Source organism: Synechococcus sp. CBW1108, from assembly GCF_015840335.1.
In the GTDB taxonomy this organism is placed as follows: Bacteria; Cyanobacteriota; Cyanobacteriia; order PCC-6307; family Cyanobiaceae; genus Cyanobium_A.
In genome coordinates this window covers 1,309,188-1,365,136 of sequence record NZ_CP060395.1, presented here as the reverse complement: position 1 = coordinate 1,365,136, position 55,949 = coordinate 1,309,188, and the positions used below count along the sequence as shown (strand labels likewise).

Sequence of the window (55,949 nt, the reverse complement as noted above, 5' to 3'; positions counted from 1 at the left end):
CATCACATCTCCCATCACCAGGGCCCAGCGGGCCTGCTCACGGCGCTGGCCCTGCAACTGGGGGCAGGTGGGGATGAAGTCGTAGTAGTCACCACCCACCTGGAAGGCGGGCCGGCAGCGGGCTGCCAGCTCGACCCCGTCGATCACTGGACAGTGATCGGGCAGCAACTGGGCCTGGATCTCCGCGCCCGTACTGAGCTGGCGATCGAGGCGCTCATGGCGCCGCATGGTCTGCTGCAGGGCATCATTTTCCAGGGCCACGGCGCTGAGATCGGCCACCAGCTGCAGGTGGCGTCGATGCACCTCACTCCAGGCAAAGCCCTGGCGCCCACTGAAGACATAAAGCCGCCCCCGCTGCACGCTGCGGGCCATCACCGAGGTGGCAAACACCTGGCTACCTCCCAGCAAGCGGCCTACCCGCTGGTCGAGCAGGTTCAGCTCCCCATCCCCGAGGGCAGCCAGTTGACGCACCAGCTCGGCACAGCGATCCCCAGGCGAAGCCTGGAGTTGCTCGCGCCAGATGCGGCCATCTTCGTGAAACACCACCAGCACGGCCCCCTCTGCCTCCACCAGCCGGGATGCCACCAGGGGCACCAGCTCCAGAAAGCGGCCCAGGTTGGTGAAGCTGCGCAGGGTGAAGGCCAGGGAGACGAGCAGCTCCTGGTTACGGCGCTGCTCCCGGCTGAGGCTGTCGAGTAACTGCCGCAGAGAAGCAGCCGCCGAGAGGACCGGGCTGGCCTGCTGCGGGGGGCGCGGTGGCGGCTTGTTGCTCACCGAGCCAGGAGGGCCTCGACGAATTCAAAGCTGTTGAAGGGGCGCAGATCGCGAATACCCTCGCCGGCGCCGATAAAACGGATCGGCAGCCCCGCCTCCGATGCCACCGCCAGGGCGACGCCGCCGCGGCCACTGCCATCGAGCTTGGTGAGCACCACGCCGGTAAGGCCAGCCGCCTTGGCAAAGGCCATCGCCTGACGCAGCCCGTTCTGACCCTGGCTGGCATCGAGAACCAACAATGACTCCACAACCGCCTCGGGAGCCAGCTTGTCAATGATGCGGCGCACCTTGGCCAGCTCCTCCATCAGGTTGTGCTTGGTCTGCAGCCGGCCGGCCGTATCGACCAACACCAGCTCCGTGCCCTTGGCCTGGGCCGCACCGATGGCGTCGTAGACCACCGCCGCCGGATCGGCATTGGCGCTGGGGTTAGCCACCACCGGCACGTTGCTGCGCTCGCCCCACACCTGCACCTGCTGCACCGCAGCGGCCCGGAAGGTGTCAGCGGCCGCAATCAGGCAGCTGTAGCCACTGCGCACGGCCAGATTGGCCAGCTTGCCCAGGGTGGTGGTCTTGCCGACGCCATTGACACCCACCAGCAGCCACACATTGAGCTGCTGCCGCTGGGGAGCCAGCAAGGATGCCGGGCTGGCCTTGATCGGTTTGTCGAGAATGGCGCGCAGCTGCTCCTTGAGAAAGCGCAGCCCCTCGCTGGGATCGACCACCTCCAGGTTTAGGCGCTGGCGCAGGGCATCGAGCACCTGGTCGGTGGCCTTCACGCCCACATCAGCCCGCAGCAGGGTGGTTTCCAGATCGTCCAGCACCTCCGGGGTGAGGGGGTCATCGCCAAGCTTGTCGAGCAGCTGGGTGACAAAGCCCTGGCGGGTTTTCTCCAGGCCACCGCGCAGGCGGCCGAGCCAGTCGATCTCCTCAAGTGACACCTGATCGGCGCGCTTGCCCTGGGCCGCCAACACCTCGGCAGACCAGGTGAAGACTGTGTCGAAGTCACCCAGGCTGGGCTCGGCGGTATCTGTCTCTGTGTCTGCGGGCTGAGTGTCTGCGGGCGGACTGGCGGTGATCGCCTGCTGGCGTTCAGCCCGCTGGGCCGCAGCCCGCTCCAACAGGGAAGGAGCCGCTGCAGCCGGCTCGGGAGCGGGGGCCAAGGCAGCGGAGGACGGGGCACTGTCCCCTGCAGAATTCCGTACAGATTGTACAAAATTCTGCGGGGGGGTGGGAGGGGACCCGATCTGGGACCCTGTCGAAAACGCGGGCTCTGCCTGGAGAAGCGGCGCGAGTCCTTGCTCCGCCACCTGCTCGGCCACCTGCTGGGCTTCCTGCTGGGCCTTGAGCCGGGCATAGGCCTGACGGGCCCACTCAAGCGCCTCTGCATTGGGATCTGGCGCGTCAGCGGCTAGATCCGGTGGGGCCCCAGCTTCACTTTCGCCAGGGCCGGTGCGATTGAACCAGTCGTATGCCATGGCGCCCTCAGGCTCCCGCCACCGCTCGGGCGGCGGTGAAACGGCGCAGCACCCCATTGATCATGCGGCGCCCCTGTTCGTCGCTGTAGCGATTCGCCAGCTCCACGGCCTCGTTGCAGGCCACCGCCGGGGGGGTCTGGAAGCTGTCGAGATCCACGGCTGCCAGACGCAGGATGTCGCGGTCGATGCGGGGCAGGCGGGTAAGGCGCCAACCCTCCATCACCCCATCGAGCCGGCCATCGATCAGTTCGCGATCGCGCAGTACGGCCTCAACCCGGGCGAGGGCTCCACGGCGCACCTGATCCTGATCGGCCAGCAGCAGCAGCCGCGGCAACTCCAGGCTGGCGGAGAGGCGATTGATGGCCTGCTCGGCCGCCGCCAGACCCGCATTTAGGTGCTGACGCACCCGTGGCAGCTGCTGCTCACCCTGCTCCTGCAACTCGCTGTCCAGTAACTGCTGCTGGGCTATCTGCAGATCCTCTGCGGATCGGTCAAGGGCGTCGCGCACGTGCTGACTCAAGGTGGCGAGCACCTGCTGCAGCAGGCAATCCATGGCGGTGGGCAGCACCGGCTTTGGGCCACCGCGGTCGCTGATCTGACCCAGCATCAGCAGGGCCAGTTCGCGGGAGAGGGTGCGGCTCTGCATCAGGAGAGTTGGGGGGTGCGCAGCTGGGCCAGCAGGCTGGAAAAACTGCGATTGGGGGTGGACCGCTCGTCAGGGTTGACGATGCCGGCGGAAATGATGGTGCGGAAGGCATCCTCCACCGAGATCTCAAGGTCCTTGACGGAGCGTTCCGGCACCAGGGTGTACCAGCCAGTGGTGGGATTGGGGGCCGTGGGAATGAACACGCTGAGCATGGGCTCGGGCAGGCCGGCCTGGAGGGCACTGCCAATCACGCCGGTCACAAACCCCAGGGCAAACAGCCCCTCCCTGGGATATTCGACCAGCACCACGCGGCGAAATTTAGTTGAGTTGCCCTGCAGGAAAGTTTCCAGCAACTGCTTGAGGGTCTTGTAGACCGAGCCCGCCAAGGGAATGCGCAGCAGGGTGCCCTCGCCGAATTCCAACAGCCAGCGGCCGACGATGTTGCGGGCCATCAGGCCGATCAGCAGGATGCCGAGCAGGGGCACCAGCAGCCCAACCCCCAGGTTGATCAGCTCCTGCAGCAGGGGGCTGAGGGTATTGAAAGGGTTGAACTGCTTGGGGATAGATGTGAGAAAAGCCAGCACAAAACGACTCACCGTGGTGGCCAGCCAGATCGTGGTAGCCAGGGGAATCACCACCAGCAAACCGGCGATCAGGTCGTTCTTGAGGTCAGCCTGAAGCCGGTCCCCCAGGGGCTGATCTGTCTTGGGATTGGCTTGAACCAAGTGACAATCCGGAAATCCGGCCTGCAGCTACCACTCTGCAACTTAGCCAGCCAGGCGCACCTTTCGCCTGATCAGAGCAGGGCCACCAGAGCCACCAGCACGAAGCCGATCGCCAGCACCACTGCGGCACCAGTGCCGGCATAGCGGCGCTGCTGAACGGCCACATCACGGCCCAGGCTGGCCTGGGCGAGTTGCTGCTCCGCCCGCTCGAGCTGGGGCTTGAGCTGGGTCTCGATGAACTCCTGGGCTTTTTGTTTCTTGAGTTCCGAACTGGCGCCTTCGGGTATCTGGCCGTTTTGCTCCGCCTGGGCGATCAACTGATCCACAAAGGCAGGGTCCTGCAGCTGCTGCTTCTGCCTCTCCAGCTGGGCAGACTGCTGGGCGATGGCCCCATCGGCCTGGCTGGCCTGCTCCTCAAGAGCCTGGCTGGCGCCGATCGAAAGGGGCACCCCCACCACCATCGCCACGGCCAGCAGGATGGCCAGAACGGCCACGAGCAAGCGCAGGGGGGTGCGGCCGGCGGCGGGATGGTCGAGACGGCTGCCGAGCAGCATCAACAGCAAACCCACCAGTGCCAGGGGCGCCTCGTTGACCAACCTTTCGGCGAGCAGGGAGCGGAAGGGTTCAAGCGACCAGTTCCAACTGGCCACCAGGGCCAGCAGATGCAGCCCGAACAACACGACCAGGGTGAGGCCAAGCCAACGCAGCAGATGGCCCAGGCGGCCGAAGGAGGCAGTGCTCACAGGCGGATGCTCGCGGCAGATTGGGATAACGGCGCAAGTGTACGGGCGATGGCGCACAACGCCCACGGGGAGCTGGCACTCCAGCTGAAACAGCAGGCACTCCAGCTGGGGTTTGACCCGGTGGGCCTCGCCGCCGTGCCCGCCGGGGAGCGCCTGGGCCTGCGAACGGCGGCCCTGGAGCGCTGGCTGGCGGCGGGATATCAGGCCGACATGGCCTGGATGGCCGACCCGCGCCGGCGCGCGGTGGAGCAGCTGTTGCCGGGGGTGCGCAGCCTGCTGGCGGTGGGGCTCAATTACTACGTGGCGGCCGAGCGGGCCCCCGGCTCCCTGAAGGTGGCCCGCTACGGCTGGGGCCGCGATTACCACCGGCTGATCGATGGCCGCCTGCGGCGGCTGGGCCGCTGGCTGGAACAGCAGGTGCCCGGCGTGCGCTGGCGGGCCTGCGTCGACAGCGCCCCGCTGCTGGACAAGGCCTGGGCCGAAGAGGCGGGCCTGGGCTGGATCGGCAAGCACGGCAACCTGATCCACCGGAAACGGGGCTCCTGGCTGCTGCTAGGCCACCTGCTCACCAGCCTGGAGCTGCCCGCCGACGCCCCCGCCCAGCCCCTCTGCGGCAGCTGCAGCCGCTGCCTGCCGGCCTGCCCCACCGGCGCCATCAGCGAACCATTCGTGGTGGACAGCCGCCGCTGCATCGCCTTCCACACAATCGAAAACCGCGATGGCGAGCTGCCCGCCGCCATCGCCACGGCAATGGAGGGCTGGGTGGCCGGCTGCGATATCTGCCAGGAGGTGTGTCCCTGGAACCAGCAGCCCCTGGCGAGCAGCGACGACCCGGATCTGCAGCCGCGGCCCTGGCTGCTGGATCTGCGGGCCGAATCAGCCCTGCAGTGGGGTGACGGTGAGTGGGATGAAAAACTGCGGGCATCGGCCCTGCGACGGATCAAACCCTGGATGTGGCGTCGCAACCTCAGGGCCAATGAGGGCAGCCATGTCTAGGGTGGCCAAACCTGTACCCAAGCGATGGCACGGCGCCGGATGCGCACTTGTTGGTCTCTGGTTGGTGCCATCGGACTGCTGCTCACCACGGGCTTACCCGCCAAGGCCCTGGTGCCCTACGTCTATGTACCCCAACGCCAGGAGCTCGAAGGCGCCGGAATGGGAATTGCCCAGGCGGCCGCCCGCTTGCTGCGCCTAGGCCAGGCCGGGGATGCGGCGCGCCTTGCGGCCCTGACGGTGCAGCTGCTGCCTGAAGACCCCCGCGGCTGGGTGCTGCTGGCCGAGGCCCAGCTGCGCAGCAACCAGTTGGAGCAGGCCGGCATCTCCCTGGCGAAGGCCAAACAACTCGATCCCCGCAACCCGGGCATCTGGTTTGCCGAGGGCTCCCTGGCCCTACGGGCCAGCAAGCCAAGTGAGGCCATCAACCTGCTGGAGCAGGGCCTGAAGCTCGACAGGAGCAATGCGGGGGCCTACTTCGACCTCGGCAACGCCCGCATCCTTCTCGGCCAGAGCGGCGAGGCCCTGGCGGCCTTTGAGCGGGCCTCCTCCCTGCGCAAAGACTTCTGGGAAGCCCTCAACAACCAGGGGCTGGTGCTGTTCGAGCAGGGCCAGAACAAGGCCGCCATCCAGCGCTGGCGCCAGGTGTTGGGCATCAAACCAGACGCTGCCGAACCGACCCTGGCCCTGGCCGCTGGCCTGTTTGCCAGTGGCGCCGAAGGGCGCAGCGAAGCCCTGGAACTGGCCAGCAAAGCCCTAGACAACGACCCCAACTACGTGCTGGAGAGCTATCAAAAAGAACAGCTCTGGGGTCCGAAACTGCGCAGCACCACCCAGCAACTGCTGCTGCTGGGCGAGCTCAAACCAGTGGTGGATCGGGCCCTCGCCAATGCCAGCCCTGAGGGGGAAAGCAGCGAAGAGGAGTGAGGCCAAGCTTGAACTGAACCCCCCAGATGGGCTGGGGATCCCTGGACAGCATCTGTAGGCTGAGCCCCACTTTCCCTCCCTAGACCACAGCAACGGATGGCCGAGGAGCATTCAGGGGAATCCAGCGGACCGGGTGACTATCCGGGTAGGGATCCGGGCAACGATCCGCGCATCCAGCCGATCGCCCTGCATCAGGAGATGCAGCGCTCCTACCTCGAGTACGCGATGAGCGTGATCGTGGGAAGGGCCCTGCCGGATGTGCGGGACGGGCTCAAGCCAGTGCAGCGGCGGATTCTCTTCGCGATGCATGAGCTGGGCCTCACCCCCGATCGCCCCTACCGCAAGTGCGCCCGGGTGGTCGGTGACGTGCTGGGCAAATACCACCCCCACGGCGACCAGGCCGTCTACGACGCCTTGGTGCGCCAGGTGCAGACCTTCGCCAGCCGCCATCCATTGCTGGATGGACATGGCAACTTCGGCTCCGTCGACGACGATCCGGCGGCGGCAATGCGCTACACGGAAACCCGCCTGGCCCCGATCGCCAATGAGGGCCTCCTCGATGAAATAGGCAGCGAAACCGTTGATTTTGCCCCCAACTTCGACGGCTCCCAACAGGAACCAACGGTTCTGCCCGCCCAGCTGCCCTTCCTGCTCCTCAATGGCTGCACCGGCATCGCCGTGGGCATGGCCACCAACATCCCGCCCCACAACTTGGGCGAGGTGGTGGATGCCCTGATCGCCCTGGTGGGCAACCCGGATCTCAGCGACGAAAAGCTGCTGGAGCTGGTACCGGGCCCGGATTTCCCCACCGGCGGCGAGGTGTTGGTGGGCCAGGGGCTGCGCGACACCTACCTGCTGGGCCGGGGCAGCATCCCGATGCGGGGGGTGGCCCACATCGAGGAAGTGCAACCCGGCAAGGGCCGACACCGACGCGGCGCCGTGGTGATCACCGAGCTGCCCTACCAGCTGAGCAAAGCGGGCTGGATCGAGAAACTGGCAGAGCAGGTGAACGAAGGCAAGATCGGCGGTATTGCCGACATCCGCGACGAGAGCGACCGGGAAGGCATGCGGGTGGTGGTGGAGCTGCGGCGGGACGCCAATGCCGAAACCGTGCTGGCCGACCTCCAGCGCCGCACCGCCCTGCAGAGCAATTTTGGGGCAATTCTGCTGGCCCTCGTCAATGGCCAGCCGGTACAGCTGAGCCTGCGGCGCCTGCTGCAGGAATTCCTCGAATACCGCGAACTCACCCTGATCAGGCGCACCCGCTACGCCCTCAAGCGCTGTGAGGATCGACTCGAAGTTGTCGAGGGCCTGATCAAAGCCCTCAACTCCCTGCAAAGGGTGATAGCCCTGATTACCGCTGCCAGCGATGCCGCCAGTGCCCGGGCGGGACTGCAGGTGCAATTCGATCTGAGCGAGCGCCAGGCCGATGCGGTGCTGGCCATGCCCCTGCGGCGCCTAACCGGACTGGAGCAGGCAAGCCTGCGCAAGGAAGCGGACAACCTGGCCGCGGAGCAGGGCCAGCTGCGCCAGCTGCTCGACAACCGGACACTGCTGCTCAACACCCTGGTGGCCGAGCTGAAGTCGTTGCGCAAGCGCTTTGCGACACCCCGGCGCACCCGCCTGGTGGAGGGGGGTGACGCCCTGGTGGCCCAGCGGGCCGCGGCGGTTCGCCCCAACGCCGAGCTCCAGAGGCAACAGGCCTTTGCAGCTCTCAACCCGGATAGTCGCCTGCTGATCCAGGCGGATGGGGCTGTCAAGATCATCAGCCCCCAGGTGCTGGGTCGCCTCCACCTCGAGGAGCCCGCAAAGCTGGCCGAGCAACCAGCTCCCGCCAGGTTGATCCTGCCCATCGCCGCCCAGCCGCTGTTGCTTGCCTTCACGGTGAGTGGTCGGGTGGCCCTGCTGCGCTGGGAATTTGCTGCCCAACAGCCCGGCAATCTGGAGCGCTTCCTGCCCGAAAGCCTCGAAGGGGAGCAGGTGGTTCAGGTGCTGCCGCTGCCGAAACAGGGAAGCCTGGGGCTGCTGAGCAGCGACGGACGCTTCAAGCGCCTGCCCGTAGGGGAATTCCAGGAGTTATCTGGGAGGGCCACCACGGTGCTCAAACTCAAGGAAGGGGTGAGCCTGCGCCGGGTGGTGAGCGGCCAGGAAGGGGACCTCCTTGTGGTGGCGAGCAGCACCGGGCGGATGCTTCGCCTCCTAATGAACGAAGCCAACCTGCCGCTGATGGGCCGTGCAGCCCAGGGCCCGATGCTGATGCGGCTGCTGCCAGGCGAGGTGGTGGTGGGGGCAGCCTGCGCCCCTGACGAATCGGCCAGCCTGCTGCTGGCCAGCGGAGCCGGGCAGCTGAAGCTGCTGCGAATCTCAAGCCTGCGCCCGTGCCAGCGCGGTGACATGGGCCAGATCGGCCTGCGGATCCAACAGCGGGGCGATGCCCTGATCGACCTGAGCGGAGCCGACAGGCCCCTGGTGGGATTGCTGAGCGACAGGGGCTGGAGCGGCCGCCTCGAGCTCAGCCAGCTGACCCCGGAAGACTGCGGCGGTGCTGGCATCTGCCTCGATCTGCCGGCGGGCCAGCAACTTCGGGAACTGGTGCCGTTGATCAACACCCCCTAGTGCCGGGCCACTACCGGTGCAGCTGGTAGTGCAACTACCGGTGCAGCAGCACGCTGGCAGCGATTCCGGAGGGCTCCAGCATCAACTTGCTGGAACGCACCTGCTCGTCCATCTCGATTGGGTAGCTTCCGTCGAAGCAGGCCGTGCAGAAATGGCTGGAATTTGCCTGGGCCGCCTCCACCATGCCCTGCTGACTCAGGTAGGCGAGCGAATCGACGCCCAGGTGGGAGGAGATCTCAGCGAGGCTGAGCCGGGCAGCGATCAGCTGGTCCTGGGTGTCGGTGTCGATGCCATAAAAACAGGGGTGGGTGACCGGCGGCGAACTGATCCGCATGTGCACTTCGAGGGCCCCGGCATCGCGCAGGGCCTGCACCAACTTGCGACTGGTGGTGCCGCGCACGATCGAATCATCAATCACCACCACCCGCTTGCCCGCCAGCACATCGGGCAGGGGGTTGAGTTTGACCCGGATTCCCGCCTCGCGCATCGCCTGGGTGGGCTGGATGAAGGTGCGACCCACGTAGCGGTTCTTGATCAGGCCATCGCCGAAGGGGATGCCACTCGCCTGGGAGTAACCGATGGCAGCCGGAATGCCGGAATCGGGCACACCGATAACAATGTCTGCCGCCACAGGCGTTTCCCGGGCCAGGGCCTCGCCGATCCGCACCCGGTAGCTGTAGAGGGATTCGCCGAAGAAGCGGCTGTCGGGTCGGGCGAAATAGATCATCTCGAAGATGCAGAGCTTGGCCTCCTCCACGCACCAGCTGCTGCGCTCCGGCAGGGGATCACCCGCTCTGAAATGGATGATCTCGCCTGGTTCCACGTCTCCGTCAAAAACAGCGCCGATGATGTCGAGACCACAGGACTCACTGCTGACAACCCACTGGGCATCCACCAGATCGCCGATGTGACCAAACACCAGGGGGCGGATGCCGTGACCATCACGCAGGGCGAATAAGCCCTGGGGGGTGCCGATTACCAGGCTGAAGGCGCCGCGGCAGCGGCTGGCGGCATGGCGGATTGCCCCATCCCAGTCGCGGCCGCCATTCACCGCTTGCTGGATCGCAAAGGCAATCAACTCGGAATCGGTGGTGGAGGTGAGCTCGCTGGCGATATCTGCCAGCTCCAGGCGCAGCTCGGCCGCATTCACCAGGTTGCCGTTGTGGGCCAGGGCGCACGGGCCTAGCCGGGTCATCAGCACCACCGGCTGGGCATTGCAGACCTTGCTGCTACCGGTGGTGGAGTAACGGTTGTGGCCTACGGCCAGGTCGCCGACCAGGCGTTCCAACACGTCCTGGTCGAACACCTGGCTGACCAGGCCCATGTCTTTATGCAGCCGCACCTTGTGGCCGGCATCGAAGACGGCGATACCTGCCGACTCCTGGCCGCGATGCTGGAGGGAATAGAGGCCAAAGTAGGTGAGGTTTGCCACCGGCTCCCCAGGCGCCAGTACGGCGTAGATGCCGCAGGCCTCCTCTGGTTTGTCAGGCCGCTGATCGGTGGGGTCCGAATGCATCACCAGCACGGACCCACGTAAGGATCAGAAGGAGCTGGCATTCTGCACCAGATCCCCACCCATGCGCCGGGGGATGGCCTGCTCATAGCAGGTCTGCAGCTCCCCAATTCCCTGATCCACCAGCAAGCTGCCGGCCTGGCTGATCCTCAGGGAGGCCAGGGCCGTGACTGTCCCAATCGGCTGGGCCGGAACGGCAGCAGCGGCGAGCGCCGCCTGCCACCTCTGGGCCGCCGCAGGCGCCACGCTGACCAGGATGCGGGCACCGCCCTCGGCAAACAGCAGGCGATCCAGGCGATCGCCACTGGGGGGCAGTTGGAGCTGGGCGCCAAGGCCACTGGCAATGCAGCACTCCGCTGCAGCCACCGCCAGGCCGCCATCGCTGAGGTCGTGGGCGGAATTGACCAGGTTGGCGCCAATGGCCTGGCGCAGGAACGCCTGCACCTGCCGTTCCAATGCCAGGTCGATCAGCGGCGGGCGACCAGTCACCAAACCATGGATGCGCTCCAGGTAGCTGCTGCCAGAGAGGCTCACCCTTTCCTCAATGGCGGCGCCAGCCTGGCTTGCCAGGGGCACCCCGAGCAGCCAGATGGCATCACCGGCTTCGCGCCAGGCCAGGCCCCGCAGCTGGGCCAGATCGTGCACCAGGCCCACCATGCCCACCACCGGCGTGGGCTGGATGGGCTGCATGGAGCCATCGGGCAGGCGAGTTTCGTTGTAGAGAGAGACGTTGCCGCCGGTGACTGGCGTGTCGAGCGCCGTGCAGGCGGCCGAAAGGCCGCGGCAGGCCATCGCCAGCTGCCAGTAACCGGTGGATGTTTCCGGCGAGGGGAAGTTGAGATTGTCGGTAATCGCCAGGGGCTCAGCGCCGACGCAGCTGAGGTTGCGGGCAGCTTCAGCCACCGCCGCCATGGCCCCCCGCTCGGGGTCGAGGGCCACCCAGCGGTTGGGGCAATCCACCACGGCTGCCACGCCACGGCTCGATGCCGCCATGGCGCCCTCCCCCTGCTGGGGACGCAGCCGCACCACGGCCGCATCGGCACCGCCAGGGGGCACCACGGTGTTGACCTGCACCTGGTGGTCATATTGGCGATACACCCATCGCTTCGAAGCGATGGTGGGGTCGTCTAGCAGCTCCAGCAGGGCACCGTTCCAGCTGATCGGCAGCTCAGCTGGCAACTGGTCTTCGCGCCAGCGCCAGTGGGCCTGGATCTCGGCCGGAGGCTCACTGAGCAATTCGTGGTGGTTGATCGGGGTGTCGTCGGCCAGGGCGCTGGCGGGCACCTCGGCCGCCACCTCCCCGTTCTGGAGCACCCGCACCACATTTTCCTGCAGCACCCTGCCCACCACGGCCGCCTGCAGGCCCCAGCGGGTGAAACGCTCCATCAGCACCTCCTCCGTGCCGGGCTTCACCACAAACAACATCCGCTCCTGGGATTCGCTGAGCAGAAACTCATAGGCCGTCATGCCGGTCTCGCGGGCGGGCACGCGATCGAGGTCCAGCTCGATGCCCAGCCCCCCCTTGGCGGCCATCTCCGAGCAGCTGCAGGTGAGGCCGGCGGCGCCCATGTCCTGGGCGGCCACCACATCGCCGCTCGCGAAGGCCTCCAGGCAGGCCTCAATTAACCCTTTCTCGAGAAACGGATCACCCACCTGCACGGCGGGCCGATCATCCAAGGAGGCCTCGGTGAGCTCGGCGGACGCAAAGCTGGCGCCGCCCATGCCGTCGCGGCCGGTGGTGCTGCCCACGTACACCACCGGGTAGCCCACGCCCTCGGCGCCGGAGCAGACGATCTGCTCGGTTTCCATCAGCCCCAGGGCCATGGCGTTCACCAGAGGGTTGCCGGAGTAGCTGGGATCGAAGGCCACCTCACCGCCCACGGTGGGCACGCCCACGCAGTTGCCGTAGTGGGCGATGCCGGCCACCACGCCCTCCATCAGGCCCACGTTGCGCCCGTCCTCCAAGGGCCCAAAACGCAGGGCATTGAGCAGGGCGATCGGCCGGGCTCCCATGGTGAAGATGTCGCGCAGGATGCCGCCCACACCCGTGGCCGCCCCCTGGAACGGCTCCACCGCCGAGGGGTGGTTGTGGCTCTCGATCTTGAAGGCCAGGCGCTGGCCCTCGCCCAGATCCACCACGCCGGCGTTCTCGCCAGGGCCCACCAGGATGCGGGGGCCGGTGGTGGGGAAGCCCGCAAGCAGGGGCCGCGAGTTGCGGTAGCAGCAGTGCTCCGACCACATCACCCCAAACATGCCCAGTTCGGCCCGGTTGGGGGCCCGGCCCAGGCGGCGGCAGATCTCGTCGTAATCGGCCTGGCTGAGGTTCTCCTTTTTCAGTGCCTCGGGAACGGAATAGGCGGGAGCGGCGACCACAGACACCTGAGGCAGATCTTTCCAGTTTCCACGAGGGTGGCTGGACCGGTCGCCCTGGGTTGGTCAGATCCAGGGATCGTCATCTCGGGAACGGCTGGGCTGGGCTTCCTGCTGGGCTGGCTCAGGGGGGCTACCCGGCTCCTGCCAAGGGGTTTCCTCCAACCATCCTTCGAGTTTCTCCTCAAAACGACCACTCACCTGCTGCATCTGCTCTCGCCAGCGCCGGGAGCGCCGCAAAACGTCCTGCCGCACACTCGCCCTGGCCAGGGGCAGGTCGTCGAGACCCTCGACATTGGTCCATACCCGGCCTGGCTGCTGATCGACCAGGCGATCCAAGCTGAGCCGCCAGCGGCTGCTGCCGGGCAGGCGGGGATCGCTGCGGCTCAAGAGGTAATGGCGAATACGGCCGGTGGCCAACTCGATGGCGGCATCCGCCAGGGTGCCCATCGGTTGCTGCCGCCGGTCGAGCACCTCGGCCTCGATCAGGCAGGGCAACCTCTCGACCACCCCCTGTTCCGTTTCGGCCGGCTCCCCCTGCACCAACACTTCCAGGTCGATCAAGCCGCGCAGCTGGTTGAGCTTCCAAACCAGCCGGCGGGAACCAAACGCTGAAGGCCTCGAGATCCAGCCCAGCACCCGATGAACAGGGGGATGCATCCACACCTGGAGGCCGGCCCCGTGGTCCAACCCCTGGTGGCAGCGCACCCGTCTGCGCAGCAGCTCACTCAACAGCAACTGCTCCGGAAGCTTGCCCACCTTCAGCTGCGGATCTGGATGGGCATCACCAGGTAGGTGAACTGGGCACCGTCGCCAGGCGTAAGGATCGCCGGTGTGGTGGGGGCGTTGCACTGCAGCAACACCTTGTCGGCAGCCATCGTCTTGAGACCATCGAGCAGGTAGCGCACGTTGAAGGCGATCTGGACCCCTTCCCCTGTGATCTCGGCCGCTACGGCCTCAGAGCCACTTCCCACATCCTGGGCATCGGCCTGGATCAGCAGCTGGCCGGTGGCCGGATCCGCGCTGAATTTCACCACGTTGTTGTGCTGATCTGCGAGTACGGCCACTCTCTCCAGGGCAGACACAAGGGCGCGGCGATCAAGGCTGATGGTGCGGCTAAACCCATCGGGGATCAGTTGCCGGTAGTTGGGATAGGTGCCATCCAGGCTGCGACTGGTGAGCACCTGATCAGCCCAGAGAAACACCACCTGGCCCCGGTCATAAAACAAGCTCAGGGGCTCGTCCGACTGGCGGCCGGAGAGCAGGCGCTCCAGTTCGCGCAGGGAGCGAGCCGGCACGGTGACCGCGAATGGTTCACCTGGTTCACCGTCTTCGGCCTGAGCGGGGGCACCGGCGTGGGCCAGGCAGAGAACGGCGAGGCGATGGCCGTCGGTGGCGGCACACTCGAGCCCCTGGTGATCCAGCCGCAGGTGCACACCGGTGAGAATCTGCTTGGACTCATCACTGCTGCTGGCAAACAGGGTGGCCCGCAGGCCCTTCACCAGCGCCTCAGCCTCCAGTCGGATTGGGGTGCCGCTCTGCACCAGGGGAAGGTCAGGGAAATCCTCCGCCGGCATGCCTCGCATCTGGTAGCTGCCGGAAACACTGGTGAGCTCAACCTGCTCAGTCCCCTCCTCACAGTGGAGGGTGATCGGATTGTCACTGGCGAGCCTCGAGACAATTTCCCCAAACAACTTGGACGGCAGGGTGATGGCGCCGCTGGTTTCCACGCTGGCGGAGAAGCTGGTCTGAATGCCGAGGCTGAGGTCAAAACCAGTGAGGCTCAGGCGTCCAGTGCCCGCATCGGCAGTGAGCAGCACGTTGGCAAGCACCGGGTGGGTCGGGCGACTCGCCACCGCCCGGCTCACCAGCTGGAGACTGGAGCTCAGTTCGGATTGGGAACAGACCAGCTTCATGGCGTATGGACTGGGTTGCCTGGAGGCCAGCGTTGGTTAGGACCCACGCTTCCACAGCCTGGCTGATTCCGCAACGCCGGTGAACCGTATCCAACCGCCCTTCTGATTAAGGGATTAAAGGATTTTTAGAAGAAATAAAAACATCCGTAGTAGGGGCTGGGGGAACGGTGGAAAACCCACCAGACCCCAGTTCCTAGAAGCCATTGCCGGCCCATTTGGCTGGGGCATTTTGAATCGGTGCTGGGGATGGCCAAGTCTTTTGCCCAGTTTCCCGCCATTGGGGAAAAATGCTTTACCAGGAGGTTGGCGAAATCGGATCACCATCCCCGCCTTTTCCATGCCTTTCCCCCAGGTATGAATTAGCCACTTTGATAATTGGTTGGGGCCAAGGGAGCGTTTTTAAAAGCCCATCACCTCTGCAACTTTGGCCGTATCCGCCGCCAGACCGGTGTGAAAGCGGGCATCGTTGTGTTCGATGGCAGTGGTTGGGTCCTTGAGGCCGTTACCGGTCAGCACGCACACCACCGTTGCGCCCGGGGGCACTTCCTCTCGACGCTTCAACAACCCAGCTACCGAGGCGGCACTGGCGGGTTCACAGAACACCCCTTCACCAGAGCCGAGCAGCTTGTAGGCGTCAATGATTTCGGCATCAGTTACGGCCATGAAATCCCCCCCACTTTCGTCTTTTACCTTGAGAGCCTTGTCCCTGTTTACTGGGTTGCCAATCCGGATCGCTGTGGCGATCGTGTCTGGTTGGTCCACCGAATGGCCCAGCACCAGGGGGGCAGAGCCGGCGGCCTGAAATCCCATCATCCGCGGCAATTTCCTGCTGCGGCCAGCTGCCTTGTATTCGTTGAATCCCATCCAGTAGGCACTGATGTTGCCAGCATTGCCAACGGGGATGCAGAGCCAATCTGGCGCTTCCCCAAGGGCTTCTATAACTTCAAAGGCTGCTGTCTTTTGGCCCTGGAGGCGGTATGGATTGACCGAATTCACCAGGGTGATTGGATACTTACTGGCCATGTCCTGCACAATTGCAAGCGCCCGATCAAAGTTGCCCTGGATGGCGATTACCTCGGCGCCATAGAGCAGAGCTTGGGCCAGTTTTCCCTGGGCAACGTAGCCATCTGGGATCAGCACAAAGGCCCGCATGCCGCCGCGGCGGGCATAGGCGGCGGCAGCGGCCGAGGTGTTGCCGGTGCTGGCGCAGATCACCGCTTCTGAGCCCTCCTCCTTGGCCTTGGAGATCGCCATCGTCATGCCCCGGTCCTTGAAGGAGCCGGTGGGATTGAGACCGTCGTATTTCAGGAATACCTTCACCTTTCTGCCGATGCGCTCTGCGATCAAGGGAGCGGGGATCAGGGGAGTGGCTCCCTCGCGCAGGGTGATCACCGGCGTCTTGTCGCTGACCGGCAACCAACGGCGATAGGCCTCAATCAGGCCCGGCCAGTCCTGCATCGTGGGACAGCCAGCATATTGCCCCTGGCTCAGACGTTTCAGGGAACGGAGCAGGGACACGGTTTAAGGCAGTTGCTAGGCCGAATCTACGGTGTGCCTTTAGGGGTCTCGCCGCGCAGGCCATCGAGGGGGGATTCGGAGAAGAAGCGCACCAGGTCGGTGATTGAGCTGGCCTTGCGGATCAGGTTCATCAGGGCAGGGATGCTCACCTCCATTTCCCGAACCGGGTAGGCCCGGAAAAAGGAAATGGCTGAGATCGAACCATTGCCCTCCACCACACCCATGACCAGGCCGGAGCGAAGGGCAACGACACCAGCTTGAGATGCGTTGAGGGGAAAAACAATCTGGGCCAGTCGCTCGAGGATGGCCTCACCGATGCGGGTGTTCAGCAGCCTGCTGACCAGTGTGACCGGCAGCTTCACCGACTGGTTGAGCAGCTGGCCAACGGTCTTGGGATTTTGGTTGCTGAATCTCAGCACATCGGCAAGCAGGCCCTGGGCCTGGCCGGTGGCGGCCAGTTTCTCCAGATCGGCCACGGGGATCGAGCGCCGAAATGCCCCGCTGACGAAGACGAGATTCTCAGCGGCACCGGCGGTGGGTGGCGACCAGATCCCCAGGCCCCCCAGCAGGCTCATGCCCATCACGGCGGCTGCCGCCGTACGGCCCAGCACCCGAGTCCTATGCATGTGCAACCTTTTAGATGGATCTAGTTGGGTCAAACCTAGATCGGCCGTTTGAGGATTCAGGCGGAGACGAACACATCGCGCACCAGGCGCACCACACTGCGTTCAGCCAGGCCACGGGCAAGTTGAATGCCCATCTGGCGCAATTGGGGTTCGCCCAGAAGCCTGGGCAGGCGCCGCATCAGCATCTGGGGCTCAAAACCCGGCAGGGCCTGGAGAATTCCCGTTAATTGCCGCACCGGTTCAAGGTCCAGCAGCGGCTCGTTGGCGTCGCTCAGCCGGTGCTTGCGCAGGCCAGGGGGCTGGAGCCTCTCCGGTAACCGTTTGCCGATCCGCAAGGTGGTGTGCCAGGCCATGGCGTCCATGCGGAAAACCACCGCTTCCACCAGTTGCTGGCGCAGCAGCCCCCCATTGGCTGAAAACAGGAAGGTCAGCACCTGATCCAGTAGCCCCTCAAGATCCAGCTGGCTGCCCTGGGAGGCGCTGGCAATCAGGTTGTCGAGCCGCTGCCAGCGGAAGATGTCGCCGTCGAAGAGCATTTCCTTGAGGCTTTGACGCAGGCTGGGATCGGGATCCTCCATCAGTCGCCGGGCGAAATAGGGATAGGCGGCGCCAAGAATCTTGAATTCAGAATCCACGCTCAGGGCGATCCCCTCCAGGGTCACCAGGGAGCGGATGATCAGGGCGTAATAGGGCGGCACCCGGAAGGGGAAGCGATACATCACCCCGGAGAGGTCGTCGGTAACGGCTTTGAAATCCATGCGGCTGACGCCCTGCTCGATCGCCTGGCCGAAGACCTTCTCGAAGGCCGGCACGATCGGCTCGAGATTGACGTCTTCGGCAAGAAAGCCCAGGCTGACGAAATCCTTACTGAGCTTGCCGAAGTTGCGATTGACCAGGTGCACCACCGCCTGGATCAGGCCCGTGCGCGATTCGCGACTCACTTCGCTCATCATGCCGAAGTCGAGGTAGGCCAGGCGGCCGTCAGAGAGGGCCAGCAGGTTGCCCGGGTGGGGGTCGGCGTGAAAAAAGCCGTGCTCCAGCAATTGCTGCAAGCTGCAATTAACACCGATATTCACCATTTCGTCGGGGTCAACGCCGATGCCACGCACGGCCTCGAGGTTGGTGAGTTTCACCCCCTCGATCCACTCCATGGTGAGCACCCGGCGGCTGGTGGCCTGGTGATAGATGCGGGGGACGGCGATGCGGGTGTTGTGGGCGTGCAGGGCTGCGAAACGTTCGGCGTTGGCCGCCTCATTGCAGTAGTCCATCTCCTCGAACACCCGCTTGCCCAGCTCATCGATCAGGGCCACCAGGTCGCTGCGGATCAGGCCCACGTTCTGGTTCAGCCAGGCGGCGATGTTGCGCACGATGTAGAGATCGAGCGTGATCTGTTCGCGCAGCCCCGGTCGTTGCACTTTGACCGCAACCTCCTGACCGCCCTTGAGCACCCCTTTGTGCACCTGGCCGAGGGAGGCGGCGGAGATCGGTTCTGCATCTAGCTGTTCATAGATCTCCAGCACCGGGGCACCGAGGTCATCCTCGATGCAGGCCATGGCCAGGGCTGAATCGAAGCCTGGAAGTTGGTCCTGAAGTTGGGCCAGCTCCTCCAGCAACAGCGGCGGCACGATGTCTGGCCGGGTGGAGAGGGCCTGCCCGGCCTTGATGAAGGCGGGGCCCAGGGAGGCGATCAGATCTGCTGCTTCCCGGGCCCGGGCCCGGGCCCGATCGGGGCCCTTCAGCAGGCCGGTGAACCAGTCAAACCAGACCCCCAGCAGGTAGAGGCCAATCGGCACCAGGGTCTGCCAGAGGCGCCGGATCAGCCTCTGGGGGTGGCCGGCGTAGATCCGGGTGATGGCGGCCGGGTCGTAGCTGAGTAGGCCTGCCGCTTCGATGAAGTCGCTGAGCTCGGTTTTGTCGCTTCGAGCGGGAGACTCTTTGTCGCCTTGAGCTGGGGCCTCAGGCGTGATTTCCGGAGCTGGCTCAGGAGGGGCGCTCACCATGCCACGGGGCCGTTTAAGAATTTCCCCCCCTTCTAAACGAAAGACCCAGCCGCTACGGTCAGGGCGATCACCTTCCGCTTGTCGGACGGACCTGTGCTGACTGGACTGCGTCTCGAGAACATCGCCCTGATCGAGGGGCTCGAGCTCAGTTTCTCCGCGGGTTTCACGGTGCTCACCGGCGAAACCGGGGCGGGCAAGTCGATCCTGCTCGATGCCCTCGATGCCCTGTTGGGCGGTGCCCAGGGCAGTGCGGGGGCCCGCTTGCTGCGCCAGGGTGCCGAGCGCGGCGTGATTGAGGCCAGCTTCAGCCTCACCCCTCCAGTTCTGAACTGGTTAGGGCAGCAGCAACTGGAGCCGGAAGATGAATTGCTGCTGACGCGGGAGTGGCGGCTCACGGAGGAGCGACTGACCAGCCGCCATCGTCTCAACGGTGTGGCGGTGAGTCGGGCCCAGATTCAGGAGCTGAGGCCCCTGCTGCTGGATCTCACCGTGCAGGGCCAAACCCAGCAACTGGGCCGACCTGGCCAGCAGCGGCGCTGGTTGGACCGTTTCGCTGGGGATCCCGTCCAGGCCCTGTTGGAGCCGGTGGCCACCGCCTGGAGCCAGTGGAAACGGGCAGCGGCGGAACTGGATCAGGCGCGCGCTGACTTTGACCAGATTGAGCAGAAGCGTGCCCTGCAGGAACAGGTACTGGCAGACCTGGAGGCCGCCCAGCTCGAGGATCCCCAGGAGCGCCAGCAGTTGCTGGCGGAGGAAAATCGCCTCGCCCACGGCGTGCGGCTGCAGGAAGGGGTGATGGCCCTGCTGGGTCGCCTGGTGGAGGGGGCGGAGCAGGCGCCCTCCGTGCTCGACCATCTTGCAGTCTGCGAGCAGGAGCTGCTCCTGATGGAGGGGCTCGACGGCGGGGTCGCCCCCTTGCGCAACCTCTGCAGTGATTCCCTTTCAGGCCTCCAGGAGCTGGCTCGCAACCTGGATGGCTATGGCGCTGCCCTCGACAGCGATCCCGAAAGCCTCGGGGCCCTACAGGAGCGGATGGCCCAGCTCAAGGCCCTCGAGCGCCGCCATGGCGAGGGGCTGGAGGCCCTGATCGCCCTGCGGGATCGCCTGCGGGAGCAGCTGGCTCCGGGGGGCGGTGCGGCATCCCTGGCGGCCCTGGAGTTGGCCGAGCATGGGGCCCGCCAGCAAAGGGATCGGGCCAATGCTGAGCTCAGTGCGGCCCGCCTTCAGGCCGCCAGTGAGCTCGAGCGGCAGCTGATGGAGGCCCTGCGGCCGATGGGCTTGGCCAATGTGCGCTTTGCGGTGGCTATCAATCCGGCGCCGGCGGCTGAGGAGGGGGCCGATGGGGTGCAGTTTCAGTTTTCCGCTAACCCGGGAGTGCCCCTGGCTCCCTTGGCAGAGGTGGCTTCTGGCGGCGAGATGTCCCGATTTCTGCTGGCGCTGAAAACCTGTCTGGCCGCAGCTGATCAGCACGTCACCCTGCTGTTTGACGAGATCGATACGGGAGTGAGTGGCAGGGTGAGTGGGGCCATGGCCACTTTGTTGGCCCGTCTGGCCCAGCGTCGCCAGGTGTTCTGCGTCACCCACCAGCCCCTGGTGGCCGCGGCGGCCGACCACCACTTCCGTGTTGCCAAGCAGGTGGAGGCAGGCATCACCCATACCCGGGTGTCCCACCTGCGGGACATCCGAGCCCGCCAGCTGGAACTCGCCGAGCTGGCGGGTGGGGATTCCGGCGAAGCCCGCAGCTATGCCGCCAGCCTGTTGGAGAAGTGTTCGGCATAGCCCCGCTAGGGGGCGCCCCTACAAGCTGGTCGGGGAGCATCCGTAGAGTGGCTAGCTGTCGAGCCGTCTGGATGCCCCGCGCCAAGAGCTCTGCTGCCTCCAGCAGAACCCTCGCCCAGACCGTTCACGAAAAGGCTCTGGATCCGAGCCGGGTGCTCAGCGGCGGGGCCCTGGAGGATGTGATCCGGGTGCGGGGTGCCCGCCAGCACAACCTCAAGAACGTTGATCTGACGATCCCGCGTAACCGGCTGGTGGTGTTCACCGGGGTGAGCGGCAGCGGCAAGAGCTCCCTGGCCTTCGACACGATTTTCGCCGAGGGCCAACGCCGCTACGTCGAGAGTCTCTCGGCCTATGCGCGCCAGTTCCTGGGCCAGGTGGACAAGCCCGATGTGGATGCGATCGAGGGGCTCTCGCCGGCGATTTCGATCGACCAGAAATCCACCAGCCACAACCCCCGCTCCACCGTTGGCACGGTGACGGAGATCCAGGACTACCTGCGCCTGCTGTTCGGCCGGGCCGGCGAACCCCACTGCCCCCAGTGCGATCGCTCGATTAGGCCCCAAACCATCGACGAGATGGTGGACCAGATCCTGGCCCTGCCCGAGGGCACCCGCTACCAGCTGCTCGCTCCGGTGGTGCGGGGCAAGAAGGGCAGCCACGTGAAGCTGCTGGGGGGTCTGGTTGCTGAGGGCTTTGCCCGAGTTCGCATCAACGGCGAGGTGCGCGAGCTCGCCGACAACATCGAGCTCGACAAGAACCACGCCCACAACATCGAGGTGGTGGTGGACCGGCTGGTGGCCAGGGAAGGGGTGCAGGAGCGGCTGACCGATTCCCTGCGCACGGCCCTCAAGCGCGGCGATGGCCTGGCCCTGGTGGAGGTGGTGCCGAAGGCGGGGGAGGAGCTGCCCGAGGGGGTGGAGCAGGAACGGCTCTACTCCGAGAACTTCGCCTGCCCGGTGCACGGCGCCGTGATGGAGGAGCTCTCGCCGCGGCTGTTCTCCTTCAACAGCCCCTACGGCGCCTGCCCCGACTGCCACGGCATCGGCCACCTGCGCAAGTTCACCGCCGAGCGGGTGGTGCCCGATCCCAGCCTGCCGGTTTATGCAGCAATTGCCCCCTGGGCCGACAAGGACAACTCCTACTACTTCTCCCTGCTCTATTCAGTGGGTGAGGCGTTCAAATTTGAGATCAAAACGCCCTGGAACCAGCTCAGCGACGAGCAGCGCGATGTGCTGCTCAATGGCAGCCGGGAGCCAATCCTGATCCAGGCCGATAGCCGCTATCGCAAGAGCGCCGGCTTTGAGCGGCCCTTCGAGGGGATCCTGCCGATCCTGGAGCGCCAGCTGGCCGATGCCAGCGGTGAATCGGTGCGCCAGAAGTTGGAGAAGTTCCTGGAGCTGGTTCCGTGCGCCACCTGTCATGGGTTGCGGCTGCGACCGGAAGCCCTGGCGGTGCGGGTGGGCCCCTACGCCATCCACGAACTCACTTCCGTGAGCGTGGGCGAAACCCTGCGGCGGATTGAATCGTTGATGGGGGTGGGCGAAAGCGAAGGGGCCGAGCCCCTGCTTTCGCCGCGCCAGATCCAGATCGGCGACCTGGTGCTGCGGGAGATCCGGTTGCGGCTCAAATTCCTGCTGGATGTGGGCCTCGACTACCTCAGCCTGGATCGGCCGGCCATGACCCTCAGTGGCGGCGAGGCCCAGCGCATCCGGCTGGCCACCCAGATCGGTGCCGGCCTGACCGGCGTGCTCTACGTGCTGGATGAGCCGAGCATCGGCCTGCACCAGCGCGACAACGACCGCCTGCTCAACACCCTGCTGAAACTGCGGGATCTGGGCAACACCCTGATCGTGGTGGAGCACGACGAAGACACCATTCGCGCCGCCGACCACCTGGTGGACATCGGTCCGGGGGCCGGCGTGCATGGCGGCCATATCGTGGCTGAGGGCAGTTTGGCTAATTTGCTGGCGGCGGAAGATTCCCTCACCGGCGCCTACCTCAGCGGTCGCCGCTCCATTCCCACCCCGGCCGAGCGCCGCACCAGCGGCAGCCGCCGGATCAGCCTGGTGAACTGCGAGCGCAACAACCTCGCTGGCTTCAATGTGGAGATCCCCCTGGGCCGGCTGGTGTGCGTCACCGGCGTGAGCGGTAGCGGCAAGAGCACCCTGGTGAATGAGCTGCTGCATCCTGCGCTGGAGCACCAGCTGGGTATGAAGGTGCCCTTCCCGGCTGGCCTGGGGGAGTTGCGCGGCATTAAGGCAATCGACAAGGTGATCGTGATCGACCAATCGCCGATCGGGCGCACCCCCCGCTCCAATCCCGCCACCTACACCGGAGCCTTTGATCCGATTCGCCAGGTGTTTGCGGCCACGGTGGAGGCCAAGGCCCGGGGCTATCAGGTGGGCCAGTTCAGTTTCAACGTCAAGGGCGGCCGCTGTGAGGCGTGCGGCGGCCAAGGCGTCAATGTGATCGAGATGAACTTTCTGCCGGATGTCTATGTTCAGTGCGATGTCTGTAAGGGGGCCCGCTACAACCGCGAAACCCTCCAGGTGACCTACAGGGGTCACACCATCGCCGATGTGCTGGAGATGACGGTGGAGCAGGCCGCCGATGTGTTCTCAGCCATTCCCCAGGCGGCCGATCGGCTGCGCACCCTGGTGGATGTGGGCCTGGGCTACGTGAAGCTGGGCCAGCCGGCGCCCACCCTCTCCGGCGGTGAGGCCCAGCGGGTGAAGCTGGCCACCGAACTCTCCAAGCGGGCCACCGGCAAGACCCTCTACCTGATCGACGAGCCCACCACCGGCCTGAGCTTTTTTGACGTGCACAAGCTGATGGATGTGATGCAACGGCTGGTGGACAAGGGCAACTCGATCCTGGTGATCGAGCACAACCTCGATGTGATCCGTTGTGCCGACTGGATCGTGGATCTTGGCCCAGAAGGGGGAGACAAGGGAGGAGAGATCGTGGTGACGGGCACTCCTGAGGAGGTTGCCGAGCATCCCACAAGTCACACGGGCAGGTATCTCAAGCAGGTGCTGGAGCAGCATCCTCCTGAGGTTGTGGTGGCGTGATACAAGAGAGGATATAAGGATTTCGTCATCCTGTTACAACAATAACATTTACGATGAAGTCATGATTGCTTTGCCACAGTCGCTACTGTGGGAAGGTTATTATTTCGTTCTCGCTGATGGCTTATATCCTTACCCATTTCTGGCCAGGTGCAACGGAACAGCAGTATCGGGACGAAGTCGCAGCTGTTCATCCAAAGGGTGGCTTGCCAAAGGGGCAGCTCCATCACGCAGCTGGAGCGGTTGATGGTGGTGTGTTGATTGTGGCAATTTGGGACTCCAAGGAGTCATCGGATCGCTTTGTTGCCGATGTGCTGATGGCCCATGTGCCTGAACCTGGTGGTTTCTCCGGCAAGCCGGAAGAGCGGGGCGCTGAATGCTTTAATTTTATTTCTCAATAGGCCGATCTTTGTTCGGGACAATTCTCGTTTTGGGAACATAAATAAGCTCCCTTTTCTTTGAATTGTATTGATATTACCCCAATGTTTCGTTGAACCCAGGGCGGATCAGGGTTCCGGTTCCTGGCTGGCAATACCGGCGTATTCGCTGTTGGCGTCGGGCATCCAGTAGCTCAGATCGTTGTGCCAGAACAGTCGGCCGGGTAACTGGCCGGTGCTGAGCTTGGTGCTGGCCATGGCCGTTACCAGCTGGCCCAGCTCCAGAGGGGAGAGATCGGTCTTGATGTCGTTGCCGGCAACCTTGAGCAGCTCGGGCAGGCGGTTCAGGGTGGCTGGCTGGGCCAGCTTGCGAAACACCTCGGCCAGCACCAGTTTCTGCCGCTCCATCCGGCCCAGGTCACCCAGTTCGTCGTGGCGGAAGCGCAGGAAGCCCTCAAGCTGCTCCCCCCTGAGCACCTGGCGGCCCGGATAGAGGTCGATGTAGAGGTTCTGGGCGTTGTCGACGTAGTACATCCGTTTGGGTACATCCACTTCGACGCCACCGAGGGCTGCCGCCAGGTGCTCCACTGCCCGCAGGTTCACCCGCACATAGCGATCCACCGGCGCATCCAGCAGGTTGGCGATTTCCTGCTTCAGAGCATCCATGCCGCCGAAGGCGTAGAGGGCATTGGCCTTGACGATGCCGAATTCGCTCGACTCCACGAAGGTGTCCCGGGGCACCTGGGTGAGCTGGGTGGTGCCGTCCTTGAGCTGCACCGTGAACATCACATCGGTGTTTTCGGCGACCTTGTCGGTGCCGATCACCAGGATGCGCCGTTTGGCGGAGGCGAAGGGGTTGATCAGCGCGCTGAGCTGCTGGGGCCCATGCAGCAGGGCGGCCATGGCTCCCGTGGCCAGCTGGGGCAGGGGGCCGGCCAGGCCGTAGCCCAGGGCAATCCCAAGGGCAAAGGGCACCAGGGGCGGGCGGCGCCGTTTGGCGGCCACGGTTGGCTTGGCCGGTTGGGGTGATTTGCGGCGGCTGCGCAGGTCGGTCACCCCAGGCGGGCTGCTGCTGTCGCCGTCACTGCGACGCTGGCGGAGTGGGACCTGGCTCATGGTTGCTTTTGCTGAATGCACCATAAGGGCCAAATCCCTTGCCTACCAGGCGCTGGGGGCCGCAACGATGGTTGGCACCCGGCACAATCAGAGTGGTTTACTTCTATCCAGGGACACGCAGATGGGTTGGCCGTTGGGTTTCAGCACAGCCGGCGACGCGGCCAATGGATTGTTGTTCGGCTGGGACATTGTCACGTTGCAGAAATGGGCCCTGATCTACCTGGGTCTTTCCTCCCTGGCCTTTGTGGTGGTGTGGGTGGTGGGTTATCTGCGGCGCAACTGATCCCCAGGTTGGGCGTTGGCAGCTCAGTTCAGCAGGGTGAGCTGGCGCACGGGGGATTCCTCGTTGATGAAGCCGTAGGCCTCAAACACGCTGGGATCCGGGTGGGTGATGTGTTGGCCGTCGCTGTGCCGCTCAAGCTGGAAACCTTCGGCAGCCATGCGGCGCATCAGGGCGGCGGCTTCTTCAAAGCGGGCGGCCATGGCCGGCAGGCTGGCACAGTCTGAGCTGAGGCCGGTTTCCTTCCAGGTGAAGTAGGCCATGGGATCGGGGGAGGGGGCAGGGTTCAGGGCAGCAGCACCAAACCCATTCCCACCAGTAGCAGGCTGGCGATCCAGAAACGGATCACCACGGTTTGCTCGCCCAGCCCCCCCAGCTCGAAGTGGTGGTGCAGCGGGGCCATCTTGAACAGGCGCCGGCCCTGGCCGGTGGCTGGGTCTTTGGTGGCCTTGAACACCCACACCTGCAGGATCACCGAGAGGGATTCGGCCAGGAACACCCCACCCATCAGCAACAGGGGCCAGAGGCTGTTGGCAAGCAGGGCCACGGCACTGAGGGCCGCCCCCATCGCCAGGGAACCGGTGTCGCCCATGAACAGGCGGGCCGGATGGCGGTTGTGGGCCAGAAAGCCAAGCCAGCAGCCGGCCATTGCGGCGCAGAAGCCCGCCAGGGAGGCATCGCCCCCGTGGCCGCGCAGCATCAGTTGCAGCCCCATGCCTGAGAAAACCACGGCGCCACAGCCGGCCGCCAGGCCGTCGAGCCCATCGGTGAGGTTGGTGGCGTTGCTTTCGGCCATGAAGACAAACAGGCCCAGGGGCCAGATCAGCAAGCCGATCGGCAGCACCCAACCCAGGGGCAGGGCGATGTCCCCAGCATCGGCCCCGCCCAGCCACTGGCCCAGGCCAGCCCAGATCAGAAACAGAGTGGCCGCAAGTGCCTGGAGCAGCAGTTTGGCCCGGGCGGTCAGGCCCTTGTTGGTCTGGCGGGTGAGGCTGCGCCAGTCGTCAATGGCGCCGATGGCCATGAAGGCCAGGGTGACGGCCGCCACCGCCACCAGGCGCGGATCGCCTGGCGCGATCAGGCCGCCCACCAGTACGCCCACGGGCACCACCAGCAGGCCCCCCATGGTGGGAGTGCCCGCCTTGCTCCTGTGGCCCTGGGGGCCCTCTTCCCGGATCACCTGGCCGAGTTTGAGTCGCTGCAGCCGCGGCACCCCCCAGGCGGTGACTCCCCCACTGACCAGGGCGGCCAGCAGCAGCGGCGCGGAGAGCTGGAGGGAGCGGCTCTGCCAGTCGCTCAACAGACAGGCCAGAAGCAGGACGCCGCCGAGCAGTAAGGCCATGGGCTGACTGCCGGAACCTGGGGACACCACCAACCTCAGTCTTCCCAGTTTTCCTCCTGTTGTTCGTCGTCCTTGTTGTAGTCCTCTTTCTCACCCATCAATGCCGAGAGTTCCTCCTCTTCCACCGTGCTCACGTCGGTGCTGGCGGTTTCCTCGTCAGCCACCAGGCGACCGCTGCTCTCCAGCCAGCTCAGCAGGTCGGGCTCATCTCGGAGGGGCAGCACCGGAGCCGGTTCGCTGCGGCCGTAGCGCGTCAGCGAAGGGTTGATGCTGTCGAGCCGGCTACTGCCACTGGTTGCCAGGTTGCTCATGAAGGGGCTGCGCTTGACAAGTCCAATCCATCACCATAGCGGTGTAGAGGATGGAAATCATGAAACTGGCTGGAGTGGCACGCCTCTGGAGCCTGGCCCTGGCCCTCAGTGCCCTGCTGGCTGCAGCGGGTCAGCGCTGGCCGGCGCCCTTGCCCTTGCAACCTGCCCTGGTGTGGTTGTTGGTGCTTGTGCCGCCTCTGGCCCTGGGGCTGTGGTTGCTCACTCACTGGTCCTTGCCCGACCCCGACAGGGGAGAATCGAACGTCTGAGCACGGGAGTGGCTGGATGGGTCGGGCTAAGAAGGCGGTGCTGGCCTATTCCGGCGGGGTGGACACCAGCGTCTGCATCCCCTACCTAAAGCAGGAATGGGGCGTGGAGGAGGTGATCACCTTCGCAGCCGACCTGGGCCAGGGGGATGAGCTGGAGCCGATTCGCCGCAAGGCGCTCGAATCCGGCGCCAGCCAGTCGATTGTGACTGACCTGATCGAACCCTTCATCACCGAATTCGCCTTCCCGGCGATCCGGGCCAATGCTCTCTACGAGGGGCGCTATCCCCTCAGCACGGCCCTGGCCAGGCCCCTGATTGCCCGCCGGCTGGTGGAGATCGCCCGCGAGGTGGGGGCCGATGCGGTGGCCCATGGCTGCACCGGTAAGGGCAACGACCAGGTGCGTTTTGATGTGACTATCGGCGCCCTGGCCCCCGATCTCAAGGTGCTCACGCCGGCGCGGGAGTGGGGCATGAGCCGGGAGGAAACAATCGCCTACGGCGAGCGCTGCGGCATCCCCTCGCCGGTGAGCAAGAAGTCGCCCTATTCGATCGACCTCAACCTGTTGGGCCGCTCGATCGAGGCCGGCCCCCTCGAAGACCCCAACGTGGAGCCCCCCGAGGAGATCTATGCCCTCACGGTGAGCGTGGACGCGGCTCCGGATCAGGCCCAGCTGGTGGAGATCGGTTTTGAGCAGGGCAACCCGGTGAGCATCGATGGGGTTCGCCTCGATCCGGTGGACCTGATCCGCCGCGCCAACACCCTGGCCGGCAGCCATGGCTTCGGCCGGCTCGACATGATTGAGAACCGGGTGGTGGGCATCAAGAGCCGGGAGATCTACGAAACCCCTGGGCTGCTGCTGCTGATTAAGGCCCACCAGGAGCTCGAGAGCCTCACCCTGGCGGCCGATGTGCTGCGCAGCAAGCGCCAGCTCGAGCAGCAGTGGGCCGACCTGGTGTACCAGGGCCTCTGGTATGGGCCGCTCAAGGACGCCATCGACGGCTTCATCGACCGGACCCAGAGCGCGGTTAACGGCACCGTGCGGATCAGGCTTCACAAGGGCAACGCCACTGTGGTGGGGCGCAGCAGTAGCGACAGCCTCTACGTTCCCTCCATGGCCACCTACGACGCCGGCGATCAGTTCGACCACCGGGCTGCCGAGGGCTTCATCTATGTGTGGGGCCTGCCCACCCGCCTCTGGGCTGCCCGCCGGCGCTAGGCAGCACTTCTCTGGTCAGGTTGGCTCTGGTCATGTTGGCTGTGGTCAGCCAGTCCAAAGGCGTGGCGCAGGGCCCGGCGCAGCCGGGGCCTTTCCTGTTGCTGCGGCAGCAGCACTGGTTGGGGAGCCGTGCCGACGCCAGGTTGGAGTTGATGCAGGTGTTGGCGCAGCACGGTGTTTTCGCTGAGCAGTCGCTGTTGCTGCTCGAGCAGGGGCTGCAGTCGCTGCCGGAATTTGTTCTCAAAAACGCTGGGGAGGTCCTCGAGCAGGGCCTGCATCGCCTGCAGCTCCTCCCTGGTTCTGGCCAGCTCCCGCTCCAGTTGCTGGGGAGATAGCCCCAGCGTATCCGGTTCGATTTGGCTGGGATCCGGCTCCATGGCCCGAGGTTACGCTTGCGCAGCAAGCATTACAAGTTGGGCCAGATCCTGGACCTAATCGCGTGTCAGGTTGCGGGCCGAATCAAACCGCAGCCGGTTCCATCGGGGCAGCTTCGCTGACTGCCCCTGGCAGGGTGCGGGGAGCGGGCATGGGCCCATCCTGCTTGACGGTGAGATAGCGAATCACATCTTCGGAGAGCCGCATCGCCCGCTCGAGTGGGCCCACCTGTTGGCCGTCGCCGTTGTGGTTGAGCTGGACGTAGATGCCTTCGCGATGTTTGGCGATCGTGTAGGCGAGCCGGCGCTTGCCGCGCATCTGGCAATCCAGCACCTCGCCGCCGGATTCGGTGACCAGATCGCGGTACTTGGTGACATGGCTCTCCACCTCTTCCTCCGGAATGTCCGGGCGAAGGATGTACATGGTCTCGTAATAGGGCTGCGTCATGGTCGCTTGGGGTTGGCGCCTCAGGGTTTGGGGCAGCGGCCAGCGGGCTGGGGCCCACCGGCGACGGATCCAACACCCTACAGCTGCATTCGCACCGCCTCAGACAGGCTGGGAATGTCGGCCTCCTTGCCCCGCAGGTTTTGAACCACCGCGAAGGAAACCAGCACCAGGGCGCCCAGGAAGACCGTGTTGCTGAGGGTCTTGCCGATGAAGTCGAGGGAATGGAGCTGGAACACCTGAAAGGCCAGGCTGATCAGCACTATCACGATGTCCACCAGGATCGCCTGGAGCACGTTGAAGCGGATCAGGTAGGGCACCCGGCTGTTGCGCACCACCGCCAGGAACAGCACCAAGAACAGCACCAGGCCGCCAAAGGGCACCGCCTGCTCCAGCAGGGCGATGGGCAGGATCGGCACCCCCAGCCACTGCAGGGCCGGGAACAGGCCAAACAGGTTGCGGCCGAAGGGGAAGGCGTCGCTCCAGGGCAGCAGGTAGGCCAGGGCTGCCAGCAGCCTTTGCCAGATCGGGGGAGCCTGCATGGCCTCGATTGTGCCGGATCCCCAAAGGCTAAGGGCCGGTGCCTGGCGGGGAGAGTTGGGCCAAGGCCGCAGCCCGCATCGCCGCCACCGGCAAGGCGTCGATACCACTCCACTGGCGCAGGGCGGCGGCCCCCTGTTGCACCAGCATCTCCAGGCCGTCCAGGACTTCGCAGCCCTGGGCGGCGGCCGCCGCGAGCAGGGCCGTGGGTCGGGGGGTGTAGATCAGGTCGTAGACGCAGGTTTGCGGCTGCAGCGCCTCCAGTTCGACGGGGCTGAGTGGGCAGCGGCCTTTGGCCCCTGGGTCGCTGGCGGAGGCCATGCCCACGGGAGTGGTGTTGACCACCAGGCGGGCCTCGGCCAGCGCGCCCTCCAGCCCGGTGCTTTGGCAGGGCTGGGTGCTTTGGGGTTGCCAGGTGAGCGCCTCGAGCTGGGGTGCCCAGCTGCGACAGCTGGCCAGCAGGGCCTCCTGCTTGGCGGCGTTGCGGCCAGCCAGCGCAATGCTGCCGCAACCCAGTTCCACCAGGGCGGCCACCACGGCCCGGGCACTGCCGCCGCAGCCCAGCACCACGGCCTGCTTGCCCTGCCAGTCGCGCCTGCTGGCCCGCAGGGGAGCTAGGAAACCAGCCACATCGGTGTTGTCGCCCCGCCAGCCCCCCAGCGGATGGCGCACCAGGGTGTTCACCGCGCCCAGCCGCTCGGCCAGGGGTGAGAGGGTGCGGCACAGCCCGGCAACGGCTTGCTTGTGGGGCAAGGTGACGTTGAGGCCGCGGCAATCGACGGCCTCCAGCCCCCGCAACACCGCCTCCAGCTGGTCGGCGGCGGCGGGCAGGGCCAGGTACACCCAGTCAAGGCCCAGCTCCGCCAGGGCGGCGTTGTGCATGGCCGGAGAGAGGGAATGGTGCACCGGGTTCCCCAGAACCCCAGCTAGGGCAGTGTGTCCGGAAATCGATGGGGTCATGGCGAAAGGGGCGGTGCTTGGGCCTGTTCGGGAACCACCCCTCGCCTGGAAAGGCCCTGGTTGCTGAAGATGTTTCCAGATCGTTTCATTCACCGCAAGGAGGTGGGAATCCATGGGCAAGGTTGTTGGTATTGACCTCGGCACTACGAATAGCTGTGTCGCCGTGATGGAGGGCGGCAAGCCAACTGTGATAGCCAACGCCGAAGGGTTCCGCACAACCCCTTCCGTGGTGGCCTACACCAAAAACCAAGATCAGTTGGTGGGCCAGATCGCCAAGCGTCAGGCGGTGATGAATCCCGAGAACACTTTTTATTCGGTCAAGCGCTTCATCGGCCGTCGGGTCGACGAGGTCAACGAAGAGTCGAAGGAAGTGAGCTATGGCGTCGAGAAGGCGGGCTCCAACGTCAAGGTGAAGTGCCCGGTGCTGAACAAGCAGTTCGCCCCTGAGGAGGTGAGTGCCCAGGTGCTGCGCAAGCTGGCGGAAGACGCCGGCAAATACCTCGGTGAAACCGTCACCCAGGCGGTGATCACCGTTCCTGCCTATTTCAACGACTCCCAGCGCCAGGCCACCAAGGATGCCGGCAAGATCGCCGGCCTGGAGGTGCTGCGCATCATCAACGAGCCCACGGCGGCGGCCCTGGCCTACGGCCTCGACCGCAAGAGCAATGAGCGCATCCTGGTGTTCGACCTGGGCGGCGGCACCTTCGACGTGTCGGTGCTGGAAGTGGGGGATGGCGTTTTCGAAGTGCTCTCCACCTCCGGTGACACCCACCTGGGCGGCGATGACTTCGACAAGGTGATCGTTGACTATCTGGCTGACAGTTTCAAGGCCAATGAGGGCATTGACCTGCGCCAGGACAAGCAGGCCCTGCAGCGCCTCACCGAGGCTGCCGAGAAGGCCAAAATCGAGCTCTCCAGTGCCACCCAGAGTGAGATCAACCTGCCGTTCATCACGGCCACTCCGGAGGGCCCTAAGCACCTCGACCTCAACCTCACCCGCGCCAAGTTTGAAGAGCTGGCCTCCAAGCTGATTGATCGCTGCAGGGTGCCGGTGGAGCAGGCCCTCAAGGACGCAAAGCTCAAGTCGGCCGAACTCGACGAGATCGTGATGGTGGGCGGTTCCACCCGCATCCCCGCGGTGTTGGAGCTGGTCAAGCGGGTCACCGGCAAGGACCCCAACCAGACTGTCAACCCTGACGAGGTAGTGGCCGTGGGGGCCGCCATCCAGGGTGGCGTGCTGGCCGGTGAGGTGAAGGACATCCTGCTGCTGGATGTCACACCGCTCTCCCTGGGGGTGGAAACCCTCGGTGGGGTGATGACCAAGATGATCACCCGCAATACCACCATTCCCACCAAGAAGTCGGAGACCTACTCCACGGCGGTGGATGGCCAGACCAACGTGGAGATCCACGTGCTCCAGGGAGAGCGCGAGATGGCCAGCGACAACAAGTCGCTCGGCACCTTCCGCCTCGACGGCATCCCGCCTGCTCCCCGGGGTGTGCCCCAGATCGAAGTCACCTTCGATATCGATGCCAACGGCATCCTCAGCGTCACCGCCAAGGACAAGGGCAGCGGCAAGGAGCAGAGCATCTCGATCACCGGCGCTTCCACCCTCAGTGAAAACGAGGTGGAGAAGATGGTGAAGGATGCCGAAACCAACGCCAGCGTCGACAAGGAGAAGCGCGAGCGCATCGACACCAAGAACCAGGCCGAAACCCTCGTTTACCAGGCCGAAAAGCAACTCGGCGAGCTGGGCGACAAGGTGGGTGCCGAGGACAAGGCCAAGGTGGAGGCTTCCTCCACCAAGCTCAAGGAGGCCATTGCCAAGGACGATTTCGACACCATGAAGTCGGAACTCGAAACCCTGCAACAGGCTCTCTATGCCGCCGGTGCTGCCGTCTACCAGCAGGCAGGCGCGGCCGGAGCCACGCCTAGTGGCGACGGCAACGCTGCCGCCAGCGATGGGGCCAGCGGCTCGGCCAGTGACGACGTGATCGATGCGGAGTTCACCGAGAGCAAATAGGGCCCTAGGGCTTGATTAAGAGGGGGGCCTGGTCTCAGGCTCCCACGCCGGCCAGCGCTGCCTTCGCCTTGGTGACCACGCCAGCTGGGAGTGGGATGTAGCCGAGCCCAGGGGCCTGGCGCTGGGCCCCATCGCTGAGGGCGTAATTGATCGTGCGCTGAAGGGCAGCTAGTTTTGCGCCGTTGCCGGTCTTGTAAAGCAGCACCCAGGTGAAGGTGACGATCGGGTAGCCGGCGCTGGGATTCGGATCGCTGCCGGTGAGATCGGCCCCAAGGTCGATTGTGGCCAGGGCCTGGCTGGCAGCGGCAGCATCGGGTAGGGCAAAGCTGCCGCTGCGGTTTGCGATCGCGGCGGCTTGCAGCACGCCCCGCACATAGGCCGCTTCCACGTAGCCGATGCTGCCCTTGGTTTGCAGCATGCTGGCGGCGACTCCCTCGTTGCCCTTGGCCCCCACGCCGGTGGGCCAGTTCACCGATTTGCCGACGCCGGGCCCGTTCTTCCAGCTGGGGCTGAAGGCGGCCAGGGAATTGGTGAAGTTGTAGGTGGTGCCGGAGCCATCGGAGCGCACCACCACCTGGATTGGTTGGTTGGCGCAGCCAAGCTCCTGGAAGTTGGTGATCTTGCCCTCGAAGATCTGTACCAGTTGGGCCTGGCTGAGCTTGAGGCTGCAGCCGGGCAGGTTGTAGGCAACGGCGATGGCGCCGGCGGTGAGGGGAAGTTGAACCACGCCCCGCTGGATCGATGCGGCCTCGCGGGCATCTAGAGGTTTGTCACTGGCGGCAAAATCCACCGTGCCTGCTTCAAACTGACGCACGCCGGCGCCGGAACCCACCGACTGGTAGTTGACCCGGATCCTTTCCCTGGCGGCCAGGTCTGCAAACCAGCGCTGGTAGAGCCCCGCCGGAAAGCTGGCTCCTGCCGCCTGCAGGATTTGGTTGGTGCCCCCGCCGGGGGATACGCCGCAACCGCTGAGGCCAACCAGGCCGAGGGCTGCCCCCACCATTGCGCGTGAACCAAAACGGATGAGTGCCATAGGGGCCAGGTTAGGGCTTGGTTAAGAAGGAGCCTCCAGCTGCTGCGCCACCCATTCCGCCGTCGCTGGCGCCAGCAGCAGGCCGTTGCGGTAGTGGCCGCTGGCCAGCACCAGCCCGGGTTCCAGCTGTTCCAGCAAGGGGGCCGGGCCACCGATCGGGTGGGGCCGGTGGCCCTGCCAGTGCCTGACCAGCTGGGCCTGCCGCAGCCAGGTGGGCGCTGCGCCGCCTAGTTCCCGCAGGGCGGCCAGGGCGTCTGGATCGGCCCGGCAGCCCGGCTCCAGGGTTGCCCCCAGCCACAGCCGCTCGCCCTGGGCTTGGCTGGGGGGGCGTGGCACCAGGTTCATCCCCTCCCACACCACGGCGCCGGGCCAGGCCGGGCTGGGGCCCCAGTGGGTGCCGGGGGGAAGCTCGAGCTCGAGGGCCTGGCCCAGCACCGGCTCCAAGGGCAGGAAGTGATCGAGCGGTTCCAGCAGGCCGGCGCTGGCCACCCCTGCCGAGAGCACCACGGCTTCGGCCTGCAGGGCCTGGCCGGCTTGGGTGTGCACCGTCCACTGGCCGGAGCGGCGCTCCAGCCTTGCGGCGGCCTCCCCGCAGGTTTGGATTCCGAGCCGCCGCCCATCCCCCAGCAGCGCCTGCAGGGCCGGGCCCGGATCCAGTTGGCCATCGGCGGGGGAATAGAGCCCGCCGATGGCCCCGTCTGGTAGGGCTGGGCTCAGGTCGGCGAGCCGCTGACGGCTCCAGATCTCCAGCGGGATGGCCTGGCGCTGGCGCTCGGATTGGAGCCGCTGCTGGCGCTCCAGGTCGATGGGGCTGCTGGCCAGGATCAGCAGCCCCGGCTGCCAGGCCAGCGGCCAGCCCTGCTCCCCCAGCTCCTGGCGCCAGCGGCCCCAGAGGTGCAGGCTGCGCTGGCGCAGCCGCCAGGCCCGGCCACTGCCGCGCTGGAACACGTGGGCCATCACAACTCCCAGGGCGGCCCAGCTGCCTGCGGTTGGATCGGGGGCCCCGTTCAGACAGGGATCGAGCAGTTGCACCTGGTGGCCAAGGCCCTGGAGCAGCCAGGCGCAGGAACGACCCACCAGCCCCGCGCCGATCACAATTACCGAGCGCGGACTGGTGGCCCTGGGGCTTGGCTGGATCAGGCCTGTTTCAGGTCTTGCTGCACCTGGGCAGGCAGCACCTGGGCGTAGAGGCCGAAGCCACTCGCCACCTTGATATAGGCCTTGCGCAGCTTGTCGCCGTCCTGGAGCTTGGCGGCCTCATCGAGTTGGGCAAAGGCTGTTTTCAGGGCTGCGGCGCGCTTCTCGGCCTCGGGGCGGTCAGCGGGCAGCAGCCTTTGGTTTATGTAGCTCATTTCCCGGCCCACTTCCTGCATTGGGCCGTGGATCAAGTTGGCGGTGAAGACCCAGTTGCGGTCATTTACGAGGGCGGCCAACTCGGGTAGGCGGTTGCGGGCTGCCAGGAAGCCCTCCGCCTGCCGCTCGATCAGGGCCATGTCCTCGGGGCTGATGCTCGGGGGCTTCTTGCCCTGGCTGCCGTCACAGGCGGCCAGGCCAAGGCAGAGCGCCAGGGCCAGGCCAAGGGCGGCCAGCCGGCGCAGCTGCTGGGCCAAGGCACGGATTGGAGCTGGTATCACGGCGGGTATCTGTGCAAAAACCATTGCAGTCGCCAAGGCCAGGGGTTCGTGGGCCTGAGTGTATCGGGGTTGGTCGGCCCCCTAGAAGGGTCTGTAGTCGCTTGCAATCTGCATCCTGCCGGTGCCTTGAGTGCTACTTCTGCAGCTGAAGGAGCCAGCACCATGTCTGCCCCCACCGCCATCCTGCAGATGATCTGCCCAGACCAGCCGGGGCTGGTGCGGGAGCTTTCCGGTTGGGTGGCTGCCAATGGCGGCAACATCGTGCACGCCGACCACCACAGCGATCAGGGCGCCGGCCTCTTTTTGAGCCGTATTGAATGGCAGCTGGAGGGTTTTGGGCTGCCGCGGGAGGCGATCTGCCCCACGGCCCGAGCCCTGGCTGAGCGTCTGGACGGCGCCTACAGGGTGAATTTCTCGGATTACCGCCCAGCGGTGGCCATCTTTGTCAGCAAGCAAGACCACGCCCTGCTCGACCTGCTTTGGCGCGTGCGCAGCGGCGAGCTGCCGATGCGGGTGCCGCTGGTGATCGCCAACCATGCCGATCTGGAGCCGATCGCGGCCCAATTCGGGGCACGCTTTGCCTACCTGCCGGTCTCAGCGGCCAACCGAGAGGAAGCGGAGGCCCGCCAGCTCGAGTTGCTGGCGGAGCATCAGATCGAGTTGGTGATCCTGGCCAAGTACATGCAGGTGCTGACGCCCCGTTTTCTGGCGGCGTTCGATTCCCCCGATGCCTTCCACCGGGTGATCAACATCCACCATTCATTCTTGCCGGCATTTCAAGGGGCCCAGCCCTATCACCGGGCCTGGGAGCGGGGCGTGAAGCTGATTGGCGCCACGGCCCACTACGTCAGCGAGGAGCTCGATGGCGGTCCGATCATTGCCCAGTCCACCGTGGCGGTGGGTCACCGTGATGAGGTCGCAGACCTGATTCGGATGGGTCGTGATTGCGAACGGCTCGCCCTGGCCAGGGCTGTGAGGCTGCACCTCAGGCGCCAGGTGATGGTCTATCGGGGGCGCACGGCGGTGTTTGAGTGAGGGCCCCAGCCTGGTGCTGGGCGAGCGTTGCTTTGGGGAGTGGGCCCTCCAGGTGCTCCCAGGGCAGCACGCGCCCCGGGCTCCAGCTGGCATGGATCACCTCCTCCCAGGCGGGCGGGCTTTCGGGGCCGGAGGTTTGCTCCCGCACCCCCCGATAGGCCTGCTTCCAGCCCCCCAGGCTGTCGTGGCGGCCGCGGGCGGCGGCGATCACGGGCGCCAGGCGTCGGTCGCTGCGGGAGAGCAGGGCCTGGATCACGCTCCAGCCATAGCTCTCGGGGCGCAGCTCGATGCCCTTGGGCTTGAGGCGCTTGGCCAGCAGCTTCAGGCGTTTTTCCGCTTCCGGGCGCACCCCCTGCCATTGGAACGGTGTGTGGGCCTTGGGTACAAAGGTGCTCACCCCCAGGCTCAGCCGCAGCCCTGGCGTGGCCTTTTTTAGATCCAGCAGCAGGGCGGCGGTGACCTCCACATCGGCGTCTTCTTCGGTGGGGAGGCCCACCATGCCGTAGAGCTTCAGGCCCGTGAGGCCACCATCTTTGGCATAGCGGGCTGCTGAGTAGATCTCCTCGCTGCTGAGCTTCTTGTTCACCACCTGGCGCATGCGCTCGCTGCCGCTCTCGATGGCGATCGTGAGCGATTTGCTGCCCCGTTTGGCCAGGATCCGGCCCAGCTCGGCGGTCACGGTGGCGGCCCGCACTGAGCTCACGCTCACCCGGGCGCCCTCGAAGCGATCCTGATCGAGCCAGGCCAGCAGGTCGGCGAATTGGGGGTGCTGGGTTACTGAGGCTCCCAGTAATCCCAGCCGTTGGGTGGCGGCCAGGCCCTTTTCCACCGCCGGGATCAGGCCTTCTTCCAGGCTGGGGGTGCGAAAGGGCAGGGTGAGGTAGCTGGCCAGGCAGAAGCGGCACAGCTCTGGACAGCTGCGCACCACCTCCACCATGTGGATCGAGGGCCAGGCCGCCTCCGGGGTGATCACCGCCGAATGGCTCAAGGTGTTGCCGCGCCAGGTTTGTTTTGCCACGGTGGCGGGGACGCCGGCTTGGTTGGGCTCCACTGCCAGCAGCTGGCCATCGCTGGAGTAGCGGGGGGCATAGAGGCTCGGCACATACACCCCCGGCAGCTGGGCCAGCTGGAGTAGTCGCTCGGCCCGCGGGGCGCTGCGGTGCTGCTGCAGGGCATCGATGAAGGCGGGTAGCAGCAGCTCGCCATCGCCCAGCAACACCAAATCAAAAAAGGGGGCCAGGGGCTCGGGGTTGGCCGTGAGCACCGGACCGCCGCCGAACACGATCGGGTCAGCGTCGCCCCGCTCGGCCGCCCAGATCGGGATGCGTTGCTGCTCCAGCAGATCCAGCAGCACCGGCCCATCCAGCTCCCAGCTCAGCGATAGCCCGAAGAGGTCGCAGTGGCGGTGCGGCGGGTCGCCCTGGTCTGTGAATAGGCGGCGTACATCCACATCGGCCCGCTGGGCCAGGCTGGCCCACACCACCTGGTAGCCCAGGCTGGTGATCCCCACGGTGTAGGTGCTGGGGAAGGCCAGCACGGCACGCAACGCTCCCGCTACCGGTTGGGCGGGTTCAAACAGCAGGGTTTCCTGGTTCAGGTGAGACGCCGGATGGTGACCTCCAGCGTCTCACCACACCATCCTGGTCTTATCTGCCGGCGAGGGCAGACAGCGGACCCATCAGGCCACTCATGGCGGCGTTGGGGGTGCCTTTGTGGCTGATGCAGAGACGCAGGCCTCAGCGGGCATCGGTTTCGTCATCAAACTCGTCCAGCCATTGCTGGTGGTCCTGTTGGATGATCAGCTCTAGCTCGTCGTGGTCTGTAAGTTGCCGAAAGGCGTAGATCGTGCGTCCTTGGAACCTTCGCTTGCTGGTGAGATCGAGTAGCCAGGTGGTGCCGTCGTCATCGTATTTGGTGACAATCCAGATCTGGCTGTCTTCCCGTTTGAGCAAGGGAAATAGTGCGTGCTCTCGCAGGGGGTGATGGTGTTGCAATTTGGCCTCCAGATAGGCAAGAGCGTCGTCCACCACATCCAGCGGCACCATCTCCCAAGGCTCCAGGATTTCCAAGGCCGGGGGGTCTTTGAGGGGTGCGGCTGATTGAGCAGCTGCCCGCTGCCAGGGCGGAGCAGTGGCAGGCTTGCGATGTAAGCGTCCGGCGGCCTTGAGGCTGAGGTAGCGCGTATGGAAGCTGCGCCAGATCCCCTGTCCCAGCTGAATTCTTGCGACAAAAATCCCATCACAGAGAATTTTGCCGGCGAAGGGGCAGAGTGCGGTTTCCACAAGAAATCCACGATCTCCGATGATGGCGCTCGGCAGTTGGGTGAGGCCCACTACGCTGTAAGCCTCGGTGCCCTCCTGATTGAGAAAGATGGCACCGCTTTTTAGGTCTTTGAGGTGTACCCATTCCGCCAGCTGCAGCTGGCGTAGTGCCGTGATCACCTCTGGGTCCGCCTCAGTGTCGCGTTGCTCCAGAAACCGAACGGCTTGGTCGAGCAGTGCGGGGGTCTGCTGGAGCCGCTTGCGGGCAGCAGCGAGGCAAGCGGATGGACTCTTCGGTGGTTTCTTGTCGCAGACCGCATGTAGGGCAATGGCCACCCGCTCGTAGGTGGTCATGAAGCGGCGTGCATCCTGTGGAGAAAGCAGCATGGCTGCCTTTTACACCCCCGCGAGCACCTTGGCCTCTGCTTCGCTGCTCACTACCCGGCCGCTGTTCTCGAAACCCTCGATTTGATCGAAGTTGAGGTAGCGGTAGAGCTCGGCGCCGTAGGGGTCGATCTTTTCGGCGGCGATCTTCAGGTATTCGACCCTCGAAGGTATCCGCCCCAGTTGGGCGCACACCGCCGCCAGTTCGGCGCTGCCCAGGTACACCTGGGCGCCATTGCCCAGGCGGTTGTTGAAGTTGCGGGTGCTGGTAGAAAAAACCGTGGTGTCGTTTTCCACCCGGGCCTGGTTGCCCATGCATAGGGAGCAGCCGGGCATCTCCATGCGGGAGCCGGCAGCCTCGAAGATGGCGTAGTAGCCCTCCTGTTTGAGCATCTCTTCGTCCATGCGGGTGGGGGGGCATACCCACAGGCGCGCGGCATTTTCACCCTGGCCCTTGAGCACTGTGGCGGCGGCCCGGTAGTGGCCGATGTTGGTCATGCAGCTGCCGATGAACACCTCATCGATGGGCGCACCGGCTACTTCGCTCAGGGTTTTGACGTTGTCGGGGTCGTTGGGGCAGGCCAGGATCGGCTCGCTGATGGCATCGAGATCGATTTCGATCACAGCCGCGTATTCGGCATCGGCATCGGCCTCCAGCAGCTGTGGATCAGCGAGCCAGGCCTCCATCGCCTGGATGCGGCGGGCCAGGGTGCGCCCATCGCCGTAGCCCCGGGCGATCATGTTTTTGAGCAGCGCCACATTGCTGCGCAGGTATTCGCTCACCGTTTCAACACTGAGCTTGATCGTGCTGCCGGCACAGGAGCGTTCGGCAGTGGCGTCGGTGAGTTCAAAGGCCTGTTCGAGCTTGAGATCGGGCAGTCCCTCGATCTCCATGATCCGGCCGTTGAACACATTTTTCTTACCCTCCTTTGCCACCGTGAGCAGGCCCTGCTGAATCGCCACGTAGGGGATCGCGTTCACCACATCGCGCAGGGTCACGCCTGGCTGCAGGGAGCCAGTGAATTTCACCAACACCGATTCGGGCATGTCGAGCGGCATGGCGCCGATGGCGGCAGCGAAGGCCACCAGGCCCGAGCCGGCCGGGAAGGAGATGCCGAGCGGGAAGCGGGTGTGGCTGTCGCCGCCGGTGCCCACGGTGTCGGGCAGGAGCATGCGGTTGAGCCAGCTGTGGATGATCCCATCGCCGGGGCGCAGGGCCACGCCACCGCGTGAGGCCATGAAATCAGGCAGCTCGGCGTGGGTCTTGAGGTCTACCGGCTTGGGATAGGCGGCGGTGTGGCAGAAGCTCTGCATCACCAGATCGGCGGAAAATCCCAGGCAGGCCAGCTCCTTCATCTCATCGCGGGTCATGGGCCCGGTGGTGTCCTGGGAGCCCACGGTGGTCATCAGCGGCTCGCAGCTGGTGCCGGGGCGCACGCCCGCCAGGCCGCAGGCCTTGCCCACCATCTTCTGGGCCAGGGTGAAGCCCTTGCCGGTGTCGGCCGGGGCCACCGGGCGGATGAACAGGTCGCTGGCGGCCAGCCCCAGCTGGGCGCGCACCTTGTCTGTCAGGGAGCGGCCGATCAGCAGGGGGATGCGGCCGCCGGCGCGCACCTCGTCGCTGATCGTGCTAGGCTTGAGCTCGAAGCGGGCCACGATTTCGCCGGCGTTCGCCTCGCCGCTGGCCCGCTCTATCATGCCGGCGTAAGGGCGGATCGTGATCACATCGCCGGAGTTGAGGGCGCTCACGTCGCACTCGATCGGCAGGGCGCCGGAATCTTCGGCGGTGTTGAAGAAGATCGGCGCGATCTTGCCGCCCAAGATCACACCGCCGCCGCGCTTGTTGGGCACGTGGGGGATGTCGCTGCCGGTATGCCACAGCACCGAGTTGATGGCGGATTTGCGCGAGCTGCCCGTGCCCACCACATCGCCCACGTAGGCCACCGGGTAGCCCTTGGTTTTCAGTTCGGTGATCAGCTCCAGGCCGCCGGGCATGCGGGTTTCCAGCATCGCCATGGCGTGCAGGGGGATGTCGGGCCGGGTGGTGGCGTGGGTGGCGGGGGAAAGGTCGTCGGTGTTGGTTTCACCCTCCACCTTGAACACCGTCACGGTGATCTCGGCGGGCAGCTCGGGCTTGGCGGTGAACCACTCGGCGGCGGCCCAGCTATCGATCACCTGCTGGGCATAGGCGTTGCCTGCCGCCAGCTCGAGCACGTCGTTGTAGGCGTCGTAGACGAGCAGGGTGCGGCTCAGCCCCTCGGCGGCGGCGCTGGCGATGGCCAGATCGGAGTTGCTGAGCAGCTCGATCAGGGCGCTGACGTTGTAGCCACCAATCATCGTGGCCAGCAGCTGCACGGCCTCCACCGGACTCACGAGCGGGCTGGTGGCGCTGCCTTGGGCCACGGCGCTGAGCCAGCCGGCCTTCACGTAGGCGGCCTCATCGACGCCGGGTGGGATGCGCTCACTCAGCAGGTGCAGCAGGAAAGCTTCCTCGCCGGCGGGGGGGGCGGCCAGCAGCTCGGTGAGCGCCTGGACCTGGCTGGCGGTAAGCGGCAGGGCAGGCACGCCCAGGGCTTCGCGCTCGGCGACGGCGGCGCGGTAGCTGCTGAGGAAGGTGGCTGCGGACATGCCCTTGTGCGTCATCTGCTTCCCATTCTTCTTAACGGCCCCCGGGGCCTTGGTGACGAAGGCTGCAGAACATGCTGATCGGGCGGCTGCCCCGCAGCTGGCAGGGGTCGCTGGCTCAGCGCTCTCTAGGCTGAACCAACCCTGTGCTGCACTTTATGCACGCCACCACCAGCGATCTCCACATCGTGGAAACCCGGCCGCTGGTGCCTCCGGCGGTGCTGCATCGGGACCTCCCCCTCAGCGATCGGGCCGCCAGCACGGTGCAGCAGGCCCGGGAGCGGATCCAGGCCATCCTGCATGGCCGCGATTCCCGCCTGCTGGTGATCGTGGGGCCCTGCTCGGTGCACGACGTGGCGGCGGCCCACGAGTACGCCGACTTCATCGCCGAGGCGCGCCAGCGCCACCGCGCCGAGCTGGAGGTGGTGATGAGGGTCTATTTCGAGAAGCCCCGCACCACCGTGGGCTGGAAAGGGCTGATCAACGATCCCCACCTCGACGGCAGCTATGACATCAACACCGGCCTGCGGCTGGCCCGCGGCCTGCTGCTGCACTTGGCCGAGATGGGGCTACCTGCCGCCACCGAGCTGCTGGATCCTGTGGTGCCCCAATACATCGCAGACCTGATCAGCTGGACCGCCATCGGCGCCCGCACCACCGAGAGCCAGACCCACCGGGAGATGGCCTCGGGGCTGTCGATGCCGATCGGCTTCAAGAACGGCACCGATGGCAGTGCCATCACGGCAATCAATGCGATGGAGGCCGCGGCCCGGCCCCACCATTTCCTCGGCATCAACGGCGACGGCCAGGCGGCGATTGTCTCGACCACCGGCAATCCCGATGGCCACCTGGTGTTGCGGGGGGGCAAGGGGGGAACCAATTACCACCTTGAGGCGGTGGATCAGGCTGCCGCCCAGCTGGCCAAGGCGGGGCTGCCCCATCGGGTGATGGTGGACTGCAGCCACGGCAACTCCAACAAGGACTACCGCCGTCAGAGTGAGGTGGCATGCGAGGTGGCTCAGCAGTTGCGGGCTGGCTCCAGCCAGCTGATGGGCGTGATGCTGGAAAGCCACCTGGTGGCCGGCAGCCAAAAGATTCCCTCCGATCTGGCCCAGCTCCAGCGCGCCTCGCTCACCTACGGCCAGAGCATCACCGATGCTTGCATTGATCTGGCCACTACCGCCGCTGCCCTCGACACCCTGGCCCAGGCTGTGGGTCAGACCCAGTTGGTGCTCAGCTGAGCCTTTGCCAGAGCCAGCCGGCTGCCAGCGGCACGGTGAAGTTGTCGAGGCCTCCCACCGCCACCTGCTCCAACAGCACCGCAACGGCCGTGATGGCCAACAGGGGTGAAAGCTCCGGGTGGGGCTGGCCCGTATTCAGCGCCAGCTGACTTACCAGCAGCAGCATGGCCAGGCTGCCCGCTGCCATGGCAGCGGTCCCCACTACAGATTTGCGTTGGCCCCATAGCTGCCAACTTGGGGAGGCCACCAGGGGCCCCAGCAGCCCGGCCAGGCCATCACCGACGGCCATCACCAGCACCCCGGCGGCCACTGCCGCCGGCTGCTGGGGCCAGAACAGCAGCAGCAGCAGGGTGATGGAGGCGCCGTAGGCCACGGTGCCATAGCTGCGGCGGCCCACATCCTCGATGGCCGGCAACAGGCGGAAGCGGTGGTTGAGCGCCGCCAGCAGGGTGATCGCCCCGGCGGCTGGGATGGCGATCAGCCGGTTGGTGCCGCAGGCCCAGGCGATCGGCACCACAGCTCCGGTGCCGATGTGCACCAGCTTGCGACTCCACTCCCTCTGGCCGTTCCAGCGTTGCCGCACCTGGCGGGCGGCGATGGCCAGCAGGGTGAGCCAGCCAGCCACTGCGGCACCGCCGATGAGTTGTTGCGGCCAGCCGCCGGGCACCGGCTCAGGCGGCCTGCTGGTAGTTGCTCATCAGGCGCAGTTTCATGATCGCCTTGGCCTCCAGCTGGCGCACCCGCTCGCGGGAGACGTTGATCAGCCTGCCGATCTCAGCGAGGGTGAGGGGATCGGAACCCTCCAGGCCAAAGCGCAGCTTGAGAATTTTCTGCTCCCGCTCATTCAGCTGGGAGAGCCAGGCGCCCAGGTGCTCTTTCTGGATATGGCGGTCCATCGAGTCCATGTGCTCGTTGCTGGCCGGATCGGCGATCAGTTCCCCCAGGGTGCTGCGGTCTTCTTCGCCGCGGGCATGGGCATCGAGCGAGGCGCAGGGGGCGCTCTGGGTCATCAGCTCCTCCAGTTCATGGGGAGCCATGTCCATGGCGTGGGAGAGCTCCAGCCGGTTGGGTTGGCGACCCAGTCGATGGGAAAGCTCCCTACTGATGCGGCGCATCTTGGAGAGCTTTTCACTGATGTGAATCGGGAGGCGAATGGTGCGGGCGCTGTTGTCGATTGCCCTGGTCATCCCTTGGCGGATCCACCAGTAGGCATAGGTGGAGAATTTGTACCCCATTGCAGGGTCAAATTTGTCGACGGCCCTCTCCAGGCCAATTGCCCCTTCCTGAACCAGATCGAGTAGTTCCAGCCCCTGGTTTTGATACTTCTTGGCCACGCTGACGACCAAGCGTAGGTTGGCCGCCATCATGCGGTCGCGGGCCCGCTGGGCCATGCGCAGTTGGCGTTTATGCCTGGGGGTGTGCTCCTCTGCGGGTAGCTCCTGCAGCTTTTTGCCCGCCTGCACATGGTGGGCCAGCTCGATTTCTTCGGCTGCGGTGAGCAGGGGCACCCTGCCGATGGTGCTCAGATACCAGCCGATCGAATCTGCACTGACGCGACCGCCGGTGCGGGGCAGCACAACCTTGGCTTTGCCAGGTTTTGCTGCTGTTGTGGACGCCATCAAGGATGGCTCTTGACTAGATAGCTCTGATGGTGATCGCTCCGCAACGCTGCTGTCAACAACGTCAGGAACGGATTGCAAAGGCGTCCCCACACCCAAGCCTCCGAATTGAATTTGACAGGAATGTAGCACTACCGCGCACACTGCCTCTTGATTGGTAAGGCTTCCTGTATGGATTGCTGCCGTTTAATAAGGCTGCGCCGATTTTTCCAAGCCTCTTTCCAAGCCTCTTTCCAAGCCTCTTTCCAGGCCATTTACCAGGCCTAAGTGGCTGCTATCAGGCCGCCTCGCCAGCGCTTCACCATTTCTTGCTGCACGAGATGTTGTTCGCCCCCATGTTGACGCTTTTGGAACTGGCCCTCGCTGTTCATGTGCCAGGCACCGGTGTCTTGAAGGTATAGATCGAGAATCTGTTCGAGCTGCTGGCGCAGGCGTGGATCCTCAATCTGGGCAACAGCTTCCACGCGCTTGTCAAGGTTTCGTGACATCCAGTCGGCGCTGCCGATGAACAATTCGGCTGCGCCGCCATTGCCAAACCAAAAGATGCGCGAATGCTCAAGAAAACGCCCGATCACGCTGATCACAGTGATGCCATCGCTGATGCCCTCGAGAGCTGGCCTGAGGCTGCACATGCCTCGCACCACCAATTCGATGGTCACCCCAGCCTGGGAGGCTTCGTAGAGCAGGGCGATGATTGCCGGGTCGACCAGGGAATTGATCTTGGCCCGAATATGGCCCCCCCGGCCGGCCAGGGCGTGGTCGATTTCACGTCGGATCAGGCCTTCCATGCGGCTGCGCAGGGTGACGGGTGCGACCAGTAGCCGCCGGAAGCTCTGCTGTTTGGAGAAGCCGGTCAGGTAGTTGAAAAGTTCCACCAGGTCGGCCCCGAATTCGGGCCGGGCGGTGAGCAGGCCGATGTCGGTGTAGAGGCTGGAAGTTTTGGAGTTGTAGTTACCGGTGCCGATGTGCACGTAGCTATTGAGACGTTCCTTTTCCTTGCGCACCACCAGTAGGATCTTGGTGTGGGTCTTGAGGCCCAGCACCCCGTAGACCACGTGCACCCCTGATGCCTCCAGCTGCTTGGCCCACTGGATGTTGTTGTCTTCGTCAAATCGGGCCTTGAGCTCGACCAGGGCCATCACCTGCTTGCCGTTTTCGGCTGCCCGGATCAGGGCTGCCACCACCGCTGAATTTTTCGAGGTGCGGTAAAGGGTCATCTTGATCGCCAGCACCAGGGGGTCATCGGCCGCCTGGTTGAGGAATTCCTCGACCGAGGTGGAGAACAGGTCGTAGGGGTGATGCAGCAGGACGTCTCCGCGTCTGATCACCGAGAAGATGCTCTCGAATTCCTCCGCCTTGATCGAGCCGTCTTCCAGCTGGCCCTTCTGGGTGCGGGCCAGGGCGGTGGCGGTGCGGCCCTTGTGGGGCTTGAACTTCAGCTGGGGTAGCGGGATGGCGACCAGGCTCATCAGGTCGTCGAGGCCCAGGGGGCCGTTCACCCGGTAGACGTCCTCGGCTTCCACCGCGGTGCCTTCCATCAGCAGTTGCACCACCACCTCGGGCATTTCGTCTGCCACCTCCAGCCGCACCACCTCGCCGCCGCGGCGACGTTTGCGCAGCCCCTCCTCCAGGGCCTCCATCAGGTCATCGGCTTCCAGGTCACGCAGTTCCAGGTCTGCGTCGCGGGTGACGCGGAAGAAGTAGTGACCTTCCACATGCATGCCAGGGAACAGCAGCCTGAGGTTGAAGGCCACCACCTGCTCCAGCGGCACGGCGGTGTACACCGGCTCGGGCTGTTTTCCGCTCAGCTGGGCAGGAATCTGAACAAAGCGGGGCAGGTTTTTCTGGGGCACCTTCACCCGGGCGAACTCCTGCTGGCCCGTATCCGGATCCCGCACCAGGGCGGCCACGTTGAGGCTGAGGTTGCTGATGAAGGGGAAGGGGTGGGAGGGATCCACCGCCAGGGGGGTCAGTACCGGGAAGATGGCGTTCTGGAAGTAGGTCTCGATCCACTCGCGCTGGCCGTCGTTGAGGTTGGCGTAGTCGATCAGGTGAACGCCGTAGCTGGAGAGCTGGCTCTTCAGTGAATGGCGGTAGTGCTGCTGCTGGATCTCCAGGAGGGGCCGCAGCTTGGCGCGGATTGCCTGGAGCTGCTGCTGGGCGGTGAGGCCGTCGTCGCTGAGGGTGCTGACGCCAGCTTCGATCTGGGACTTCAGTGATGCCACCCGCACCATGAAGAACTCGTCGAGGTTGTTGCTGAAGATGGCGCTGAACTTGGCTTGCTCCAGCAGGGGCGTGTACTCGTCGAGGGCCTGGGCCAGCACCCGGTAGTTGAAATCGAGCCAGCTCAGCTCGCGGTTGATGTAGAGCTCAGGGGCCAGCAGCGTCTCAGTTTTTGCCATGGCCGTGGCGCCCCGGGCCTCGAAGGTTCGCAAGGTAGCAATCTCAGCCTTCTGAACCGTGTATCGGGGTTGTCATTCCCCCTGGACCCTGGCCCGGCAAGCCGCCAGCCACCAGCAGGGCCACCCCCACCAGCAGGGCGATGCCAAGCCAGAAGGGGCTCTGGCGACCGCTGGTTTCGTAGGCCAGGCCGGCCAGGGGCGGCCCCAGAAAGCTGCCCAGGCTCTGCAGCCCCTGGAGACTGCCCAGGGCGGCGCCCTGGCCCTCGCTGTCGAGTCGGCGCGACACCAGGCTGCGCAGGCAGGGGGTGACCAGGCCCGTGCCGAGGGCCAGGATAGCCACGGCGCTGAACACCACCGGCTGGGCGTTGGCCTTTGTGGCCAGGGGGATCAGCAGGCAGCCGGCGATTACAAAGCCCAGGCCGGCCAGGGTGAGGCGCCATTCACCGCAGAGTTTCACTAGGGGGCCGATCAGGCCGCCCTGCACCACCGTGGCAACCACCCCCACCACCAGGAAGGCGGACGCCGCCAGGCCGGGCCCCCAGTTGAAGGCCTGCTTGAAATAGAGCACCAGCACGGCGGTGAAGCCGTTGAAGGCCAGAAAAAACAGAAAAAAGGCCACGCAAAGCCGCCGCACCTGGGGGTTGGTGAACACCCGCTGCAGGGCGGCAAAGGGGTTGAGATCCCGTCTGCGCGGCATGGCCCGGCGTGCTTCTGGCGGGTGGGTTTCCGGCAGCAGGGTGAGCACCAGCACCAGGTTGAGTGCGGCGATGGCCACCGCCAGCACCAGCGGCAGGGTGACGTTGATCTGGCCGAGCAGCCCCCCCAGGGCCGGGCCGAGAATGAAACCCAGGCCAAAGGCCACACCGATCAGGCCGAAGGCCTTGGCCCGTTTTTCCGGCGGCGAGATGTCGGCCAGCACGGCACTGGCGGTGGCGGCGGTGCCGCCGCTCACCCCATCGATCAGCCGGGCGGCAAACAACAGGGCCAGGGGCAGCCCGGCGGCGTTAGTGGCCGGCCAGAGGCTCCGCCAGGGCAGGCTTACGGTGATGGCAAACAGGGCCAGGCCCAGCACCGAGCCCGCCACGCAGATGCTGATCACCGGTTTGCGGCCGAAGCGATCGCTGAGGGCGCCGATCAGGGGCGTGAAGGCAAATTGGGCCACCGCATAGCTGCCGGCCAGCAGGCCCAGCACCCGGCCGTCGCCGGTGAAGCTCGCCAGCAGGAAGGGCAACAGCGGAAACACGATCGACTCCCCCAGCCGGTCGTTGAGCAGGGTGAGGAAGGCGCAGAAGAAGGTGGAGGGGCGGGAGATGGCCGGGCGGCTGGGATTCCTCACGTTATGGGGGGAGGGGAGGACGGTTGGCGCCGGGCAATCCATGCTTGGGCCTGGCGCCCGGTTTGAGGAGGAGATGACGGCACCCCAGTTGAGTCACCTCAATGCCGCCGGCGAGGTGCACATGGTGGAGGTGGGCGATCGGCCCGCCACCGCCCGCCAGGCCACCGCTGAGGGGTTCATCAGCATGGAGGCGGCCACCCTGGCCCTGGTGCTGGAGGGCCGCGCCCCCAAGGGGGATGTGCTGGCGGTGGCGCGGGTGGCGGCAATCCAGGCCGCCAAGCGCACCTGGGAGCTGATCCCCCTCTGCCACCCGATCGCTCTCAGCGGCGTGAGTGTGCAGCTCGAGCCCGCCGCCGATGGCTCTGGTCTGCACCTGACTGCCACCGCCCGCACCACCGGTCCCACCGGGGTGGAGATGGAGGCGCTCACGGCCGTGCAGGTGGGCCTGCTCACCCTCTACGACATGCTCAAGAGCGCCGATCCAGCCATGACCATCGGTCCGGTGCGGCTGCTGGCCAAGAGTGGCGGCCGCGGTGGGGAGTGGCAACGGCATGGGTGAACCCTTCGGCCCGGAGGGCCTGCCGCTGGAGCTGGCCCGCGAGCGGATTCTGGAGCAGCTCCAACCCCTGGGGCTGGTGGAACAGCTGCCCTTGGCGGTCTGTCTGGGCCGTATCACCGCTCAGCCGATGCTGGCTGGCGAGGCTGTGCCCGGCTTTCGGGCCTCGATCATGGATGGCTACGCCATTGCCGGCTCCGACCAGCCGCTGGTGGGAGCCCGCTGGCGCCTGCAGGGCACCTCGGCCGCCGGGGCCCCCTATGGCGCGGCTGTGGCAGCGGGTGAGGCGGTGCGGATCCTCACGGGCGCCGTGGTGCCCGCGGGCAGTGGCCGGGTGCTGCCCCAGGAGCTGGTGGGGTTGGAGGGGGATCAGCTGGAGCTGCTGAAGCCCTGTGGAGCCTCCGTTTGGATCCGCGGGCCCGAAGAGGAGGCTGCTGCCGGTCAGGAGCTGGTGGCGGCGGGCCAGCGGCTGGGGGTGGCGGAGCTGGGACGCCTGGCCAGTTGCGGGGTGCGCCAGCTGACGGTGACCCAGCGGCCGCGGCTGGGTCTGTTGATCAGTGGTGATGAGTTGTTGCCGCCAGGGAGGCAGCGGGCTCCGGGCCAGATCTGGGAGAGCAATTCGGCCTTGCTCACGGCTCTGCTAAACCGGCTCGGTTATGCGGTGGCCGATCAACGGGTGGTTGGGGACCAACCGGAGCAGTTGCGGGCTGCCTTGCTGCAGCTGGCGGCCGGTTGCGATGTGGTGGTGAGCACCGGTGGCGTCTCCGCCGGCGACAGCGACTGGATTCGGCCGCTGGTGGCGGAGCTGGGGGCCGTGAACTTCTGGAAGCTGTTCCTCAAGCCGGGGCGACCATTCGCCTGGGGCCAGGTGGCCGGGGTGCCCTTTTTCGGGCTGCCGGGCAATCCAGTGGCGGCGGCGGTCACGGCTTTGCAGTTGCTCTGGCCTGCCCTGCAGCGGCTTGAGGGGGCGGAGCCCCAGTTGCTGCCGCGGCTGAAGGTGCGGCTGGAGGCGCCGCTGCGGCGGGGGGCGGGGCGGCCGGAGCTGGCCCGGGCCCAGCTCGTGGTGGCAGCCGATGGCGGGCTGCTGGCCCGGGTGGCAGGGTCCCAGGCCTCCTCGCGGATCGGCTCGTTGCAGGGGGCGGATCTGCTGCTGGAGATCCCGGCGGAGCTGGGGGCCCTGGAGGCGGGCACGGAGCTGTGGGCTCAGTTGCTGCGGCTGCCACTGCTCTGAAGCGTGCGGTTGTTCGTATTGTTTAAGAATCTGGCACCCGTGCGATGCAGATCCTCTCGGCCAACGAGCTGAAGACCGCTGGGGTGAGTGCGATCACACGGGCGTTGGAGCACGAACGCGAGGCAGGCGTGACGGTGCGCGGCCGCCTCAGGTATGTGGTGCTGGAGCTGGCCCTGCAGGAGACACGCGCTGATGTGGCCGCCGGGAGATGCGTTCAGGAGTCTGTGGATGATCACCTGGCGCGATTGGATGCCCTGGCGGCTGAGCGGCCTTGAGTTGGACCCTTCTGTTCACGGAGCGCTACAACCGGCGCGCGGCCCGTTTTCTGCAGCGTCACCCTGAGTTGCGTGACACCTACCGCAAGACGCCGCTGCTGCTGGAAGCGAATCCGCGTCATCCGTCATTGCGCTTGCATGCCCTCAAGGGGCGGTTGCAGGGCTTGCATTCCGTGTCGATCAACATCAGCTACAGGATCACCCTGGAGCTGATAATCGATGGCCAGCGCCTGATCCCTATTGATATCGGCAGTCACGACGCGGTTTACAGGAGCTGAGGGGCATGGCTTTACAGGGCCGTATTGCCCGTGATCCAGGCGCTGCTGCCATCGGCGTGCCACTCCCTTTTCCAGAAGGGGGCGTCGTGCTTGAGGGCCTCCAACAGCTCCTTGCAGCAGCGCTGGGCCGGGCCGCGGCGGTCGGCGCCGATGGCCACCAGCACGATGGCGTCTCCCGGCAACACCAAGCCGATCCGGTGTCTCACCAGCACTGCAGTCGCCCCGTGCCGGCCGGCGGCGGCGGCCGCCAGGGAGGCGATGCAGGCCTCGCTCATGCCTGGGTAGTGCTCCAGCTCCAGAGCTGTGAGGGGTGCGTCGTTGGCGCCGCTGGGGCGCACTCGGCCCACGAAATGACTCTCGGCCGCAGGCAGTATTCCCAGCTCTGCAGCCAGCAATTGATGCCACTCGGCCAGGGCATGCAGCGGCTCAAACGGCTCCGCTTCCAGCTGGATTGCGACCATCGCGTCAGCCACCACTGATCGGTGGCAGGAAGGCCAGCTCATCGCCAGCTGCCAGGCTGGCGTCCCAGGTGGCGAACTGCTGGTTGATTGCCACCCGCACGCCGGCGGGGGGATGGGCGGGTTGCAGACCGAGTTGCCGCCAAAGCTGGTGAGGTGTGGCGTCAGCTGCTGGGGCTAGCTCGACCAGCTGCTCGCTCCAGCCCATCGCTTCTCTCAAGCCGGCGAAAAGGCGCACCTGCACTTGGGATGGCAGATCAGCTGAGACGGCCATGGCTTGCAGCAGCAGGGTTCGGGCGGAGCGATCACTATCGAGCGCCTGGCTCCGCCACTCAGAATGCCCCAAACGCCTGAGCCCTGCCCGTGAGCCTCGCCATCGCCCTGCTCACGGTGTCGGACACGCGCACCCTGGAAGACGACCGCAGCGGTGACGCCCTGCAGCAGCGGCTTGAGTCGGCCGGCCACCGGCTGGTGCAGCGCCTGCTGGTGCCAGACGACCGCTATCAGATCCGCTCTGAAGTGAGCCGCTGGATTGCCGATGCAGGCGTGCAGGTGGTGATCAGCTCTGGCGGCACCGGTCTCACCGGCCGCGACGGCACGCCGGAGGCGGTGGCGCCCCTGCTCGACAAGACGATCGAGGGCTTCGGTGAGTTGTTTCGGGTGCTCTCCTTTGAAACGATCGGCACCAGCAGCCTGCAGAGCCGAGCCCTGGCGGGAGTTGCCAACGGCACCGTGATCTTCGTGCTGCCCGGTTCCCTCGATGCGGTGCAAACGGCCTGGGATCGGCTGATCTCCGCCCAGCTCAATGGCGCCACCCGACCCTGCAACCTGGTTCAGCTGCTGCCGCGGTTGCGAGAGTCGCAGGATGGGCAGGCTGGCCCATAAGCCTCAGCAACCCTGAGATCTTGCTCCATGCAGGGGGAGTACATCCAGGGGGAGAGTCAGGAGTAGGTTAAGGAGGGAACATTAATCCTTTTTGATGATGGCGCAAGATCAATTGTAGGCCTTGCTGCTCCAGCTCAAAGACGATGCGGAGTTACAGGAAAAGCTCATGGGCGCAGCTGATCTTGATGCTGCCGTAACCGTTGCCAAGGCGGCAGGATTTGATGTCTCCAAGGCTGATTGGCTCTCCAATAAGCGCCTCATCGGTGCCCATTTGCTATGGGAGTGGAACTGGACCTGAATGGTAACCGTTCAGGGGTCGGGACTGCTCAGTGCGAACATTGTCCCTGCCGAACCCTTGACGACAGCTTGATTTCCGGTTGCATCTCAGGCAGAGACTGCTTGTGATGAGCACACCTCCGGCCGGAATTTCAGAAGCTGACTGGAAGACCTGGCCGGCTGGTGCAAGAGAGCTGATCCTTTCCCAGCATGAGGAGATTGAGCTGCTCCGCAGCCAACTCACCGCCCTGGCCACCGAGCTGGCCAGCCTGCGGGAGCGGATTGGCCGCAGTTCGCGCAACTCTTCCAAACCGCCCTCCAGTGATGGTCTGGGTTTTAAGCCTCCAGAGCGGCGCAAGGGCAGTGGCCGCAAGCGGGGCGGCCAGCAGGGCCATCCCGGCAGTGGGCCGGAGCTGCTGCCGATTGAGCGTGTCGACAAGGTGGTGGATCATTACCCGGATGCCTGCCGCCGCTGTGGCACCCTGCTGCAGGGAGATGACCTTGAGCCGCTGCGTCACCAGGTGATCGAGATTCCACCGATCACGCCGCTGGTGATCGAGCATCACCTGCATCGGTTGGTTTGCCCCTGCTGCTCCACCAGCACCTGCGCCCCGTTGCCGGTTGATGTGGAGCTCAGCCGCTACGGGCCACGTCTCAGTGCCCTGGTGGGGCTACTGGGCAGTGCCTTCCCGTTGAGTTTCAGCAAGACCCAGGCCCTGCTCCAGCAGCTGCTGGGTGTGGAGATGAGCCGTGGAGCAATTGCACGGGTCCGTCAGCGCCTGAGTGCAGCGTTGGCCGAACCGATGGCCCAGGCGCTGCGGGCCGCCCGTCAGCAACCGGTGGCTTACGTGGATGAGACCGGCGCCCCCACCGGCAACGCCGACGGCAACAATCCCACTGGAAAGCGGGGCTGGCAGTGGGTCATGGTCACACCGCTGGTGACGGTGTTTCTGCAGGGGCTGAGCCGTTCTACGGCCGCTGCGATTGAGCTGCTCGGCAGTGCCTTTGGCGGGATTGTCGTGAGCGATCGCTTCTCGGCCTACAACCACCTGCCGGTGATGCAAAGGCAGCTGTGTTGGGCGCACCTGATCCGCGATTTAACGGCCATCGCCGAACGCCCGGGCGCCAGCGCTGAGTTTGGAGCCCAGCTGCTGGGCCTGCAGCAGCAGCTGTTTGGCCACTGGCACAACTACAAGGAGGGAAAGATTGACTGGCCCGCCTTGCAGCAAAGCTGCCTGCCGATTCGCCAGACCTTTGAGGCCACGTTGCAGCGGGTAGTGGAGCTGGGCTACCAGCGCGGCGAGCGAACGCCTTGGGCCAGCACAGTGCGCACCTGCCAGCAGCTCCAGAAGGTGACAGATGGGTTGTGGACCTTCCTGGAGAACGAGGGAATAGAGCCCACCAACAACGCCGCAGAACGTGCCCGGCGCCAATCGGTGATTCAGCGCAAGATCAGTCACGGCGTCCAATCAGCCAGCGGTGCCATCTGCCGCAGCCGCCTGCTCACAGTCACCACCACCCTTAGGCAACAGGGGCGGGATGTCTGGGAGTTCCTCGAGCAGGCCTGGATCTCCCATCACCGCGGTGGGGTGATGCCGTCACTGCTGAGCGACCCCTGAGGGAAGAAGAACGAGCAAGGAAGAGTTTCTGATCGCTCAGCGGTGAGTGATCAGGCTTGCATTCGTGCGGCGGGGCGTCCCGACCCCTGAACGCATACCCTGAATGAATGTGCCGCCCAGGGGTTGCTGGCGCGGTTGCCAGAGGCAGGAGCCTTGCCTTTGTGTGTCAAACAAAACGGGTATTTTTACTCATCTCTGGACTGAATAAGGCTGCCTAGCATAGGTACAGATAGTTGAGGAAAGTGAGATGACTACCTGCCAAATGCAATCCACCGCCGCCCTGCATCAACTCAAAGAGCTGGCCCGGCGCGATCCCGCCTTCACTGCCGCTCTGCTGGCTACCCGGTCAACCCAAGAGGCCGCCAAGCTGGCAGCCGTCAACCACATCTCCGTGACACCTGAAGCGCTATGGCGCCATCGGGGAACTTTCATGGCTGGAGGTATGCCCACTTGGCGAGGCTGATCCAGTCTTAGGTCTGATCCATGGCATTCAGCATGTGGTTCATCGCGAGCCCATGCTCGCACTGGGGGCTAAATAAAATAACCTCAGATTCCTTGACGGACCGCACGCTGTGCCCTGGTGGGGTGAACGGCAAATATCCTATTAGCAGGCTGTTTGCTCCTAGCCCCCTAGGTAGGCCATCTCGGCGCGTTCGCCGTTGCTGGAATTTGTAGTGTTGCGCTCCTCGCTATAGCGGTCGCTTCTTTGATTCCAGTGGGCGGCCATGGCTAGTTCAAGTTTTGGTCCAGCTTGTTTTTCCTGTAGCCATGGTTTGAGATCCAGGCCACTGCCCGGGGCGGCAAAGAGGCAGGTGTAGGCGACGCCATCTGCGGTGACCCGCAGCCGGTTGCAGTCGCCGCAGAAAGGTGCACTCACCGAGGCCACCACCGCCAGTTGGCTTGCGCCACCCGAGCCCCCATCTCGGTAGCGCCAGCGGCTGGCGGTGCCGTGGGCCGGGCGGCCCAGGGGCTCCAGGGGCCAGCGGCTGCCGATCCGCTCCACCATCTCGGCGGCCGGGAGCACCTGGGCTTCCCGCCAGCCGTTGCGGTTGCCCACGTCCATGAATTCGATCAGGCGCAGCTCCAGCCCCCGCTCCCGGGCCAGGCCCGCCAGGGGTAGGAGTTGGTCGTCGTTGGCGTCGCGCTGGATCACCGCATTGAGCTTGAGGCGGCCCTGGGCTGGATCGAAGCCGGCGGTGCGGGCGTGCTCGATCGCCGCCAACACCTGGGCCAGGGTGCGTTCCCCGGCCGCCCCATCACCAAGGCCTGCCATGCGGGCCACTGCCGCGCCCGTGGTGCCGTCGAGGCTGAGGGTGATGCGGTCGAGGCCGGCGGCGCGCAGGGCTCGGGCCCTCTCGGCACTGAGCAGTACGCCGTTGCTGGTGAGGGCGATCTCGCCCAGGCCCTTGGCGCGCAGGGGCTGAACGGCCCTGATCAACTCCTCAAGCTGGCGGTGCAGCAGGGGCTCGCCGCCGGTGAGCCGCAGGCTGCGGACCCCCAGGGCCACCGCTGCTTCGATCACCCGCAATCGCTGGCCCAGCGTCAGCAGGCCCGGGGGTTCGTGGCCATCCGGCAGGCAGTAGGGACAGGCCAGGTTGCAGCGGGCCGTCAGCGATAGGCGCAGCACCCCTAGCGGCCGGCCCAGTCGGTCGCTGGGGTGGGCGCGGGTGGCGACGGTTTCGGGGTGGGGGACGGCGCTGGCCATGGCCGCAACGCTAGAGCTCCTGCTCAGGCGTTAACCCCAGCATCAGCGGCGCAAATTTGGCCTAACTCCTGTGCGCCTACTGCATCGGGGGAGTGGGTTGAGTTGGCAGCACCCATGAGTTCATCACTTCAGGCCTTATTGGTTGTTGCCTTCT

At 65.5% G+C, this 55,949-nt stretch carries 53 protein-coding genes (1 of these 53 only partly in view); 20 read left to right on the top strand and 33 right to left on the bottom strand.

The genetic code is table 11. The features are described from left to right. From H8F27_RS07275 to H8F27_RS07255, 5 genes are all read right to left on the bottom strand, one after another. On the bottom strand, positions 1-774 hold the 5' portion of the coding sequence (locus H8F27_RS07275; protein ID WP_197152680.1) for a PP2C family protein-serine/threonine phosphatase. It extends 585 nt beyond the left edge of the window; 774 of the gene's 1,359 nt are visible here — the first part of the coding sequence; its start codon is at positions 772-774; the stop codon falls past the left edge of the window. After that, positions 771-2,249 (bottom strand): signal recognition particle-docking protein FtsY, encoded by a 1,479-nt coding sequence (gene ftsY, locus H8F27_RS07270; RefSeq protein ID WP_197152678.1) that lies wholly within the window; start codon positions 2,247-2,249, stop codon positions 771-773. Before ftsY ends, H8F27_RS07275 begins: the two co-directional genes overlap by 4 nt. 7 nt (positions 2,250-2,256) lie before the next feature. Next, entirely contained in the window at positions 2,257-2,895 is a 639-nt protein-coding gene (nusB, locus tag H8F27_RS07265; RefSeq protein ID WP_197152676.1) for a transcription antitermination factor NusB, read from the bottom strand. Then, positions 2,895-3,620 carry a DUF502 domain-containing protein gene (locus tag H8F27_RS07260; RefSeq protein WP_197152674.1) on the bottom strand — a complete coding sequence of 242 codons (726 nt, stop codon included), beginning with the start codon at positions 3,618-3,620 and terminating at the stop codon, positions 2,895-2,897. Before H8F27_RS07260 ends, nusB begins: the two co-directional genes overlap by 1 nt. A 71-nt stretch (positions 3,621-3,691) precedes the next feature. Then, the gene (locus tag H8F27_RS07255) at positions 3,692-4,363 is read right to left on the bottom strand and encodes an HpsJ family protein (RefSeq protein WP_197152673.1); all 672 of its coding nucleotides are present in this window, start codon (positions 4,361-4,363) and stop codon (positions 3,692-3,694) included. Between the two features lie 48 nt (positions 4,364-4,411). Here H8F27_RS07255 and queG point away from each other — a divergent pair, with 48 nt between their 5' ends. The 3 genes from queG to H8F27_RS07240 all read left to right on the top strand — a co-directional run bounded on the left by queG (position 4,412) and on the right by H8F27_RS07240 (position 8,899). Beyond that, positions 4,412-5,359 carry a tRNA epoxyqueuosine(34) reductase QueG gene (gene queG, locus H8F27_RS07250; RefSeq protein WP_231596576.1) on the top strand — a complete coding sequence of 316 codons (948 nt, stop codon included), beginning with the start codon at positions 4,412-4,414 and terminating at the stop codon, positions 5,357-5,359. 24 nt (positions 5,360-5,383) lie between these two features. Then, complete coding sequence (locus H8F27_RS07245; protein WP_370594478.1) at positions 5,384-6,283, top strand: tetratricopeptide repeat protein; 900 nt, start codon at positions 5,384-5,386, stop codon at positions 6,281-6,283. 96 nt (positions 6,284-6,379) lie between these two features. Beyond that, the gene (locus H8F27_RS07240; protein WP_197152669.1) at positions 6,380-8,899 is read left to right on the top strand and encodes a DNA topoisomerase (ATP-hydrolyzing) subunit A; all 2,520 of its coding nucleotides are present in this window, start codon (positions 6,380-6,382) and stop codon (positions 8,897-8,899) included. Positions 8,900-8,933: 34 nt separating this feature from the next. Here the strand turns inward: H8F27_RS07240 and purF are convergent, their stop codons facing one another. The 7 genes from purF to H8F27_RS07205 all read right to left on the bottom strand — a co-directional run bounded on the left by purF (position 8,934) and on the right by H8F27_RS07205 (position 18,842). Next, positions 8,934-10,415: an amidophosphoribosyltransferase gene (gene purF, locus H8F27_RS07235; RefSeq protein WP_197152667.1), complete on the bottom strand. Its 1,482-nt coding sequence runs from the start codon at positions 10,413-10,415 to the stop codon at positions 8,934-8,936. A 24-nt stretch (positions 10,416-10,439) separates the two neighbouring features. Beyond that, a complete protein-coding gene (gene purL, locus H8F27_RS07230) occupies positions 10,440-12,785 on the bottom strand; it encodes a phosphoribosylformylglycinamidine synthase subunit PurL (protein WP_197152665.1) in 2,346 nt (781 codons plus the stop codon). A gap of 63 nt (positions 12,786-12,848) precedes the next feature. Beyond that, on the bottom strand, positions 12,849-13,541 hold the full coding sequence (locus H8F27_RS07225; protein ID WP_197152663.1) for an RNA methyltransferase: 693 nt from the start codon (positions 13,539-13,541) through the stop codon (positions 12,849-12,851). Between the two features lie 2 nt (positions 13,542-13,543). Beyond that, on the bottom strand, positions 13,544-14,698 hold the full coding sequence (gene dnaN, locus H8F27_RS07220) for a DNA polymerase III subunit beta (protein WP_197152661.1): 1,155 nt from the start codon (positions 14,696-14,698) through the stop codon (positions 13,544-13,546). Positions 14,699-15,097: 399 nt separating this feature from the next. Beyond that, a complete protein-coding gene (gene thrC / locus H8F27_RS07215) occupies positions 15,098-16,156 on the bottom strand; it encodes a threonine synthase (RefSeq protein ID WP_197153422.1) in 1,059 nt (352 codons plus the stop codon). A gap of 86 nt (positions 16,157-16,242) precedes the next feature. After that, on the bottom strand, positions 16,243-16,842 hold the full coding sequence (locus H8F27_RS07210; RefSeq protein WP_197152659.1) for an alpha/beta hydrolase: 600 nt from the start codon (positions 16,840-16,842) through the stop codon (positions 16,243-16,245). A gap of 56 nt (positions 16,843-16,898) precedes the next feature. Continuing rightward, complete coding sequence (locus tag H8F27_RS07205; RefSeq protein ID WP_197152657.1) at positions 16,899-18,842, bottom strand: AarF/ABC1/UbiB kinase family protein; 1,944 nt, start codon at positions 18,840-18,842, stop codon at positions 16,899-16,901. Positions 18,843-18,935: 93 nt separating this feature from the next. Between H8F27_RS07205 and recN the strand changes: the two genes are divergently transcribed. The 3 genes from recN to H8F27_RS07190 all read left to right on the top strand — a co-directional run bounded on the left by recN (position 18,936) and on the right by H8F27_RS07190 (position 24,090). Further along, positions 18,936-20,621, top strand: coding sequence for a DNA repair protein RecN (gene recN / locus H8F27_RS07200; RefSeq protein ID WP_197153421.1), 1,686 nt, complete (start codon positions 18,936-18,938; stop codon positions 20,619-20,621). A gap of 71 nt (positions 20,622-20,692) precedes the next feature. Beyond that, entirely contained in the window at positions 20,693-23,692 is a 3,000-nt protein-coding gene (gene uvrA, locus H8F27_RS07195) for an excinuclease ABC subunit UvrA (protein ID WP_197152655.1), read from the top strand. A 116-nt stretch (positions 23,693-23,808) separates the two neighbouring features. After that, positions 23,809-24,090, top strand: coding sequence for a hypothetical protein (locus H8F27_RS07190; protein ID WP_197152648.1), 282 nt, complete (start codon positions 23,809-23,811; stop codon positions 24,088-24,090). Between the two features lie 105 nt (positions 24,091-24,195). Here the strand turns inward: H8F27_RS07190 and H8F27_RS07185 are convergent, their stop codons facing one another. Continuing rightward, positions 24,196-25,182, bottom strand: a complete 987-nt coding sequence (locus H8F27_RS07185; RefSeq protein ID WP_197152647.1) for an LCP family protein — start codon at positions 25,180-25,182, stop codon at positions 24,196-24,198. A gap of 121 nt (positions 25,183-25,303) precedes the next feature. Here H8F27_RS07185 and H8F27_RS07180 point away from each other — a divergent pair, with 121 nt between their 5' ends. Next, positions 25,304-25,465 carry a cytochrome B6 gene (locus tag H8F27_RS07180; protein WP_197152645.1) on the top strand — a complete coding sequence of 54 codons (162 nt, stop codon included), beginning with the start codon at positions 25,304-25,306 and terminating at the stop codon, positions 25,463-25,465. Positions 25,466-25,488: 23 nt separating this feature from the next. On the opposite strand, the gene H8F27_RS07175 is transcribed toward H8F27_RS07180, so the two are convergent. From H8F27_RS07175 to H8F27_RS07165, 3 genes are read right to left on the bottom strand one after another with little or no spacing between them, the layout of a single operon-like run. Beyond that, a complete protein-coding gene (locus H8F27_RS07175) occupies positions 25,489-25,725 on the bottom strand; it encodes a hypothetical protein (protein ID WP_197152643.1) in 237 nt (78 codons plus the stop codon). 23 nt (positions 25,726-25,748) lie between these two features. After that, positions 25,749-26,804, bottom strand: a complete 1,056-nt coding sequence (gene mraY, locus H8F27_RS07170; protein ID WP_197153420.1) for a phospho-N-acetylmuramoyl-pentapeptide-transferase — start codon at positions 26,802-26,804, stop codon at positions 25,749-25,751. Between the two features lie 35 nt (positions 26,805-26,839). Beyond that, complete coding sequence (locus H8F27_RS07165) at positions 26,840-27,115, bottom strand: DUF3134 domain-containing protein (RefSeq protein WP_197152641.1); 276 nt, start codon at positions 27,113-27,115, stop codon at positions 26,840-26,842. Positions 27,116-27,189: 74 nt separating this feature from the next. Between H8F27_RS07165 and H8F27_RS07160 the strand changes: the two genes are divergently transcribed. Continuing rightward, positions 27,190-27,384, top strand: coding sequence for a hypothetical protein (locus tag H8F27_RS07160; protein WP_231596575.1), 195 nt, complete (start codon positions 27,190-27,192; stop codon positions 27,382-27,384). A gap of 16 nt (positions 27,385-27,400) precedes the next feature. Beyond that, complete coding sequence (locus H8F27_RS07155; protein WP_197152637.1) at positions 27,401-28,600, top strand: argininosuccinate synthase; 1,200 nt, start codon at positions 27,401-27,403, stop codon at positions 28,598-28,600. Here H8F27_RS07155 and H8F27_RS07150 read toward each other — a convergent pair. The 4 genes from H8F27_RS07150 to H8F27_RS07135 all read right to left on the bottom strand — a co-directional run bounded on the left by H8F27_RS07150 (position 28,597) and on the right by H8F27_RS07135 (position 30,919). Then, a complete protein-coding gene (locus H8F27_RS07150; protein ID WP_197152636.1) occupies positions 28,597-28,977 on the bottom strand; it encodes a hypothetical protein in 381 nt (126 codons plus the stop codon). The genes H8F27_RS07155 and H8F27_RS07150 overlap by 4 nt on opposite strands. A gap of 82 nt (positions 28,978-29,059) precedes the next feature. Further along, entirely contained in the window at positions 29,060-29,422 is a 363-nt protein-coding gene (gene rpsF, locus H8F27_RS07145; protein WP_197152634.1) for a 30S ribosomal protein S6, read from the bottom strand. Between the two features lie 77 nt (positions 29,423-29,499). After that, positions 29,500-29,961, bottom strand: a complete 462-nt coding sequence (locus H8F27_RS07140) for a Tic20 family protein (protein ID WP_197152632.1) — start codon at positions 29,959-29,961, stop codon at positions 29,500-29,502. 28 nt (positions 29,962-29,989) lie between these two features. Continuing rightward, positions 29,990-30,919: a shikimate dehydrogenase gene (locus tag H8F27_RS07135; RefSeq protein WP_197152630.1), complete on the bottom strand. Its 930-nt coding sequence runs from the start codon at positions 30,917-30,919 to the stop codon at positions 29,990-29,992. 112 nt (positions 30,920-31,031) lie between these two features. Here H8F27_RS07135 and dnaK point away from each other — a divergent pair, with 112 nt between their 5' ends. After that, the gene (gene dnaK / locus H8F27_RS07130; RefSeq protein WP_197152628.1) at positions 31,032-32,942 is read left to right on the top strand and encodes a molecular chaperone DnaK; all 1,911 of its coding nucleotides are present in this window, start codon (positions 31,032-31,034) and stop codon (positions 32,940-32,942) included. A gap of 34 nt (positions 32,943-32,976) precedes the next feature. On the opposite strand, the gene pstS is transcribed toward dnaK, so the two are convergent. The 3 genes from pstS to psbQ are packed head-to-tail and all read right to left on the bottom strand — an operon-like array spanning position 32,977 to position 35,585. Continuing rightward, positions 32,977-33,975 (bottom strand): phosphate ABC transporter substrate-binding protein PstS, encoded by a 999-nt coding sequence (gene pstS / locus H8F27_RS07125; protein ID WP_197152621.1) that lies wholly within the window; start codon positions 33,973-33,975, stop codon positions 32,977-32,979. Between the two features lie 21 nt (positions 33,976-33,996). Then, positions 33,997-35,070 carry an FAD-binding oxidoreductase gene (locus H8F27_RS07120; protein WP_255517749.1) on the bottom strand — a complete coding sequence of 358 codons (1,074 nt, stop codon included), beginning with the start codon at positions 35,068-35,070 and terminating at the stop codon, positions 33,997-33,999. Positions 35,071-35,111: 41 nt separating this feature from the next. Next, positions 35,112-35,585: a photosystem II protein PsbQ gene (psbQ, locus tag H8F27_RS07115; RefSeq protein WP_197152618.1), complete on the bottom strand. Its 474-nt coding sequence runs from the start codon at positions 35,583-35,585 to the stop codon at positions 35,112-35,114. Between the two features lie 186 nt (positions 35,586-35,771). Here psbQ and purU point away from each other — a divergent pair, with 186 nt between their 5' ends. Then, positions 35,772-36,644, top strand: coding sequence for a formyltetrahydrofolate deformylase (purU, locus tag H8F27_RS07110; RefSeq protein WP_197152611.1), 873 nt, complete (start codon positions 35,772-35,774; stop codon positions 36,642-36,644). Here the strand turns inward: purU and H8F27_RS07105 are convergent. From H8F27_RS07105 to acnB, 3 genes are all read right to left on the bottom strand, one after another. Continuing rightward, positions 36,595-38,181 (bottom strand): radical SAM protein, encoded by a 1,587-nt coding sequence (locus tag H8F27_RS07105; protein WP_197153419.1) that lies wholly within the window; start codon positions 38,179-38,181, stop codon positions 36,595-36,597. The two genes, purU and H8F27_RS07105, sit on opposite strands and share 50 nt — an antisense overlap. Positions 38,182-38,380: 199 nt before the next feature. Beyond that, the gene (locus tag H8F27_RS07100) at positions 38,381-39,292 is read right to left on the bottom strand and encodes a hypothetical protein (RefSeq protein ID WP_197152603.1); all 912 of its coding nucleotides are present in this window, start codon (positions 39,290-39,292) and stop codon (positions 38,381-38,383) included. Positions 39,293-39,301: 9 nt separating this feature from the next. Beyond that, positions 39,302-41,917, bottom strand: a complete 2,616-nt coding sequence (gene acnB / locus H8F27_RS07095; RefSeq protein WP_197152601.1) for a bifunctional aconitate hydratase 2/2-methylisocitrate dehydratase — start codon at positions 41,915-41,917, stop codon at positions 39,302-39,304. A gap of 155 nt (positions 41,918-42,072) precedes the next feature. On the opposite strand from acnB, the gene H8F27_RS07090 reads away from it, so the two are divergent. Then, positions 42,073-43,155, top strand: a complete 1,083-nt coding sequence (locus H8F27_RS07090) for a 3-deoxy-7-phosphoheptulonate synthase (protein WP_197152599.1) — start codon at positions 42,073-42,075, stop codon at positions 43,153-43,155. Here H8F27_RS07090 and H8F27_RS07085 read toward each other — a convergent pair. From H8F27_RS07085 to H8F27_RS07070, 4 genes are all read right to left on the bottom strand, one after another. Continuing rightward, positions 43,148-43,822 carry a diacylglycerol/polyprenol kinase family protein gene (locus H8F27_RS07085; RefSeq protein WP_231596574.1) on the bottom strand — a complete coding sequence of 225 codons (675 nt, stop codon included), beginning with the start codon at positions 43,820-43,822 and terminating at the stop codon, positions 43,148-43,150. The genes H8F27_RS07090 and H8F27_RS07085 overlap by 8 nt on opposite strands. A gap of 4 nt (positions 43,823-43,826) precedes the next feature. Then, the gene (locus H8F27_RS07080) at positions 43,827-44,867 is read right to left on the bottom strand and encodes a sigma-70 family RNA polymerase sigma factor (RefSeq protein ID WP_197152597.1); all 1,041 of its coding nucleotides are present in this window, start codon (positions 44,865-44,867) and stop codon (positions 43,827-43,829) included. A 170-nt stretch (positions 44,868-45,037) separates the two neighbouring features. Further along, positions 45,038-47,176, bottom strand: coding sequence for a polyphosphate kinase 1 (gene ppk1 / locus H8F27_RS07075; RefSeq protein ID WP_197153417.1), 2,139 nt, complete (start codon positions 47,174-47,176; stop codon positions 45,038-45,040). Between the two features lie 43 nt (positions 47,177-47,219). Further along, a complete protein-coding gene (locus tag H8F27_RS07070; protein ID WP_231596572.1) occupies positions 47,220-48,512 on the bottom strand; it encodes an MFS transporter in 1,293 nt (430 codons plus the stop codon). A gap of 73 nt (positions 48,513-48,585) precedes the next feature. On the opposite strand from H8F27_RS07070, the gene moaC reads away from it, so the two are divergent. From moaC to H8F27_RS07050, 4 genes are read left to right on the top strand one after another with little or no spacing between them, the layout of a single operon-like run. Continuing rightward, on the top strand, positions 48,586-49,071 hold the full coding sequence (gene moaC / locus H8F27_RS07065) for a cyclic pyranopterin monophosphate synthase MoaC (RefSeq protein WP_197152593.1): 486 nt from the start codon (positions 48,586-48,588) through the stop codon (positions 49,069-49,071). After that, positions 49,064-50,299 carry a molybdopterin molybdotransferase MoeA gene (locus H8F27_RS07060; protein ID WP_197153416.1) on the top strand — a complete coding sequence of 412 codons (1,236 nt, stop codon included), beginning with the start codon at positions 49,064-49,066 and terminating at the stop codon, positions 50,297-50,299. Before moaC ends, H8F27_RS07060 begins: the two co-directional genes overlap by 8 nt. A gap of 44 nt (positions 50,300-50,343) precedes the next feature. Continuing rightward, entirely contained in the window at positions 50,344-50,574 is a 231-nt protein-coding gene (locus tag H8F27_RS07055) for a hypothetical protein (RefSeq protein ID WP_197152583.1), read from the top strand. Next, positions 50,571-50,852, top strand: coding sequence for a hypothetical protein (locus tag H8F27_RS07050; RefSeq protein ID WP_197152581.1), 282 nt, complete (start codon positions 50,571-50,573; stop codon positions 50,850-50,852). The genes H8F27_RS07055 and H8F27_RS07050 overlap by 4 nt, the downstream gene beginning before the upstream one ends. Before the next feature lie 11 nt (positions 50,853-50,863). On the opposite strand, the gene H8F27_RS07045 is transcribed toward H8F27_RS07050, so the two are convergent. Both H8F27_RS07045 and H8F27_RS07040 read right to left on the bottom strand, forming a co-directional pair. Next, entirely contained in the window at positions 50,864-51,313 is a 450-nt protein-coding gene (locus H8F27_RS07045) for a molybdenum cofactor biosynthesis protein MoaE (protein ID WP_197152574.1), read from the bottom strand. Positions 51,314-51,317: 4 nt separating this feature from the next. Next, complete coding sequence (locus tag H8F27_RS07040; RefSeq protein WP_197152572.1) at positions 51,318-51,584, bottom strand: MoaD/ThiS family protein; 267 nt, start codon at positions 51,582-51,584, stop codon at positions 51,318-51,320. Positions 51,585-51,673: 89 nt separating this feature from the next. Here H8F27_RS07040 and moaB point away from each other — a divergent pair, with 89 nt between their 5' ends. The 4 genes from moaB to H8F27_RS07020 all read left to right on the top strand — a co-directional run bounded on the left by moaB (position 51,674) and on the right by H8F27_RS07020 (position 54,553). Next, on the top strand, positions 51,674-52,195 hold the full coding sequence (moaB, locus tag H8F27_RS07035) for a molybdenum cofactor biosynthesis protein B (protein WP_197152570.1): 522 nt from the start codon (positions 51,674-51,676) through the stop codon (positions 52,193-52,195). 121 nt (positions 52,196-52,316) lie between these two features. Beyond that, positions 52,317-52,493, top strand: coding sequence for a Nif11-like leader peptide family natural product precursor (locus H8F27_RS07030; protein ID WP_197152569.1), 177 nt, complete (start codon positions 52,317-52,319; stop codon positions 52,491-52,493). A gap of 106 nt (positions 52,494-52,599) precedes the next feature. After that, positions 52,600-54,090 carry an IS66 family transposase gene (locus H8F27_RS07025; RefSeq protein ID WP_197152568.1) on the top strand — a complete coding sequence of 497 codons (1,491 nt, stop codon included), beginning with the start codon at positions 52,600-52,602 and terminating at the stop codon, positions 54,088-54,090. 247 nt (positions 54,091-54,337) lie between these two features. Further along, entirely contained in the window at positions 54,338-54,553 is a 216-nt protein-coding gene (locus H8F27_RS07020) for a hypothetical protein (protein WP_197152567.1), read from the top strand. Between the two features lie 159 nt (positions 54,554-54,712). Here H8F27_RS07020 and H8F27_RS07015 read toward each other — a convergent pair whose 3' ends face one another. Further along, entirely contained in the window at positions 54,713-55,795 is a 1,083-nt protein-coding gene (locus H8F27_RS07015; protein ID WP_197152566.1) for a GTP 3',8-cyclase MoaA, read from the bottom strand. Positions 55,796-55,949 lie beyond the last annotated feature (154 nt).

What these genes read in the sequence shown, in the direction of transcription:
- H8F27_RS07045 (WP_197152574.1), bottom strand. Translation starts at nt 51,313, where the DNA reads ATGGTCGCAATCCAGCTGGAAGCGGAGCCGTTTGAGCCGCTGCATGCC.
- H8F27_RS07150 (WP_197152636.1), bottom strand. Translation starts at nt 28,977, where the DNA reads ATGGAGCCGGATCCCAGCCAAATCGAACCGGATACGCTGGGGCTATCT.
- dnaN (WP_197152661.1), bottom strand. Translation starts at nt 14,698, where the DNA reads ATGAAGCTGGTCTGTTCCCAATCCGAACTGAGCTCCAGTCTCCAGCTG.
- H8F27_RS07055 (WP_197152583.1), top strand. Translation starts at nt 50,344, where the DNA reads ATGCAGATCCTCTCGGCCAACGAGCTGAAGACCGCTGGGGTGAGTGCG.
- H8F27_RS07205 (WP_197152657.1), bottom strand. Translation starts at nt 18,842, where the DNA reads ATGGTGAGCGCCCCTCCTGAGCCAGCTCCGGAAATCACGCCTGAGGCC.
- H8F27_RS07135 (WP_197152630.1), bottom strand. Translation starts at nt 30,919, where the DNA reads ATGACCCCATCGATTTCCGGACACACTGCCCTAGCTGGGGTTCTGGGG.
- ppk1 (WP_197153417.1), bottom strand. Translation starts at nt 47,176, where the DNA reads ATGGCAAAAACTGAGACGCTGCTGGCCCCTGAGCTCTACATCAACCGC.
- purU (WP_197152611.1), top strand. Translation starts at nt 35,772, where the DNA reads ATGTCTGCCCCCACCGCCATCCTGCAGATGATCTGCCCAGACCAGCCG.
- H8F27_RS07245 (WP_370594478.1), top strand. Translation starts at nt 5,384, where the DNA reads ATGGCACGGCGCCGGATGCGCACTTGTTGGTCTCTGGTTGGTGCCATC.
- H8F27_RS07165 (WP_197152641.1), bottom strand. Translation starts at nt 27,115, where the DNA reads ATGAGCAACCTGGCAACCAGTGGCAGTAGCCGGCTCGACAGCATCAAC.
- H8F27_RS07090 (WP_197152599.1), top strand. Translation starts at nt 42,073, where the DNA reads ATGCACGCCACCACCAGCGATCTCCACATCGTGGAAACCCGGCCGCTG.
- H8F27_RS07040 (WP_197152572.1), bottom strand. Translation starts at nt 51,584, where the DNA reads ATGGCCGTCTCAGCTGATCTGCCATCCCAAGTGCAGGTGCGCCTTTTC.
- H8F27_RS07020 (WP_197152567.1), top strand. Translation starts at nt 54,338, where the DNA reads ATGACTACCTGCCAAATGCAATCCACCGCCGCCCTGCATCAACTCAAA.
- H8F27_RS07175 (WP_197152643.1), bottom strand. Translation starts at nt 25,725, where the DNA reads ATGGCCTACTTCACCTGGAAGGAAACCGGCCTCAGCTCAGACTGTGCC.
- H8F27_RS07210 (WP_197152659.1), bottom strand. Translation starts at nt 16,842, where the DNA reads ATGCATAGGACTCGGGTGCTGGGCCGTACGGCGGCAGCCGCCGTGATG.
- ftsY (WP_197152678.1), bottom strand. Translation starts at nt 2,249, where the DNA reads ATGGCATACGACTGGTTCAATCGCACCGGCCCTGGCGAAAGTGAAGCT.
- H8F27_RS07180 (WP_197152645.1), top strand. Translation starts at nt 25,304, where the DNA reads ATGGGTTGGCCGTTGGGTTTCAGCACAGCCGGCGACGCGGCCAATGGA.
- thrC (WP_197153422.1), bottom strand. Translation starts at nt 16,156, where the DNA reads ATGCAGGACTGGCCGGGCCTGATTGAGGCCTATCGCCGTTGGTTGCCG.
- H8F27_RS07060 (WP_197153416.1), top strand. Translation starts at nt 49,064, where the DNA reads ATGGGTGAACCCTTCGGCCCGGAGGGCCTGCCGCTGGAGCTGGCCCGC.
- uvrA (WP_197152655.1), top strand. Translation starts at nt 20,693, where the DNA reads ATGCCCCGCGCCAAGAGCTCTGCTGCCTCCAGCAGAACCCTCGCCCAG.
- nusB (WP_197152676.1), bottom strand. Translation starts at nt 2,895, where the DNA reads ATGCAGAGCCGCACCCTCTCCCGCGAACTGGCCCTGCTGATGCTGGGT.
- H8F27_RS07185 (WP_197152647.1), bottom strand. Translation starts at nt 25,182, where the DNA reads ATGAGCCAGGTCCCACTCCGCCAGCGTCGCAGTGACGGCGACAGCAGC.
- rpsF (WP_197152634.1), bottom strand. Translation starts at nt 29,422, where the DNA reads ATGACGCAGCCCTATTACGAGACCATGTACATCCTTCGCCCGGACATT.
- H8F27_RS07025 (WP_197152568.1), top strand. Translation starts at nt 52,600, where the DNA reads ATGAGCACACCTCCGGCCGGAATTTCAGAAGCTGACTGGAAGACCTGG.
- H8F27_RS07015 (WP_197152566.1), bottom strand. Translation starts at nt 55,795, where the DNA reads ATGGCCAGCGCCGTCCCCCACCCCGAAACCGTCGCCACCCGCGCCCAC.
- queG (WP_231596576.1), top strand. Translation starts at nt 4,412, where the DNA reads ATGGCGCACAACGCCCACGGGGAGCTGGCACTCCAGCTGAAACAGCAG.
- dnaK (WP_197152628.1), top strand. Translation starts at nt 31,032, where the DNA reads ATGGGCAAGGTTGTTGGTATTGACCTCGGCACTACGAATAGCTGTGTC.
- H8F27_RS07100 (WP_197152603.1), bottom strand. Translation starts at nt 39,292, where the DNA reads ATGCTGCTTTCTCCACAGGATGCACGCCGCTTCATGACCACCTACGAG.
- H8F27_RS07140 (WP_197152632.1), bottom strand. Translation starts at nt 29,961, where the DNA reads ATGCAGGCTCCCCCGATCTGGCAAAGGCTGCTGGCAGCCCTGGCCTAC.
- acnB (WP_197152601.1), bottom strand. Translation starts at nt 41,917, where the DNA reads ATGTCCGCAGCCACCTTCCTCAGCAGCTACCGCGCCGCCGTCGCCGAG.
- H8F27_RS07240 (WP_197152669.1), top strand. Translation starts at nt 6,380, where the DNA reads ATGGCCGAGGAGCATTCAGGGGAATCCAGCGGACCGGGTGACTATCCG.
- H8F27_RS07155 (WP_197152637.1), top strand. Translation starts at nt 27,401, where the DNA reads ATGGGTCGGGCTAAGAAGGCGGTGCTGGCCTATTCCGGCGGGGTGGAC.
- pstS (WP_197152621.1), bottom strand. Translation starts at nt 33,975, where the DNA reads ATGGCACTCATCCGTTTTGGTTCACGCGCAATGGTGGGGGCAGCCCTC.
- purF (WP_197152667.1), bottom strand. Translation starts at nt 10,415, where the DNA reads ATGCATTCGGACCCCACCGATCAGCGGCCTGACAAACCAGAGGAGGCC.
- H8F27_RS07190 (WP_197152648.1), top strand. Translation starts at nt 23,809, where the DNA reads ATGGCTTATATCCTTACCCATTTCTGGCCAGGTGCAACGGAACAGCAG.
- mraY (WP_197153420.1), bottom strand. Translation starts at nt 26,804, where the DNA reads ATGGCCTTACTGCTCGGCGGCGTCCTGCTTCTGGCCTGTCTGTTGAGC.
- moaC (WP_197152593.1), top strand. Translation starts at nt 48,586, where the DNA reads ATGACGGCACCCCAGTTGAGTCACCTCAATGCCGCCGGCGAGGTGCAC.